This is a genomic window from Pseudarthrobacter phenanthrenivorans, from assembly GCF_036455295.1.
Classification (GTDB): domain Bacteria; phylum Actinomycetota; class Actinomycetes; order Actinomycetales; family Micrococcaceae; genus Arthrobacter; species Arthrobacter phenanthrenivorans_C.
Genome location: NZ_JAYXNX010000009.1, coordinates 1 through 57,671 on the forward strand (window position 1 = coordinate 1; position 57,671 = coordinate 57,671).

42 protein-coding genes, 2 pseudogenes and 2 riboswitches (1 of these 46 running past the window's edge) are annotated in these 57,671 nt (G+C 67.5%); of the genes and pseudogenes, 35 read left to right on the plus strand and 9 right to left on the minus strand.

The annotated features are described in order from the left end of the window. The 16 genes and pseudogenes from VXJ37_RS12785 to VXJ37_RS12860 form a co-directional block, all read left to right on the plus strand. Positions 1 to 5,053, plus strand: a 5,053-nt coding sequence (locus VXJ37_RS12785; protein ID WP_331323403.1) for an Ig-like domain-containing protein, incomplete at its 5' end; no start/stop codon positions are given. Positions 5,054 to 5,106: 53 nt separating this feature from the next. Continuing rightward, complete coding sequence (locus VXJ37_RS12790) at positions 5,107 to 6,078, plus strand: AAA family ATPase (protein ID WP_331323404.1); 972 nt, start codon at positions 5,107 to 5,109, stop codon at positions 6,076 to 6,078. 69 nt (positions 6,079 to 6,147) lie between these two features. After that, positions 6,148 to 7,491 (plus strand): DUF58 domain-containing protein, encoded by a 1,344-nt coding sequence (locus VXJ37_RS12795; RefSeq protein ID WP_331323405.1) that lies wholly within the window; start codon positions 6,148 to 6,150, stop codon positions 7,489 to 7,491. Further along, a complete protein-coding gene (locus VXJ37_RS12800) occupies positions 7,488 to 10,124 on the plus strand; it encodes a transglutaminase-like domain-containing protein (RefSeq protein WP_331323406.1) in 2,637 nt (878 codons plus the stop codon). The genes VXJ37_RS12795 and VXJ37_RS12800 overlap by 4 nt, the downstream gene beginning before the upstream one ends. Beyond that, positions 10,121 to 10,201: pseudogene (locus VXJ37_RS12805) on the plus strand (zinc-ribbon domain-containing protein); the annotation flags it as partial. The gene VXJ37_RS12800 and the pseudogene VXJ37_RS12805, both read left to right, overlap by 4 nt. A gap of 291 nt (positions 10,202 to 10,492) precedes the next feature. Next, the gene (locus tag VXJ37_RS12810) at positions 10,493 to 11,878 is read left to right on the plus strand and encodes an RDD family protein (RefSeq protein WP_331323590.1); all 1,386 of its coding nucleotides are present in this window, start codon (positions 10,493 to 10,495) and stop codon (positions 11,876 to 11,878) included. Further along, on the plus strand, positions 11,875 to 12,810 hold the full coding sequence (locus VXJ37_RS12815; RefSeq protein WP_331323407.1) for a PP2C family protein-serine/threonine phosphatase: 936 nt from the start codon (positions 11,875 to 11,877) through the stop codon (positions 12,808 to 12,810). The genes VXJ37_RS12810 and VXJ37_RS12815 overlap by 4 nt, the downstream gene beginning before the upstream one ends. Further along, complete coding sequence (locus VXJ37_RS12820; protein WP_331323408.1) at positions 12,797 to 14,803, plus strand: FHA domain-containing protein; 2,007 nt, start codon at positions 12,797 to 12,799, stop codon at positions 14,801 to 14,803. The genes VXJ37_RS12815 and VXJ37_RS12820 overlap by 14 nt, the downstream gene beginning before the upstream one ends. After that, entirely contained in the window at positions 14,800 to 16,593 is a 1,794-nt protein-coding gene (locus tag VXJ37_RS12825; protein ID WP_331323409.1) for a serine/threonine protein kinase, read from the plus strand. Before VXJ37_RS12820 ends, VXJ37_RS12825 begins: the two co-directional genes overlap by 4 nt. Before the next feature lie 85 nt (positions 16,594 to 16,678). Next, on the plus strand, positions 16,679 to 17,383 hold the full coding sequence (locus VXJ37_RS12830) for a hypothetical protein (RefSeq protein ID WP_331323410.1): 705 nt from the start codon (positions 16,679 to 16,681) through the stop codon (positions 17,381 to 17,383). Next, a complete protein-coding gene (locus VXJ37_RS12835; protein ID WP_331323411.1) occupies positions 17,380 to 21,825 on the plus strand; it encodes an FtsK/SpoIIIE domain-containing protein in 4,446 nt (1,481 codons plus the stop codon). The genes VXJ37_RS12830 and VXJ37_RS12835 overlap by 4 nt, the downstream gene beginning before the upstream one ends. 122 nt (positions 21,826 to 21,947) lie before the next feature. Further along, complete coding sequence (locus VXJ37_RS12840; protein ID WP_331323412.1) at positions 21,948 to 22,559, plus strand: hypothetical protein; 612 nt, start codon at positions 21,948 to 21,950, stop codon at positions 22,557 to 22,559. A 64-nt stretch (positions 22,560 to 22,623) separates the two neighbouring features. Continuing rightward, positions 22,624 to 25,014, plus strand: coding sequence for an NAD-dependent DNA ligase LigA (gene ligA / locus VXJ37_RS12845; protein WP_331323413.1), 2,391 nt, complete (start codon positions 22,624 to 22,626; stop codon positions 25,012 to 25,014). After that, entirely contained in the window at positions 25,011 to 25,820 is an 810-nt protein-coding gene (locus tag VXJ37_RS12850) for an inositol monophosphatase family protein (RefSeq protein WP_331323414.1), read from the plus strand. Before ligA ends, VXJ37_RS12850 begins: the two co-directional genes overlap by 4 nt. Before the next feature lie 130 nt (positions 25,821 to 25,950). Continuing rightward, positions 25,951 to 26,454, plus strand: a complete 504-nt coding sequence (locus VXJ37_RS12855) for a GNAT family N-acetyltransferase (RefSeq protein ID WP_331323415.1) — start codon at positions 25,951 to 25,953, stop codon at positions 26,452 to 26,454. A 47-nt stretch (positions 26,455 to 26,501) separates the two neighbouring features. Continuing rightward, a complete protein-coding gene (locus VXJ37_RS12860; protein WP_331323416.1) occupies positions 26,502 to 26,882 on the plus strand; it encodes a RidA family protein in 381 nt (126 codons plus the stop codon). Between the two features lie 19 nt (positions 26,883 to 26,901). Here VXJ37_RS12860 and VXJ37_RS12865 read toward each other — a convergent pair whose 3' ends face one another. After that, positions 26,902 to 27,564: a response regulator gene (locus VXJ37_RS12865; RefSeq protein WP_331323417.1), complete on the minus strand. Its 663-nt coding sequence runs from the start codon at positions 27,562 to 27,564 to the stop codon at positions 26,902 to 26,904. Then, positions 27,557 to 29,311, minus strand: coding sequence for a sensor histidine kinase (locus tag VXJ37_RS12870; RefSeq protein ID WP_331323418.1), 1,755 nt, complete (start codon positions 29,309 to 29,311; stop codon positions 27,557 to 27,559). The genes VXJ37_RS12865 and VXJ37_RS12870 overlap by 8 nt, the downstream gene beginning before the upstream one ends. Positions 29,312 to 29,514: 203 nt before the next feature. Between VXJ37_RS12870 and VXJ37_RS12875 the strand changes: the two genes are divergently transcribed. From VXJ37_RS12875 to VXJ37_RS12895, 5 genes are all read left to right on the plus strand, one after another. After that, the gene (locus VXJ37_RS12875) at positions 29,515 to 31,017 is read left to right on the plus strand and encodes a CitMHS family transporter (RefSeq protein ID WP_331323419.1); all 1,503 of its coding nucleotides are present in this window, start codon (positions 29,515 to 29,517) and stop codon (positions 31,015 to 31,017) included. Positions 31,018 to 31,164: 147 nt separating this feature from the next. Beyond that, the gene (gatC, locus tag VXJ37_RS12880) at positions 31,165 to 31,461 is read left to right on the plus strand and encodes an Asp-tRNA(Asn)/Glu-tRNA(Gln) amidotransferase subunit GatC (RefSeq protein WP_141940678.1); all 297 of its coding nucleotides are present in this window, start codon (positions 31,165 to 31,167) and stop codon (positions 31,459 to 31,461) included. Positions 31,462 to 31,463: 2 nt separating this feature from the next. Then, the gene (gene gatA, locus VXJ37_RS12885; RefSeq protein ID WP_331323420.1) at positions 31,464 to 33,044 is read left to right on the plus strand and encodes an Asp-tRNA(Asn)/Glu-tRNA(Gln) amidotransferase subunit GatA; all 1,581 of its coding nucleotides are present in this window, start codon (positions 31,464 to 31,466) and stop codon (positions 33,042 to 33,044) included. After that, positions 33,044 to 34,552 (plus strand): Asp-tRNA(Asn)/Glu-tRNA(Gln) amidotransferase subunit GatB, encoded by a 1,509-nt coding sequence (gene gatB / locus VXJ37_RS12890; RefSeq protein WP_331323421.1) that lies wholly within the window; start codon positions 33,044 to 33,046, stop codon positions 34,550 to 34,552. The genes gatA and gatB overlap by 1 nt, the downstream gene beginning before the upstream one ends. A 215-nt stretch (positions 34,553 to 34,767) precedes the next feature. Continuing rightward, positions 34,768 to 35,466, plus strand: a complete 699-nt coding sequence (locus tag VXJ37_RS12895) for a hypothetical protein (RefSeq protein WP_331323423.1) — start codon at positions 34,768 to 34,770, stop codon at positions 35,464 to 35,466. 21 nt (positions 35,467 to 35,487) lie between these two features. On the opposite strand, the gene VXJ37_RS12900 is transcribed toward VXJ37_RS12895, so the two are convergent. Then, the gene (locus VXJ37_RS12900; protein ID WP_331323424.1) at positions 35,488 to 36,399 is read right to left on the minus strand and encodes a LysR family transcriptional regulator; all 912 of its coding nucleotides are present in this window, start codon (positions 36,397 to 36,399) and stop codon (positions 35,488 to 35,490) included. Between the two features lie 126 nt (positions 36,400 to 36,525). Here VXJ37_RS12900 and tdh point away from each other — a divergent pair, with 126 nt between their 5' ends. The 6 genes from tdh to VXJ37_RS12930 all read left to right on the plus strand — a co-directional run bounded on the left by tdh (position 36,526) and on the right by VXJ37_RS12930 (position 42,947). Then, positions 36,526 to 37,572, plus strand: a complete 1,047-nt coding sequence (gene tdh, locus VXJ37_RS12905; protein WP_331323425.1) for an L-threonine 3-dehydrogenase — start codon at positions 36,526 to 36,528, stop codon at positions 37,570 to 37,572. A 21-nt stretch (positions 37,573 to 37,593) separates the two neighbouring features. Further along, the gene (locus tag VXJ37_RS12910; protein WP_331323426.1) at positions 37,594 to 38,793 is read left to right on the plus strand and encodes a glycine C-acetyltransferase; all 1,200 of its coding nucleotides are present in this window, start codon (positions 37,594 to 37,596) and stop codon (positions 38,791 to 38,793) included. Positions 38,794 to 38,850: 57 nt separating this feature from the next. Continuing rightward, on the plus strand, positions 38,851 to 39,966 hold the full coding sequence (locus tag VXJ37_RS12915; RefSeq protein ID WP_331323427.1) for an NAD(P)/FAD-dependent oxidoreductase: 1,116 nt from the start codon (positions 38,851 to 38,853) through the stop codon (positions 39,964 to 39,966). An 11-nt stretch (positions 39,967 to 39,977) separates the two neighbouring features. Further along, positions 39,978 to 41,189 carry an imidazolonepropionase gene (hutI, locus tag VXJ37_RS12920; RefSeq protein ID WP_331323428.1) on the plus strand — a complete coding sequence of 404 codons (1,212 nt, stop codon included), beginning with the start codon at positions 39,978 to 39,980 and terminating at the stop codon, positions 41,187 to 41,189. Between the two features lie 99 nt (positions 41,190 to 41,288). Beyond that, positions 41,289 to 42,077, plus strand: coding sequence for a DeoR/GlpR family DNA-binding transcription regulator (locus tag VXJ37_RS12925; RefSeq protein WP_331323429.1), 789 nt, complete (start codon positions 41,289 to 41,291; stop codon positions 42,075 to 42,077). 93 nt (positions 42,078 to 42,170) lie between these two features. Continuing rightward, entirely contained in the window at positions 42,171 to 42,947 is a 777-nt protein-coding gene (locus tag VXJ37_RS12930) for a CPBP family intramembrane glutamic endopeptidase (protein ID WP_331323430.1), read from the plus strand. A gap of 41 nt (positions 42,948 to 42,988) precedes the next feature. Here the strand turns inward: VXJ37_RS12930 and VXJ37_RS12935 are convergent, their stop codons facing one another. Both VXJ37_RS12935 and VXJ37_RS12940 read right to left on the minus strand, forming a co-directional pair. Continuing rightward, a complete protein-coding gene (locus VXJ37_RS12935; protein WP_331323431.1) occupies positions 42,989 to 44,599 on the minus strand; it encodes an HNH endonuclease signature motif containing protein in 1,611 nt (536 codons plus the stop codon). A 341-nt stretch (positions 44,600 to 44,940) separates the two neighbouring features. After that, positions 44,941 to 45,579 carry a VOC family protein gene (locus VXJ37_RS12940; RefSeq protein ID WP_043452941.1) on the minus strand — a complete coding sequence of 213 codons (639 nt, stop codon included), beginning with the start codon at positions 45,577 to 45,579 and terminating at the stop codon, positions 44,941 to 44,943. A gap of 161 nt (positions 45,580 to 45,740) precedes the next feature. Next, positions 45,741 to 45,855, plus strand: a riboswitch (SAM riboswitch). A 25-nt stretch (positions 45,856 to 45,880) separates the two neighbouring features. Between VXJ37_RS12940 and VXJ37_RS12945 the strand changes: the two genes are divergently transcribed. From VXJ37_RS12945 to VXJ37_RS12960, 4 genes are all read left to right on the plus strand, one after another. Beyond that, on the plus strand, positions 45,881 to 47,215 hold the full coding sequence (locus VXJ37_RS12945) for a bifunctional o-acetylhomoserine/o-acetylserine sulfhydrylase (RefSeq protein WP_331323432.1): 1,335 nt from the start codon (positions 45,881 to 45,883) through the stop codon (positions 47,213 to 47,215). A gap of 150 nt (positions 47,216 to 47,365) precedes the next feature. After that, positions 47,366 to 47,481: riboswitch (SAM riboswitch) on the plus strand. 12 nt (positions 47,482 to 47,493) lie between these two features. After that, positions 47,494 to 48,609, plus strand: coding sequence for a homoserine O-acetyltransferase MetX (gene metX, locus VXJ37_RS12950; RefSeq protein ID WP_331323433.1), 1,116 nt, complete (start codon positions 47,494 to 47,496; stop codon positions 48,607 to 48,609). Between the two features lie 209 nt (positions 48,610 to 48,818). Then, the gene (locus VXJ37_RS12955; protein ID WP_331323434.1) at positions 48,819 to 50,201 is read left to right on the plus strand and encodes an MFS transporter; all 1,383 of its coding nucleotides are present in this window, start codon (positions 48,819 to 48,821) and stop codon (positions 50,199 to 50,201) included. An 8-nt stretch (positions 50,202 to 50,209) separates the two neighbouring features. Then, complete coding sequence (locus VXJ37_RS12960) at positions 50,210 to 51,346, plus strand: zinc-binding dehydrogenase (protein WP_331323435.1); 1,137 nt, start codon at positions 50,210 to 50,212, stop codon at positions 51,344 to 51,346. Positions 51,347 to 51,373: 27 nt separating this feature from the next. Here the strand turns inward: VXJ37_RS12960 and VXJ37_RS12965 are convergent, their stop codons facing one another. Next, a complete protein-coding gene (locus VXJ37_RS12965) occupies positions 51,374 to 52,306 on the minus strand; it encodes a LysR family transcriptional regulator (RefSeq protein ID WP_331323436.1) in 933 nt (310 codons plus the stop codon). Between the two features lie 97 nt (positions 52,307 to 52,403). On the opposite strand from VXJ37_RS12965, the pseudogene mmsB reads away from it, so the two are divergent. Next, positions 52,404 to 53,339 (plus strand): annotated as a pseudogene (mmsB, locus tag VXJ37_RS12970) (3-hydroxyisobutyrate dehydrogenase); the annotation flags it as partial. Positions 53,340 to 53,372: 33 nt separating this feature from the next. Continuing rightward, positions 53,373 to 54,857, plus strand: coding sequence for a CoA-acylating methylmalonate-semialdehyde dehydrogenase (locus tag VXJ37_RS12975; protein ID WP_331323437.1), 1,485 nt, complete (start codon positions 53,373 to 53,375; stop codon positions 54,855 to 54,857). A gap of 83 nt (positions 54,858 to 54,940) precedes the next feature. Here VXJ37_RS12975 and VXJ37_RS12980 read toward each other — a convergent pair whose 3' ends face one another. Then, the gene (locus VXJ37_RS12980; protein WP_331323438.1) at positions 54,941 to 55,549 is read right to left on the minus strand and encodes a hypothetical protein; all 609 of its coding nucleotides are present in this window, start codon (positions 55,547 to 55,549) and stop codon (positions 54,941 to 54,943) included. A 49-nt stretch (positions 55,550 to 55,598) separates the two neighbouring features. Continuing rightward, positions 55,599 to 56,468: an SGNH/GDSL hydrolase family protein gene (locus tag VXJ37_RS12985; protein ID WP_331323439.1), complete on the minus strand. Its 870-nt coding sequence runs from the start codon at positions 56,466 to 56,468 to the stop codon at positions 55,599 to 55,601. Between the two features lie 78 nt (positions 56,469 to 56,546). On the opposite strand from VXJ37_RS12985, the gene VXJ37_RS12990 reads away from it, so the two are divergent. Next, positions 56,547 to 57,197 carry an alpha/beta hydrolase gene (locus VXJ37_RS12990; protein WP_331323441.1) on the plus strand — a complete coding sequence of 217 codons (651 nt, stop codon included), beginning with the start codon at positions 56,547 to 56,549 and terminating at the stop codon, positions 57,195 to 57,197. A 51-nt stretch (positions 57,198 to 57,248) separates the two neighbouring features. On the opposite strand, the gene VXJ37_RS12995 is transcribed toward VXJ37_RS12990, so the two are convergent. After that, positions 57,249 to 57,482: an RNA-binding S4 domain-containing protein gene (locus VXJ37_RS12995; protein WP_331323442.1), complete on the minus strand. Its 234-nt coding sequence runs from the start codon at positions 57,480 to 57,482 to the stop codon at positions 57,249 to 57,251. Between the two features lie 32 nt (positions 57,483 to 57,514). Here VXJ37_RS12995 and VXJ37_RS13000 point away from each other — a divergent pair, with 32 nt between their 5' ends. Continuing rightward, positions 57,515 to 57,671 carry the beginning of a DMT family transporter gene (locus tag VXJ37_RS13000; protein WP_331323443.1) on the plus strand. The gene runs 830 nt beyond the window's last position, so only the first 157 of its 987 coding nucleotides appear in the window; it begins with the start codon at positions 57,515 to 57,517; its stop codon lies off the right edge, out of view.

Genomic DNA, 57,671 nt, shown 5'->3' on the forward strand with positions numbered 1-57,671 from the left:
CCAGAACATGCAGCTGGTCAACAACTGGGACGACGTCATCCCGCCCAAGAACCAGTCCGACGACCAGGACAAGGAATCGGCCGACAACAACACCATCAACGTCCTGCCGGACCGTACCAAGCCCAACCGGCCCCCGGAAACCAAGCCGGACGACATCGGCGTGCGCCCCGGACGCACCACCGTCCTCAGCGTCCTGGACAACGACTCGGACCCCGACGGCGACGTCCTTACGGCGGCTGTGGCGGCGGGCGCCGGACCGAAAGTCGGGACGCTGGAAAGCATCTACGGGGGAACTGCCTTCCAGATCACCGTGCCGGCGGACGCCAAGCCGGGCACGGAGACCTTCAAGTACAGTGCCTCGGACGGACGCGGCCTGTCCGCCACCGGCCAGGTCACACTCAGCGTAGTGGGACCGGACGAAAACAAGCCGCCGAAGTTCAAGCGCGGCGAGGACACCACCATGCTGGTGGAACAGGGCAAAACCGTCAGCCAGAACATCCTTACCGACTGGATCGACCCCGACGGCGATGACCTGGTCCTGCTGGACGCGAAAGTCGACAACGATAAGGACCAGGTCAAGGTCCGGCGCGACGGCCTGCTCACCTTCCAGGACTCCGGCGCAACCGCCGGCAAGAAGAACGTCCAGGTCACCATCTGGGACGGCCGGGCCACCGTCACCGGCAAGGTAGTGGTCAATGTCCAGCCGCCCGGAGCCTTGGCACCGGTGGTCAACGCTGACCACGTCACCGCTGTGGTGGGGCAGGACCTGGTTATCTCCCCGCTGAAGAACGACGTCGACCCCAACGGCGGCGCCCTCCGCCTGGCGCAGGTGGAAGCCAACGGCCCCGCCGAACTTGGCCCCGTTACCGACGGCGGCACGTTCACCTTCCGCAGCACCACCCCCGGACCGGTCTACCTGACCTACATCGCCAGCAACGGGCCCCAAAGCAGCCAGGGCCTGATCCGCGTGGACGTGGAATCCGGTAACGACGGCGGCGACCCCGTGGCCGTCCACGACGTAGCCCTGATGCCCACCGGCGGAAGCGTGTTGCTGGACCCGCTGGCCAATGACTCCGATCCCTCCGGCGGCGTCCTGGTGCTGCAGTCCGTCAAGCTCCCTGACAACGCTCCAGTATCCGTCAGCGTGATCAACCACAGTGTCCTGCGGATCACGGACATCCTGGGGACCAAGGATCCCGTCCTGTTCGAATACACCATGTCCAACGGCAGGAAATCGGCTACCGGAAGCGTGTCCGTGGTACCCGTCCCGGCCCCTGCGGTGCTGGAAGCGCCGCAGCCCAAACCGGACGAGGTGAACGTCCGCGTCAACGACGTGGTCACTATTCCGGTCCTGGACAACGACACGCACCCGCAGGGCCAGGAGTTGACGGTGGACCCCGTGCTGCCGCAGCCCGTGGACCCCGCCGACGGCAAGGGCTTCGTCTCCGAGAACCACCTGCGGTTCATCGCGGGGAGCCAGCCAAAGACCGTGCGTGCCATCTACAACGCGGTGGATCCGGAAGGCCAAAAGAGCGCCGCCGCCGTCACTATCCACATCCTCCCGCTGGAAGGCGCCGAGAACTCGCGGCCCCAGCCGAAAAACCTCACTGCCCGCGTCGTGGCGGCCGGCACCGTCAGAATCCCTGTTCCCCTGGACGGAATCGATCCCGATGGCGACTCCGTCCAGCTGACCGGAATTGACAGCACCCCTGCCATGGGTACCGCCACAGTAGGCAGCAACTTCATCGACTTCACCGCTGCCGGGGACGGTGCCGGTACCGATACCTTCCGCTACAAGGTGGTGGACCGCCAGGGCGCCGTGAACACGGGCACCGTGACGGTGGGCATCGCGCCGCGCGGCGAGACCAACCAAAAGCCCACCCCGGTGGACGACGAGGTCCACGTTCGCCCGGGCCGCCAGATCGCCGTGGACGCAACCGCCAATGACACGGATCCCGACGGCGACCGCATCCGCATCCTGACCGACGGCATTGAGGCTGATCCCGCCCTTCAGGCCACCGTCAGCAAGAACAGCGGCCGCATCATCCTCCAGGCCCCGAACGAGGCCGGGACCTACAACGTCCGGTACACCGTCGCAGATGACCGGGATGCCAGCGCGCAGGCCACCATCCGCCTGGTAGTGGACAAGGACGTCCCCCTGAAGGCGCCGATTGCGCGCGATGACAGGGTGACCTCGGCGCAGGCCATGGGCAAGACTGCCGTGGACGTGCCGGTCCTCAAGAACGACGAGGACCCGGACGGCGTGGGCGAAAACCTGAAGATCAGTACCGGGGCCCCCACGGCCCGGCCCGGCGGCAAAGGCAATGTCCTGGTCGACCTCACCGAACAGCCCCAGCTCATCCCGTACACCGTGGAGGACGTTGACGGCCTGCAGTCCACGGCCATCATCTGGGTGCCCGGCCTCGGGCAGCAGGTACCCACCCTGGCCAAGGACGACGTCCTCGAAGTGGTCGCCGGCCAGTCCGTCGACGTCGACCTCAAGGAATGGGTCAAGGTACGGGAAGGACGCTCACCCCGGCTGACCCAGGCTGACCGGATCAAGCTCATCGGTGCCGACGGCGGCGACCCGGTCACCCGGGACGGCGCCGGCCTGAAGTACTCGGCAGGTGCGGACTACGTCGGGCCGGGGTCGTTGACCTTCGAGGTGACGGACGGTACGGGGCCTGACGATCCCGCCGGCCTGAAGTCCACCCTCAGCATCCGCACGAAGGTCCTCCCGGACCCCAACAAGAACAATCCGCCGGAGCTGCTCGGGGCTGACGTGGACGTCCCCAAGGGCGACTCGGCCAGCACCGACCTGGGCAAACTGACCTCCGATCCTGACCGGGACGACGTCGAAAACATGAAGTACGAGCTCGTGGGGAATGCCCCTGCCGGCTTCAATGCAAGCATTGAGGGCAAGTCCCTGAAGGTGTCGGCGGCCGATTCGACGGCTACCGGAACCCGCGGCGCGGTGCAGGTGAAGGCGACCGATCCCCGGGGCCTTGCGGCGACGGCCACGTACCAGCTTGGGGTCACCGCTTCCAACCGGCCCAAGCCTGTGGCCAACGACGATGTGGAACCGAACGCTGCCGCCGGCAAGCCCGTTACCATCAACGTCCTGGCCAACGACGCCAACCCGTTCCCCGAGACCCCGTTGAAGATCATTGCCGCCAACACCGAAACGGGCAGCGGCACTGTGGGCGTCAACGGTGACTCGGTGACCGTCACGCCCGCACCCGGCTTTACCGGAACCATGGTGGTGACTTATACGGTGGAGGACAAGACCGGCGACGATTCCCGGCTCGCCACGGCGCGCATCCGGCTCACCGTCAAGGACAAGCCCGCAGCGCCCACCACGCCCCAGGCCCAAAGCGTGGGGGACCAGACTGCGCTGCTGAACTGGTCCGCTCCCGCGGACCGTGGCTCGCCCATCACCAGATACACCGTCTACGGGGAAGGTGGCTTCCGGCAGGATTGCCCCGCCAACACCTGCACCCTGAACGGCCTGACCAACAACACCACCTACCACTTTCAGGTGACGGCCACCAATGAGTTCGGTGAGTCCGACCGGTCCCCGGCATCGGCTGATGTCCGCCCCGACGTGAAGCCGGATACCCCGCTGGCGCCGTCGCTGAAGTTCGGTGACAAGCAACTGACGGTCAACTGGACCGCCCCGGCCAGCAAGGGCTCACCGGTGAAGTCCTACGACCTGGAGATCTCCCCGGCGCCGGCCGGCCAGAACGCCCAGATCCAGGGACTGACGTCCGTCAACTATGTCTGGAAGGGCCTGCAGAACGGCGTGTCCTACAAGGTCCGGGTCCTGGCCCGCAACGACGCCAGGGATCCGTCCGAATGGAGCCCGTACTCAGCCGCGGAGGTCCCCGCGGGCGTGCCCGCCACGCCCACGGCGCCGAGCGTGTCGCAGGCGACCCCGGTGGGCTCGCAGAGCCAGCTGCGGGTGGTGTGGACTGCGCCGAACAACAACGGTGATCCCGTCTCGGCCTACACCCTGACCACCCTCCGCGGCGGTGCGGCGGTGTCCAGCCAGCAGGTGGGTGGCACGTCGCAGAACGTGACGGTGGATAACTCGGAGTCCAACTACACGTTCACCGTGGCGGCCACCAACAAGGCCGGCACCAGCGCCACCAGCGCCCAGTCGGCACCCATCCGGGCCGCAGGCAAACCCGGCCAGGTGAGCAGCGGAACTGTTGCGGACACAGGAAACAGCGGACAGCTCAAGGTCACCTTCACCCCGCTCACGGAGGCGCAGCGCAACGGCTCCACTGCGAGCGAGATCGCCTACTCCTACCGGACGTCCTCGGGCCAGTCCGGATCAATCGCTGCCCCCGGGGGCAACATCAACGGGCTTCCCAACGGAACCGACGTGACCGTCACGATCATCGCCACCTCCACCAAGAACAACATGTCCGGCGACGCCAAGGCCATCGGCACGGGCAATCCGTACGGACCGCCCAACGCGCCGGGCGTTAACGGCATGACGTCCACGCAGGGCGACGGCCAGGTGCACTGGACCTGGAACGACCCCAACATGAATGGCCGGCCGCTAAACCACTTCGAGGTCAGCATGGACGGCGGGGGATGGCAAAATGTTGGCACCGCCAACCGCTTCGATACCTCCGCTGGAGGTTGGAGCAAGAGCCACAACCTGCGGGTTCGGGCCGTCTCCGTTGTGAATGGCGATATTGGCGGTCCCGCCACTTCCACGTCCGGTGCCGACCCCACCCCGCCGCCTGCCCCGACCAAGGTCAGGGTCAAGGCATCGGTCGTCAACAGCTGCCCCGGCAAACCGGGCGTTCCCGACCGCTACAGTGCCTCACCGCCCTCGTGCGGCGGAAGCGACGCAAACTGGGTGTCCTACTCCGACGGCTGGATCCCCAGCGCCTGCTGGATGAACATCTACGGGTCCAGCGAAACCTCCAACCCACCCAGCTACTACAAGTGGTACCGCATGGACGGTGGCCCGTGGGCGGGATGGTACGTGAAGCTGGCCACCATCGACATTAGCGGCCCGGACGTGGGCAGATGTTGATTCGCTAAGCCCCCTGACTGCCCCCGAACCGTATAGAAGATGAGGAACTTTTCATGACCATGACCATTGAGCAGGCCGAGTGGTTTGCCGACACATTCGAAAAGCTGGTTGCCAACGTGGGACAGGCGGTGCTGGGCAAGGAACACGTCATCCGGCTGACCTTCACCGCCATGCTGGCCGAAGGCCACGTCCTGTTCGAGGACGCACCCGGCACCGGCAAGACCTCCCTGGCGCGGGCCCTGGCCGCTACGGTGCAGGGCTCCAACAACCGCATCCAGTTCACGCCGGACCTGCTGCCGTCGGACGTCACGGGTGTCACCATCTACGACCAGAAGACGCAGAAGTTCGAGTTCCACAAGGGCCCGATCTTCAACAACATCGTCCTGGCTGATGAAATCAACCGCGCCTCGCCCAAGACCCAGTCCGCGCTGCTGGAAGTCATGGAAGAGTCCCGCGTCACCGTGGACGGCGTCACCTACTCCGCGGGCCGCCCGTTCATGGTTCTGGCCACCCAGAACCCCATCGAGCAGGCCGGCACCTACCGGCTTCCCGAGGCCCAGCTGGACCGCTTCCTGATCAAAACCTCCATCGGCTACCCGGACCACGCCTCCACCGTGCGGCTGCTTGGCGGCAGCAACCTGAAGGACCGCTCCAAGGAACTGTCCGCCGTCATCACCACCCAGGCGGTGGCCGACATGGCCGACCTCGCCGCCACCGCACACATCGACACCGCGGTGCTGGAGTACATTTCCCGGCTGTGCGAGGAAACCCGCACCGCTCCGGAAACCAGGCTGGGCGTGTCTGTCCGTGGCGCCCTGGCCATGGTCCGGGCTGCCAAGGTCTGGGCTGCCTCCCAGGGGCGGAACTTCGTCCTGCCGGATGACATCAAGGAGCTGGCTGCCGTTGTGTGGACCCACCGGTTCGTCATGGATCCGGAAGCCGAGTTCTCCGGTGCCACCGCCGAGGCCGTGCTGACCAGGATCCTGGCAGACGTCGCGGCCCCGCAGCAGCGCACCAACGCCTGACCCGGTGGCTGCAGCGCGAAACTGCAGCGGCCCCCTCCCATTCCAGCGCAACAACGAAGGCACACCTTTATGTCCGACGGCACGTCCAGCGGCACCCGGTTGACCCGGCTCGCGGAGCGTCTCCAACAGCTCCTCCACCGGAACGGCCGCCCCACCCGGCTGCATCCGGCAGCAGTATGGTCAGAGGCCAGCAGCACCGCCCTCCAGGCCACGGCACCCGCCTGGCGGGCCCTCCGGGACAGCTGGCTAAAGTATGCCTGGCCGGTGCTGTCCGTGGTCAGCATCCTGGGCTGGTCCGTCCTGGCCGCCGCCCTCCTGCTGTGGGTCACCGGGCAGGCGTTCGGCTGGCAGGAAGCCACGGCAGCATCCATAGCCGCCTTCGCCATGTCCGTCATCGCCGTGGCCTTCATCCTGGGCCGGTCCTCCTATGGCGTGGTGCTGGACCTCGCCCGTACCAGGGTGGCCGTGGGGGACAGCGCGGTGGGCAGCATTGCAGTTTCCAACACCTCGGCACGGCCGCTGCTGCCGGCCGCGCTGGAACTGCCCGTGGGCAGCACCACAGCCGTGTTCCACCTGCCGCGGATGAAGCCCGGGCAGGTCCATGAGGACCTTTTCACCATTCCCACCGCCCGGCGGGCCGTCATCGTGGTGGGGCCTGTCCGCTCCGTCCGCGCCGACCCCCTGCACCTGCTCCGCCGCCAGGTGCTCTGGACCGAGCCGGAGGACCTTTTTGTCCACCCGCGCACCGTAGCCCTGGCCGGGTCCGCCGCAGGCTTCATCCGGGACCTCGAGGGCATGCCCACCACGGACCTGTCCAGCGCCGATGTCTCCTTCCACGCCCTGCGCGACTACGTGCCGGGCGATGACCGCCGCCACATCCACTGGAAGACCACCGCCCGCACCAACAAGCTGATGGTGCGTCAGTTCGAGGAAACCCGCAGGGCCCACCTGGCCATCTCGCTGTCCATCAATACTGACGAATACGCCTCGGAAAACGAGTTTGAGATGGCCATTTCCGTGGCTGCGTCCATCGGCCGGCAGGCCATCCGGGAACAGCGCGAACTGGACGTCCTCACCCAGAAGGGGCCGCTGCGCTGCGAAACCGGCCGCAACATGCTCGATGACATGACGCGGATCGTGGGCACTCCGATGCGCCGCACCGCCGTCGACCTCGCCCGGACCCTGGCTGACACGGTCCCCAACGCCTCCGTGGTCTTCTTCGTGGTAGGCAGCAACGTGACGGCAACGCAGCTGCGTTCCGCCGCCGCCTCCGTTCCGCCCGGCGTCCGAAGCCTTGCGGTCCGGGTGGACGCCGGGGCCGCGCCCACCAGGGCCAACATCGCAGACCTCACTGTCCTCACGCTCGGCGACCTGGCCGACCTTGCCATCGTGCTGAGAAAGGCGGCCGCATGAGCACCGCACCGGGCCGGACCGCATCAACGCGGTCCCCGCAACCCCGTACCCGCCGCAAGGCCGCCAACACCGAATCGGCCTTCGCAACCGGGCAGCCGCTCTGGCACTTCCTGCTCGACGCCGGGGCCCTGGTGGTCCTGCTGGGCCTGGGCCTGCTCGGGTTCGGCCTGAGCTTCGGAGGTGACCCCTACTACCTGCTGTCCGGGTTCGGCGGCATCGTCCTGGGCCTCGCCATCGGCGCCGCCAACGCCCACCTGCGCCTGGGCATGCTGATCACCACGGCTTTGGCCCTGGCCGCCTACCTCGTGTTGGGGACCTGGCTGGCGGTGCCGGACTCCGCCATAGCCGGCTTAGTCCCCAGCCTTTCTTCGCTGCGGACCCTGCTCCTGGGCGTCGTTTTCGCCTGGAAGGACATGCTCACGGTGGGGGTGCCCGTGGGAACGGCCGGCGGCGTGCTCATTGTGCCCTTCCTGAGCTCGCTGCTCATGGCGCTGGTTGCTGCGCTCCTGACGTGGCGGGCCCGCAGCCCGTACCTGCCCCTCCTGCCCGTGCTGGTCCTGTTCGTCACCGGCATCGCCTTCAGCACCAACGCGGCGTTCCTCACGCTCGAACGCGGAATCGGCCTGACCGTGGTGGGCATCGCCTGGGCGACGTTCCGGCGGGACGTCCTGCGGCGGAACAGCACCCGGAGGGTGGCGGTCAACAATCCCCAGACAGACAGCGCTACTGCCCGGCGTGCCAGGATCCGCCGGCTGGGCATGGCCGCGGGCGTGATGGTCCTCAGCGTGGGGATCAGCGCGGTTGCCGCGCCGCTTGTCAGCGCCGGGGATGACCGCAAGGTCCTCCGCAACGTGGTGGTGCCCCCGTTCGACCCCAAGGACTACATCACACCGCTGGCCAGCTTCCGGACGTACGTGAAGGACAGGAAGGACGACACCCTGTTCGTGGTCAAGGGGCTGCCGAAGGACGGCCGTGTCCGCCTGGGCGCCCTGGACGCCTTCAATGGGACCAACTACAACATGGACCCCAACGGCTCCGGCAACTTCAGCAAGGTGGGCGATGCCAAGTCCATCAACACGCTCGCCGACACGGCAGGGGTGGTGCCCACCAATGACTACTCGATCAGCATCAACATCGAGGACTATCAGGGCTTCTTCGTCCCCGGCGGCCGCAAGACCACGGGCATAAGCTTTGACCAGGCGGGTTCGGCAGCTGCTGCCGGCCTCTACTTCAACCCGGGGACGGACACCGCCGTCACCACCAACGGCCTGTCCCGCGGCGACTCATACAGCGTCCAGGTGTCCGATCCCGTCAAGCTTGAGCACGGCCAGCTCACCCAGTACGACTTCGCCAAGGTTTCCCTCCCGGACCCGCTTGAGGTGCCGCCGGTGGTGGGTTCCCAGGCCAACGACCTGTCCGCTGATGCCCCCACCGCCATCGACAGGGTGCGCCAGATCGAGGCCCATTTCCAGAAGACGGGGGCGTTCAGCAACGGCCTGGTGAGTGAGGGCCAGCTGCCCAGCGTTTCGGGCCACGGCTCGGCCCGTATCCGCAGCCTGCTGACTGCGAAGCAGATGCTCGGTGACGATGAGCAGTACGCGGTGGCCATGTCCCTGATGCTCCGGCACCTCGGCATCCCCTCCCGCGTGGTGATGGGTTTCTACCCCGATCCGACCAGCCCGGAAAACGGCGCGGGCGAAGTGAAGATCACCGGCAAGGACGTCCACGCATGGGTTGAGGTGGCGTTCGAACGGGTTGGCTGGGTCAGCTTCGATCCCACCCCGCCCAAGGACAACATTCCCATCCCGCCGGACCCCGAGAACAAGTCCAAGCCCAAGCCGCAGGTGCTGCAGCCGCCGCCCCCGCCGCAGGAGCCGGCGGACCTGCCGCCGGACTCTTCGCCGGATGCCCTGGACGCGGACCAGAAGAAGAACAACCCGTGGCTCTTCTGGGGTGCCCTCCTGGGCGCGCTGGGCGTCGCCGCCATTCCGCTGGTGGTCCTGGCCCTGCCGCTGTTGCTGGTTGCCCTGTTGAAGTCACGACGGCGGAAGTCGCGTTTCAGCGATGGACTCCCCGCCCAGCGGGTGGGCGGGGGCTGGAGCGAAGTGGTGAGCCTGGCGACCGACCTGGGCGCCGCCGTCGACACCCGTTCGACGCGGCGCGAAAGCGCTGCCGTGCTGGCCGAGGCGTTCCCTGCCACCCAGGGCACCACCACCATGCTGGCGCGCCGGGCGGATGCTTCGATCTTCGGCGCCGGCGAGCCCACGGAGGAGGAAGTCCGTGAGTACTGGACCATCGTTGACGGTTCGCTCAAGGAGATGACGGCGGGGATGGGCTTCTGGCGCCGCCAACAGGCACGCTTCTCACCGCGCTCGCTGCTGGCGGATGCCCGGACCGCCATGAACTCCGGCAACGGCATCACGTTGCGCGGCCGTCTGGCGCTGCCCGGCGTGGCCGGGATCCTTGCTGCCCGCCGCCGTCGTACCTCCGGCGCAGCCGCCGCTCCGCAGGAGCCGGGCGCGCCCGGCGCGGAGCACCAGGAGCCGGACCAGCAGGCACCGGACCGGCAAGCACCGGACCGGCAAGCACCGGACCGGCAAGCACCAAGGCAGCAAGGACCGGCACAGCAGTGACGGCCGACGCCGAACGCTGCCCGCGCTGCCAACAGCAGATTCGTGCGGGGGCCACGTTTTGTCCCGCCTGCGGCGCGCCGCTGCCCAACCGGGCAGCGCGCCGCACCCGCGCCGCGGACCCCTTCGGTGACGGGAACGCCGGCGCTGGCCACGGAGCGCGCCCCGCGCACGCGCCCGGGATTCCCGGTACTATCCCGGTAGTGGAAAGGCCCCCGGCAGGTCAGCCGGCGGGCACGGCATTGAAGGGCACCGCGCACGCGGGCGCCTACACGGACAGCTTGTACACGGACGGCCCGCACGCGGGCACCGGTCCGGGCAGCACCGGCGGTTTTACCGCGGTGGAAGCCGCTCCAGGGGGAGGAACGGGAATGGCAGTAAACCTTCAGCTTGTTCCGGCTGCGGCGGGCAAGCGGCTTGGTGCTGCCGTCATTGACTGGCTGCCCGGGGTGGCGGTGCTGGTGGTGGCGTGCGCCATCGGCTTCGCCGGAATCACCCGGACCAGAAGCGGCGGCTTCATCATTTACGACACGTCGTCCCTGGTGCTGTTCGGCAGCATCGGCCTGGGACTGACCCTGGCCTACCTGTTCGTTGTGCTCGGCCTGGAGGCCCGCAGCGGCAAGACGCCCGGCAACCTGCTGATGGGCATCCGCAGCGCCGACCACGATGGCTATGCGCCCGGTGCCGGCGCCGTCTTCCTGCGTGGCCTCATCACCGGCGCCGGCGTCCTGCTGGCACTGCTGGCCGCGGTCCTGGTGGTCGTCTTCAAGTGGTTCGATGCCGCTCTGTTCATCCTTGGCCCGCTGCTCCTCGTCGGTGCTGCCTGGGCAATAGTGGTGGTGGTGTCCTGCCAATGGGACAGGAACGGCGGCCTGCGCGGCTGGAACGATGCAGCTGCCAGGACGCTGGTGTTCGACGTCAAGGCAGGCAGGGACCCCATCACCACCGGGGGAATCCAGGGGCCGTACAGCTTTGCGCCACTGGACCTTCCCCCCGTGCAGCAGGTGCTGTCCCCGGTAGCGGGAGCGAAGCAGGCGCAGGCTCCGGCGCCTGCACCGCAGCACCAGGTCCCATTTACGCAGAACCAGTCGCAGGGCCCGGTGATGCAGGGCCCGGTGACGCAGGCCCCTGCAGCTCCGGCCGCGTTCGCACCGGTACCTGCCACGCCGGCGCCGCAGGTACCTGCGCCGTTGGCCCCCATGCCGTCCCAGACCATGCCCTACACCTCGCCGGCATCATTCGCGCCGCCCGCCTCCGACGCCCCGGTACCGGCTGCCCCCGCTGCCCGTGGTACCGACCCGGGTTTCGCTCCTGCCGGAGCTACTGGCACCGACCCGTCCCAGGGCCACCGTGTGGCCGCGCAGTATGTTGACGACGACGTCGAACGCACCCAAGTGCGCCCAGGCGCCGGCGGACCGGCCCCGGTAGCCGTCCTCCGTATCCGGTTGGACGACGGCCGTGACTTCCAGCTGGACCACAGCGTCCTGGTGGGCCGCAACCCCCTGGGCCAGGCGGGGGAACAACACGCCCAACTGCTGGCCGTGGATGACCCCGGCCGCTCCATTTCCAAGACGCACCTGCACCTGCTCACCGACGGCGCGGGCATCTGGGTGACGGACCGGCAGTCAACCAACGGAAGCGCCGTCACCACCCCGGACGGCCTGCGCACCCCCTTGGTGCCGGGCGTCCCCACGTTTGTCACCCCGGGATCCAGCGTCCACTTTGGAGACCGTACCTTTTACCTAGGACAGGCATGAACCAGCACCCCGCCAGTGTTTCCCCCACCATTCAGCCCGGCCCTGGCCTCAGCCTCACGTACGGCTACGGGACGGACAGGGGCCTCCGCCGGGAACTGAACGAGGATTCGTACATCGCCGCTGATCCCGTGTTTGCCGTGGCCGACGGCATGGGCGGCCACGAGGCCGGCGAAATCGCCAGCGGCCTGTGCGTGCGTGCGCTCGCCGAAATGCCCCAAATCGCCTCCGGTGAACGGAGTATCACGGCCGGTGTCCTCCAGCAGTACCTTGTCCGTGCGGACAACTCCATCCGCGAAGCCACCGGAGCGCGGGCCGGTACCACGTTGACCGGCGCGGTCCTGGTGGAACAGATGGGCATGCCTTACTGGCTGGTGCTGAACATCGGCGACTCCCGCACCTACCGGCTCAGCCAGGGACGATTTGAGCAGATCAGCGTAGACCACTCCGAGGTCCAGGAACTCGTCGACGCGGGCGAGATCACCGCCCAGGAAGCCACCGTCCACCCGCGCCGGCACGTGGTCACCCGTGCCCTGGGCACGGGGGATGAGACGGAGGCGGACTACTGGCTCCTCCCGGTCGAGGAAGGCGACCGCATCCTGGTGTGCTCCGACGGGCTGACCGGCGAACTCAGCGACGACGACATCCTCCGCATCCTCAGTACGGTGGCGGACCCCCAGGACGCGGTGGACACCCTGATCCAGGCTGCCCTGCGCAGCGGCGGCCGGGACAACGTCACCGCCATCGTGGTGGACGCACGGAACGTAGCGAACGACGACGGCGCGGGCACCACGGCACCACGGCACACCTCCGACGACGGAGACGAAGTGACGCTGCCGCGTCCCCCGGCGTCCGAGGCGGTCACGGAGCCCCTGCCCGAACGGGTCCTGGCAAGCACGGACCATGAGGGGGAGCCGGACGATGACCGGCGCTAGCTACACCCCGGGCCACTGGCTGGGCATCGTCCGGTCCCGCACCGCGGTCCTGCTGGGTCCCGGGTCGCCTGCTGAACTCGCGGGCGCGCTATGGGAGCTCCTGGCCGGACGTCCTGAGCCGCACGAGGTCCTGGCGGCCGTAACGAGCAGCTCCGGAGGCTCCCTTACCCGGATACCGTCGTTCGGCATCCTTGACTTCAATGGCTCCCTGCGGGTCTTCCTGCGCGGCGGCATCGACCTCGCCGTCGAGCAGCCCGGTGGCGTTGTCGAGCTTGACGGCAGGGACGTGACCACCTGGAACGAACGCAGGTTCGTGGTGCCGGGGACCTGCCGCCTGGTGGTCGCGGACAGCGCCGGAACAAACGGGCATGCTGCCGGACAGCATGGAACACCCCTGACTGAGCCGCCCGTGACTGAACCGCGCCTGACGGAGCTGCCCCTGCTTGAACTGCCCTTGGGGGAGGGGGCGGTCCTGCTGCAGTCCCTGACCCTCAGGGCACCCTCGGGGCCCGCCGCCGTCGAACGTCCTGCTGCGGCGGACACCGGGGCAGTAGCGGCCCCCGCCGTTGCCGATGGCCCCTTCGCGGTGAATGCCGCCGGTGAGGTGGACGGCGTCGGCGGCGAGGAAGCCTCCGCCGAGACAGTGATGGGAACCATTGATGAGGACCCAGCCCACGTGGACCCAGCCCACGTGGACCCAGCCCACGTGGACCCGGACAGTGGGGAACTTGGCGCGCGCCCGGCGTCCGCAGACCTCCAACCGGCGTCTGCGCCCCTCACGGAGCCCGCGCCCCTCACGGAGCCGGCGCCCCTCATCGACCCGGAAGCCACGATCGCGCCCGGCGCCATCATCGACGCGGATGGAGAGCTGGTGGCCGGGGCCGCCGGACTGGAACCGGCGGAAGACCTGGCCGCCGGGCACGGCGCCGCCGTGGGTGAGGCTGTTCCGTCGGTGGAACTGACCAGTTCCTACGACCATTTGTGGGACCGCACGGTGATGCGGAACATCGAAGATGCGGCGGTACGCGAGGAACCCGACCCCGATTCCGGCCATGTTCCGGTGCAACAGCAGCCTGCCCTGCCTGCCGCTGGACCGCAGGCCGCGATCGAAACGGTGCAGGACGCTGCCCCGGAAGAGCCTGCCACCGCCACCGGGGGTTCAGTGGACGCAGGCACCGCCCACTCCGCTGCAGCCGGCACCGGTTCCACCGCGGAGGCACCCGCCCCGCCCCGTCCGGCTTCCACGGGCCTCATTGATTTCGTGCCCTGGCGTACCGGAGGATCCACGCCGGCAGCGTCCGCTTCCGCACCGGCCCAGTCGCCGCCCCCCGGCACTCCGCCAGCCCCGGCAGCCGACTATCCTGTTCCGGTGGACGGCGGCCCTGCCGGCCCCGCCCAGGAGGCACCTCCAGCCGAACCCCGGGCAAGCTTCGACCCCGATCACGATGGCCAGACGGTCATGAAGAGCAGCCTCCCGGGGGCTGGTTCAGGCGCATTAGCCACCCCGCCGGCCAGCCGTCCGGATGCCGCAGGCGGCCCGCTGGTGCTGGCCCGTGTCTGTGCGCAGGGCCACGCCAACCCGCCCACGCATGCACAGTGCAGCACGTGCGGTGCGGCACTGCTCCCGGACGCCGTGCAGGTGGCACGCCCCCGGCTGGGGCGGATGCGGCTGTCCACCGGCGAACTGTTGGACCTCGACCAGTCGATGGTCATCGGCAGGCAGCCGTCCGTGTCCCGCGTGCAGGGCGGGGTGATGCCGCGCCTGGTGCAGGTGGCAAGCCCCGGCGGGGATATTTCGCGGTCCCATGTGGAGGTGCGGCTTGAGGGCTGGCACGTGATGCTCTGCGACCTAAAAGCGACCAACGGCACAGTCCTGGTCCGCGAAGGGCAGCCGCCCCGCCGCCTGGCCCAGAACGAGATGGCCATCCTGCTCGACGGCGACATCGCGGAGCTGGGCGACAACATCTCACTTCGTTTTGAGGAGATTCCTTGAGTTCCAAACGGCCCGTTGCGCCGCCGCCCCGAATTCCCGGGTTCACCTACATCAGCCTGCTGGGATCGGGCGGCTTTTCCGACGTCTACCTGTATGAACAGGACAGGCCGCGCCGTAAGGTCGCCGTCAAGGTGCTGCTGTCGGACCTGAAAACGGAGGGCGCCCGGCGGCGCTTCGAGTCCGAGGCCAACCTCATGGCCCAGCTGTCCTCGCACCCGTACATCGTCACCATTTTCGAAGCGGAAGTAACTGACGACGGCCACTCCTACCTGGCCATGGAGTACTGCTCCCGGCCCAGCCTGGACGTGCGGTACCGGCGGCAGCGCTTCAGCGTGGACGAGGTCCTGGCCGTTGGCATTCAGGTGGCTTCCGCCGTCGAAACCGCCCACCGTGCGGGCATCGCCCACCGCGACATCAAGCCCGCCAACATCCTGGTGACCGACTACAACCGCCCTGCCCTCACCGACTTTGGCATCTCCGGCACCCTTGCCGGCGACAGCGACGACGACTCCGGGATGTCCATCCCCTGGTCTCCGCCGGAGCAGTTCCGGGACGGCGCGGTGGACGGGGTCATGGTGGATGTATGGGCCCTGGGCGCCACCTTGTACACCCTGCTGGCGGGCCGCTCGCCCTTCGTCATGCCCGGAGCGGACAACTCGCAACGCGAACTGATCAACCGGATCAGCAACACGGCCCTGCCCCGGCTGGGCCGGGCGGACGTGCCGGAGTCCCTGGAACTGGCCCTGGCAACCGCCATGGCCAAGTCCCCGCAGTCACGGTACTCGTCCGCCCATGCCTTCGCCCTTGCCCTGCAGCGCATCCAGGCCGAACTCAACCTCTCGGTGACCCCCTTCGAGGTCCTGGAGGAGCCCCAGCAGGAGGAAAACCACCCGGACGACGGCACGGAGGAAACGCGCGTCCGCAGCATCGCCGCCATTGATCCGGAGCGGACCGGCAGCGCGCCCACTTTCCCCGCAAGGACCCGTCCCAACGCAGCCTTCGCCGCGACCGAAGCGACCGGACGCAGGGATGGGGCCCTCCCGCCGTCGTCCTTCACCCCTGCTGCCCCCAGCCAATGGCGGCCTGCCCCGGCAGTACCGCACATCCCCGCCGGCCCCGCCGGCCCCGCCGGCACTTCGGACGCGCCGGGCACGGCCGACGGCGGCGGGCAGGGGGAGTGGGCACAGTCCACCGTATTGCGCGGCAGCGAAGGGGCAGTCAACTATGGCGCCCCGCTGGCAGGAGCCCCGGGCACGCTGGCAGGGGGACCCGACCAGGACACCGGCTACACGGCCGACGCAACAGTCCAGCGGGCCGTGAAAGTGGAGGAACCCCAGGCGGAGCCGGACACGGATCACAGCAAGCGCAACCTTTGGCTCGCCATCACCGGCGGCACGCTCCTGGCCCTGGCGGCCGTGGTGGGCATCGTGGTGGCCAACGCCGCCCCCGGCACACCCAAGCCGGTGACCACCCAACAGGTCAGCAAACCGCCTGCGGACGCACTGGACAACGGCACCGTTCCCGACGTGGAAGGCCTCAAGGGCACCATCGCCGGTGACGGGGAAGCGACTTTCACCTGGACCAACCCGCAGCCCAAGGACGGGGACACCTACAAGTGGAAGGTGTACACCATCGGGGGCGGTGACGGGGGATTCCAGGCCATCACGCAGCCGTCGGTACGGCTCCGGCCCAATCCCTCCGGACAGACCTGCATCCAGGTGATGATCGTGCGCACCGACGGCGCCTTCTCACCCATGGAATCAGGCTCCATCGCATGCGTGGGCAAGTGATTTCCCCTGCAGGGGCACCGGTCAACAGCACAACACCAGCACTCCGGCCACACCGGAACAGTTCTGCCTTGAGGAGGCGTGGATCATGGGGGATCTAGCGATAGATTTCTGCGGCGAATGGTACGAACCATCGGACGAGGACATCTTCAATATCGGCCGCGAGGGCGACCTCGAAGTGGATGACAACCCGTACCTGCACCGGCAGTTCCTGCAGGTGGCGCGCTACGACGGCATCTGGTGGCTCAGCAACGTGGGGAGCATGCTCTCCGCCACCGTGGCCGATGCCTCCGGCGGCATGCAGGCCTGGCTGTCGCCCGGCGCCCGGATTCCGCTGGTGTTCAGCCACACCAACGTCATTTTCACTGCCGGTCCCACGACGTACGAGTTCGCCGTGCACCTGAAGACGCCCTCCTTCCGGCAGGAAGCCCGCGAAGGGGCCAGCAGCGGGGACACCACGATCGGCCCGGTGGTCTTCACGGACGCGCAGAAAGCGCTGATCGTGGCGCTCGCCGAGCCCGTGCTCCGGCGCGAAGGCACCGGCTTCAGCAGCATCCCGTCCTCGGCGGCGGCCGCCAGGACCCTGGGCTGGGCCCTGACCCGGTTCAACCGGAAGCTGGACAACGTTTGCGACAAGCTGGACCGGGTGGGCGTGGTAGGGCTGCGCGGCGGCGGCGGCAAGCTCGCCACGAACCGCCGCGCCCGGCTGGTGGAACACGCCGTCACCACCCACCTGGTGACACCCGATGACCTGTACCTGCTCGAAAAGATGAGGGGCGTGGACGAAGGATGAGGATCCGGCTGACACTCCGCCGCGAACCCGCCGACGCCAAGGACCTGGCCGTCACGGTGGACGGCATGGCCACCGTGGCCGACATCGCCACCGTCCTCTGGGCGGCTGACCCGGACCGCAAGGGCACCCCTGCGCCGGACAACCTTTCCCTGCGTATTGACGAAGCCTTCGTGGGGGCCGGCATCAGCGGCAACGTCCTGGCCCGGGAGGACAACCTCCTCGAATCAGGGCTGAGGCCGGGGTCCGTAGTATCGCTGGCCCAGGTGAGCGGGCAGTTCCACGAGGCCGGAGCCAGCCGGGGACCCGCCGCGGCAACGCTGCGTGTACTGTCCGGGCCCGACGTCGGACGCGAATTTTCGCTGCCCACCGGCACCAGCTACATCGGCCGGGACCGGAACGTGGACATCCGCCTGACTGATCCGCTGACCTCCAAGCGGCACGCCCGGATCACGGTGGGCGAAAGCATCGAAATCGTTGACACCAACTCCGCCAACGGCCTCCTGATGGACGGCCTGCCCGTCACCCGCGCCACCCTCAACTCCTCCGATACGGTGACCCTGGGGGACACCACCGTCACCGTGGTGCCGCTGGGGCACAACCACGCGGCAGCGCCGACGTCGCCCCTGGTGGACTTCAACCGCTCCCCGCGCGTGGTGCCGCGTTTCGAGGTACTCAAGCGCGTCCTGCCTGCCGGACCCAAGCGTCCGGAGGACCAGCCCTTCCCGTACATCATGCTGGTGGCACCGCTCATGATGGGCGCCGTGATCTTCGCGGTGACGCAGAACGTGCTCTCCATGGTGTTCATGCTGATGATGCCCCTGTTCATCGTGGGCCACTACGTGGACACCCGGATGCGGACCCGGAAGCAACAGAAGGAACAGCTCAAGCAGTTCCGGGCCTCGATGGCCGCGTTCCGGCAGGACCTCACCGAACTGCAGCAGGTGGAACGGGCCGTCCGGCTCCAGGAAGCGCCGTCTGTCAGCGACACCGTGGATGCCATCTACAAGCTGGGGCCGCTGCTCTGGACGCACCGGCCGGAGCACTCCTCGTTCCTGGGCCTGCGCTTCGGGCTCGGCACCGCGCCGTCCCGCATTCCGCTGGAGGAACCCTCCAACAATGACACCGAGGTCCAGTACGCCCGCGAAATCCAGGACTGCATCAAGCAGTTCAGCGAGATCGAAGGCGTTCCCGTGGTCTCCCAGCTGCGCACCTCTGGCGCCCTGGGCATCGCCGGCGCACGCGGCCTGGTGGACGACGTCGCCCGCGGCATGGTGCTGCAGCTGGTGGGCCTGCATTCGCCGGCCGAGGTGGTCCTGACAGCCATCACGTCCGCCCAGTCCCGGGCCCGCTGGAACTGGCTGCAGTGGCTTCCGCACGTGGGATCGGGCCACAGCCCCCTGGGCGGGGACCACCTGGCCGCCGGTTCCGCCGGTGGTTCTTCCCTGCTGGCCCGCCTCGAAGACCTGGTCGAGGCCCGCGAGGCAGTAGCCAAACGGACCGCGCCCGAGCTGCGCCCCGGCATTGACCCCGTGAAGCATGAGCTTGAGGAACCGGTCCTGCCGTCCCTGCTGGTCATCGTGGAAGACGACGCCCCCGTGGACCGCGGCCGCCTCACCCGGCTGGCTGAACGGGGTCCCGATTCAGGTGTCCACGTCCTGTGGGTGGCCACCGACATCCAGGCGCTCCCTGCAGCCTGCCGCGACTTCATGGTGGTGGACGGCGACGACGGCACCACCACCGGCCAGGTGCGCCTGGGCCGCCACACCTACCCGGTCAGCTGCGAAAGCGTGGATGCGGAACTGGCTGCGCAGCTGGCACGGATGCTGGCGCCCGTGGTCGATGTGGGCAAGCCCGTCAACGATGATTCCGACCTGCCGCGCGCCGTTTCCTATGCAACCTTGATCGGCAAGGATTTCCTGGACAACCCGGAGGCGGTCGCAGAGCGCTGGACGGAGAACAATTCGGTTCGTGCCAGCGCTGTGGCCAACCGCAAGGACAACGGCACGCTCCGGGCCCTGGTGGGGTCCAAGGGCATCGAACCGCTTTACCTGGACCTGAAGAACGAAGGACCGCACGCGCTGGTGGGCGGAACCACCGGCGCTGGCAAGTCCGAGTTCCTGCAGTCCTGGGTCATGGGCATGGCCGCGGCCTACAGCCCGGACCGCGTCAGTTTCCTGTTCGTGGACTACAAGGGGGGCGCCGCGTTCGCCGACTGCATCAATCTTCCGCACACGGTGGGGCTGGTCACTGACCTGTCCCCGCACCTGGTGCGCCGGGCCCTGACGTCGCTGCGGGCAGAGCTGCACTACCGGGAACAGCTGTTGAACCGCAAGAAGGCCAAGGACCTGCTGGCCCTGCAGCGGGAGGCCGACCCCGACGCACCGCCGTACCTGATCATCATCGTGGACGAGTTCGCGGCCCTGGCCAACGATGTTCCCGAATTCGTCGACGGGGTGGTGGACGTGGCCGCCCGCGGCCGCTCCCTGGGCCTGCACCTCATCCTCGCCACCCAGCGGCCGGCGGGCGTCATCAAGGACAACCTCCGTGCCAACACCAACTTGCGCGTGGCGCTGCGCATGGCCGACGAGGATGACGCCACGGATATCCTCGGCGTGCCCGACGCTGCCTATTTCGACCCCGCCATACCCGGCCGCGGTGCAGCCAAGACGGGTCCCGGACGCATCCAGGGGTTCCAGACCGGTTATGCCGGCGGATGGACCACTGACAAGCCGCAGCGGCCCCAGATCGACATCGTGGAGATGGCCTTCGGTTCCGGGCCCAGCTGGGAAGCCCCCGCCCCTGACAAGCCCGTCGCCCAGGAACCGGCCGGGCCCAACGACATCGCCCGGATGACCTCCACCATCGTGCATGCTGCGGACCGCCTTGCCATCCAGCCGCCACGCAAGCCGTGGCTGGACGAACTGGCCAAGACCTACGACTTCTCCAAGCTGCCCAACCCGCGTACTGATGAACAGCTGCTGCTGGGCGTTGCCGACGATCCCGTCCACCAGGACCAGCCCACCGTGTTCTACGAGCCCGACCGGGACGGCAACATGGCCATCTATGGCACCGGCGGCTCGGGCAAGTCGGCAGCCCTGCGCGGCATCGCCATCGCCGCCGCGGTCACCCCGCGCGGGGGTCCGGTGCACGTGTACGGCATCGACTGCGGGTCGGCGGGGCTGCGGATGCTGGAGGAGCTTCCGCACGTGGGAGAGATCATCAACGGCGACGACGTGGAACGGGTGGGGCGCCTGCTCCGCCTCCTGCGCGATATCGCCGAGCTGCGGTCGGCCAAGTTTGCGGAGGTCCGGGCCTCCACCATCGTGGAGTACCGGAAGCTGGCCAACCGACCGGACGAAAAACGGATCTTCGTCCTGGTGGACGGCATGTCCGCCTTCCGCGAAGCCTACGAACACAGCAAGCTCTCCGGGCTCTGGGACATCTTCCTCCAGCTGGCCACCGACGGCCGGACGCTGGGCATCCACCTAGTGGTCACGGGTGACCGACCCAACGCCGTGCCCGCATCGCTGCTGGCCTCCATCCAGCGCCGGCTGGTGCTGCGCCTCTCCAACGAGGACGACTACATTTCCATGGACGTGCCCCGGGACGTCCTTACCGCCAATTCGCCCCCGGGCCGCGGGCTGCTGGACGGGCTCGAAGTACAGCTGGCGGTCCTGGGCGGCAACTCCAACCTGGCCCTGCAGGCCCGTGAAGTCCACAAGCTCAGCGAAGCCATGATGCGGCAGGGGCTGGGGACCGCGCCGGGCATCGAGCGGCTGCCGGAGCAGGTGGACCTTGACGTCCTGCCCGCCGGCAACCCGGACCTGCCGGTCATAGGCGTGGACGACGAGACGCTGCAGCCCGCCGAGCTCATGGCACGGGGCCCCCTGCTGCTTGCCGGGCCACCGGGTGCAGGGCGCACCGTAGCCCTGGTCACCCTGGCATACGCCCTGCGCCGGTCCAACCCCGGCACCGAGTTGATCTACGTGGGATCCCGCCGGTCCGCCGTCGCGTCACTTCCCATCTGGAACCGCGCCGTGGTGGGCCCTGACGACCTCGCCGAGGTGGTGGAGGACCTGGTGGAGCACTCCACCGGAAACCCGGGAACCGTGGCCATCTTCATTGAAGGCCTGACGGAGTTCACCGACACCATCGCCGAATCCGGCATGGCACAGCTGGTGACGGCTTCGCTCAAAGCGGACCAGTGGGTAGTGGGCGAGTCCGAGTCCTCCACCTGGTCCAGCGCCTGGCAGCTTGCGCAGCCGTTCAAATCCGGCCGGCGCGGGCTGCTGCTCAACCCGGGGGACATTGAGGGCGACAGCCTGCTCAACACCTCCCTGGGCCGCGTCAGTCCCGAGTTCATTCCGGGCCGCGGTTACGTGGTGGGACGCGGCAAGGCCCGGAAAATCCAGGTGGCGCTGCCGCCCGAAAACAGGGACTGAACAGCTCCGATGACTGCGGGGCCCCCGCTGCTGCGGATTTGCGGCCCCGCAGGGAGCTGTAGAAGACTACCGGGGACACCAGAAAGCCGTGGTGGGGGGACTGCGCGCATCGAAAGGTAGCAATGACCCCGTCCGTACCGGCCCGCCACGCTGTTTCGACGACGGCATCGGCAGCTGTCCTGGCCCTGGCCTTTGGCTTCTTCCCAACGTCCCCCGCACTCGCTGCCACGGCCGAGCCCTCGGTGGCCCCGGCCTCAACCTGCGGCATTCTCTGCCTGCCGGTCCTGGCCGGCAGCCCGGACACTGCCCAACCCGTACGGCCGCGGAAGACCAGGGACCCTGCTCCGCCAACTTCCCAGCCGGCACCTACTGCCGGGGTACCGGTCCAGCCGGCCCCGCCCCAGCCGCCGCAGGGAGACGCCGGGCTTCAGGACGCTGCACCACCTGATCCGGCGCTGGCCGCCAAGCCGGCAGATGACGTGGCCGGCCCGGCCACCGCCTCAGCCGCCGCCGGGTACCGGCCGCCCACCGGACCGTCCAGTGGCCAGGACTGGAACAGTCCCGTCGCGCGGTCCGCTGCGGCCGCTCCGATGGCTGCCGCCGTTCCCGCACGGGGCCAGGATTCCGACGGGCCGGAGTTCCTCCCCATCGCCCTGGGAACGCTGCTGGTGGCTGTTTCAGCCGGCTCCTTCGCCTGGTTCACACGCCACCGGAACCGGCTCCGGTCGCACTGAGCTGCACGCACCGGCCGCGCCGCCCTGCCACATGGGTGTCGGGGCTGTAGGGCAAGATAGGTCTGTGAGCACAGGACCAGGACATGCAGAACAGACCGCCGGCCGGACCACGGCGCCGCACGAGCCCGAAGCGATCCCCACCGAGGCCATCCGCGAGGAATACGACAACCTCGCGGACCTGGTGCGGAAGTACAGGTTCGCGTACTACCAGGAGGACGCGCCGCTGGTGTCGGACGCCGAGTTCGATGCTCTTTTCCGCCGCCTCGAGGAGATCGAGGCGCTGCACCCCGAACTGGTGGCCAACGATTCCCCAACCCAGGAAGTGGGCGGCGAGGTATCGGCCGCGTTCGCGCCGGTGGAGCACCTGCAGCGGATGTACAGCCTGGAGGACGTCTTCTCGCTCGACGAGCTTGAGGCCTGGCTCAACCGGGCCGAGGCCAGCATCGAGAAGATCGGCGACGGGAGCGGCAAGGCAGCGTGGCTGACCGAACTCAAGATCGATGGCCTGGCTGTCAACCTGCTCTACCGCGACGGCAAGCTGGTCCGTGCAGCCACCCGCGGCGACGGCACCACCGGCGAGGACATCACGCACAACCTGCTCACCATCAAGGAAATCCCGCAGGAACTGCGGGGCAACGGCTTCCCGGCCGAGATGGAGGTACGGGGTGAAGTGTTCATCCCGTCCAAGGCCTTCGCGGAATTCAACGAATCACTCATCGAAGCCGGCAAGGCACCGTTGGCCAATCCCCGGAACGCCGCAGCAGGGTCGCTCCGGCAGAAGGACCCCGCCGAAACCGCCAAGCGCCCGCTGAAAATGTTCGTCCACGGCCTCGGTGCCCGGGAGGGACTTGCGGCCGGCAGCCAGTCCGAGACGTACGGGCTCCTCAAGGAATGGGGCCTGCCGGTCAGCCCGTACTTCGAGGTGCTGGAAGCCCGCGACGACGTCCTGGCATTCATCGAACGCTACGGCGACCAGCGCCACAAGCTGCTCCATGAAATCGACGGCATCGTGATCAAGGTGGACGATTTCGGGACCCAGCGTGCCCTGGGCAACACCACGCGGGTTCCCCGCTGGGCCGTGGCCTACAAGTACCCGCCGGAGGAAGTCCACACCAAGCTGCTGGACATCCAGGTCAATGTGGGCCGCACCGGCCGCGTCACCCCCTACGGAGTCATGGAGCCGGTCAAGGTGGCCGGCTCCACTGTGGAAATGGCGACGCTGCACAACCAGGACGTGGTCAAGGCCAAGGGCGTCAAGATCGGCGACATCGTGATCCTGCGGAAGGCGGGTGACGTCATCCCGGAAATCGTGGGCCCGGTCCTGAACCTCCGCGACCAGCAGGACCCGCCGGTGCGCGACTTCGTGATGCCCACCGAATGCCCCTCCTGCGGCACGCCCCTGGCCCCCGCCAAGGAGGGGGACGTGGATGTCCGCTGCCCCAACGCCCGGTCCTGCCCATCGCAGCTGCGCGAGCGCGTGTTCCACGTGGCGGGCAGGGGTGCCTTCGACATCGAGGCGCTGGGCTGGGAGGCGGCCATCGCCCTGACCCAGCCCGCGGAGCCTGAGGTGCCGCCGCTGACCTCCGAAGCCCGGCTGTTCGACCTCACTCCCGGGGATTTGGCCGATGTCCGTATCCGGCGCGAGAAAAAGGCGAAGGGCGTTCCCACCGGCGAGTACGAGCTGGTGCCGTACTTCTTCAGTAAGGGCACCGCCAAGTCGCCGTCGAAGCCCACTGCCACAACCCAGAAGCTTTTCAAGGAACTGGAGAAGGCCAAGACCCAGCCCCTGTGGCGTGTCCTGGTTGCCCTGTCCATCCGCCACGTCGGTCCGCGCGCGTCGCGTGCCCTGGCACAGGCTTTCGGTTCCATGGACCGCATTCGTGCGGCCACCGAGGAGGAACTGGCCCATGTGGACGGGGTAGGCCCCACCATCGCCGCCGCACTGAAGGAATGGTTCGCGGAGGACTGGCACCTGGAGATCATCGACCGCTGGGCTGCCGCCGGGGTACGCATGGAGGACGAACAGGACGAGTCCATGCCCCGCACCCTGGAAGGGCTCACCGTGGTGGTCACAGGCTCCCTGCCCAACTTCAGCCGGGACGAGGCCAAGGAAGCCATCCTGCTCCGGGGCGGCAAGGCGGCCGGCTCCGTCTCAAAGAACACCAGCTACGTGGTGGCCGGCGAAAGCGCCGGCAGCAAGCTGGACAAGGCAGAACAGCTCGGCGTCCGGGTCCTGGACGAGGACGGGTTCCGGCAACTGCTCGACGGCGGCCCGGCTGCCTTGGGTGACGCCCCCGCAGCCGGCGCAGAACTTGGTGATGGTGCAGAACCAGGTGGGAGCGCAGAACCCGGTGACGGCGCAGAACCTGGCGGCAGCGCCGCGGCAACGGGCCGCGACGATAACGACGTCACCCAAGGGGCGGCTGTACCGGCCGCAGTGGAGGAGAACGCATGACGTCCGCAGCTGAACTCCTGGAGGTAGCCAGGCAGGCCGCCGCGGCAGGCGCCAACGTCCTCTCAGGCCGGGACGGCAACGCCTTGGACGCGAGCAACAAGGGGGCGGCCGGGGACTGGGTCACGGCCTTCGACCTGGCTGCCGAAAACGCCGTGCGTCGCGTCATCGCCGCTGCCCGCCCAGGTGACAGCATCACCGGCGAGGAACAGGGAACCACCCGGGCGGCCGACCCCACCGGTTACCGCTGGTCCATCGACCCCCTGGACGGCACCACCAACTTCATTCGCAACATCGTCTACTACGCCACCTCCGTGGCTGTCGCCGATGCCGACGGCGTCTGGCTGGCCGGCGTCGTCAACGCCCCTGCCCTGGGGCGGGTGTACTACGCTGCCCGCGGCCAGGGTGCGTGGCTGGAGGAACGCGGCACTATCACCAGGCTCGATGGCCCGGTACCGGGCCGCGCCGGGCAGATCCTGGCCACCGGGTTCAGCTACGAGCCCGACGTCCGCAGCGAGCAAGCCGCCGCTTTTGCCACCCTCATGGACGGCTTCGCCGACGTCCGCCGCCTGGGTTCCGCGGCCCTCGACCTGTGCATGGTGGCGGATGGAACGCATGATGCCTATGGCGAACGGGGACTCAACGAACACGACTTCTCGGCCGGGGCGCTGATCGCGGAGGAAGCCGGCTGCTGGGTGCGCAGGCCCCGCCTGACCAGCCCGCTCGACGGCGGCCCCACTGACGACGAACGGCTGGACGCCTGGACCTGTGCCGCCAGCCTGGAGCTGTCCGGGAAGTTTCCGCTGTAACAGGGGAGGTCCTTCGGGCGCAGGCGCCCGAGGGAGGGACTGTGCGGGATGCTGCGCAGCATCTGATAGTTCGATCACGGAAAACGCTTTTCCGCGCAGCCCACGGACCGGCTGCCACTACCATTGACGGGTGCAGCCGCAGCTAACCATCCGTCCCGCCGTCGAAGCCGACTTCCCCGCCATTGCCCGCATCACCGGGGACTCCTACCTGTCCGCAGGCTACTTTGACGACGCCTCGCACCCCTACATGGTCAAGATCATGGATGTTGCGGCACGGGCCGGGCAGGCCACCATCTGGGTGGCCGAACGGGAAGGAACCATCGTCGGCTCGGTCACCTTGGCACTGGCGGGGGAACCGTACGCGGACATCGCCCTGCAGGACGAGCTTGAATTCCGCATGCTGGTGGTAGACCCCGCCGTACAGCGCAGCGGCGCCGGCAAAGCCATGGTGGACGCCATCGTCAGCCATGCCAGGACGCTTCCCGGCATCCGTGCAGTGGCCCTCACCACTGGCCAAACCTGGGAAAGCGCGCACGGCCTGTACCGGAAGACCGGCTTCCACCGGGCCCCTGAACGGGACTGGCTGGTCCCCGGAACCGACATAAAACTGCTGGTTTACCGGCGCGACCTGTAGCAGCCCTACAGTGGTGGCGACCCATTCCAGCTTTGAAAGGCCCACCCATGCGCAAAACCTTCGGCAGCGGATCCGTCTGGGAACAGACCCTCGGCTATTCCCGCGCCGTCCAGGTGGACAACACCCTCTACATCTCCGCCACCGCGGCCAGCGGTGACGACGGAATCGTGGGGCATGACTTCTACACCCAGACCCAGTACATCCTGCAGAAACTCGGCAAGGTCCTGGCCGACGCCGGATTCGGCTATGAGGACGTGGTGCAGTCCAAGCTGTACCTGACGGACATCAGCAAATGGGAAGAGGCCGGCCGCGCCCACGGCGAGGTGTTCGGAGAGATCCGCCCCACTCTCTCCCTGGTCCACGTGCTCCCGTTCCTGGACCCCAAGATGCTCGTCGAGATCGAACTGGTGGCCCAGAAGAGCGCGTAACGCGGAAGTTTCTTCTGCCCTACCGGGCCGGCAGGCCGTATCGGTGTTCCGGCCTGCCGGTGGTCCCGTAGCGGAGCTGGATGTCCACCGCGCCATCGTCAGCCAGGGAGGACAGGTACCGCTGGGCGGTGGCACGGGAGACACCCACGCGTGAGGCCACCTCGGCGGCCGAGTACTGCTCGCCGCTGACCAGCGATTCCAGGACCGCCGCTTCCGTGGCCGAACGGGGTTTGGACGACGGCGTGACATCCCCCGGAATCAGCGCACGTTTGGCGCGTTCCACCCCGTCCTGGTCCAGAGCCCCCGGCTGGGCCAGGAGGCGGCGGTAGCGGGCATAGGAGCGCAACTGCTGCGACAGCGACTCGGCGGTGAACGGCTTCAGCAGGTAACCCAGCGCGCCGCGGCGGAACGCCGCCCGGACTGAGGCGGCGTCGGAGGCGGCGCTCAGGATGATGGTGTCCACATCCAGCTGCTGCAGCAGGTCCAGGCCCGAGGCATCCGGAAGGTAGACGTCCAGCAGCACCAGGTCCGGCCGCAGGCTGTGGATGGCCTGCAGGGCCAGGGACGCGCTGCCCGCGGGTGCCAGCGCCAGGAAGCCGGCCACCGAGTCCACGTAGGTGGCGTGCAGCTTGGCCACGTGGAAGTCGTCATCCACAATCAGGACCCGAAAATCGTCAGCCATTGTCATCCTTTCCGGCTGCCCCCAGCTGGTGGGCGGCAGGGCTTCCTGCCGTTGTGTGTGGCAATGTGGCCATGAACACTGCACCGGGGCCGCCCCTGGTTCCGCGTTCGAGCACTGTGACGTCCCCTCCGCGGCGGCGGGCCAGCTGGCGGGCCAGCGCCAGCCCAAATCCCTGGCCCCCTCCTGCACGCACGGGGCCGGTGGCGGTGGTGAAACCTTCGGCGAACACGCGCTCCGCGTCCGTTCCGTCCGCCAACCCGTCACCGGAGTCGGCGACCACCACGTGCAGCGTGCCGCCGTCGTCGCCCGGCTCGTCCAGCACCTCAAGCTCCACCCAACGTTCGGTAGAGGACCCCGCCACGGCGGCGTTCACCGCGTTGTCGATCAGGTTGCCCAGCACGGTGGTCACATCCTGGGCCTGGGTCACCTGGCCGCGGACCAGCGTCTCCGGCCCAATGCGGAGGGCAACGCCACGTTCGTCCGCCTCCACGCCCTTGGCGCCGACGAATGCCTGCAGGTACGGGTCCTGGAGCAGCTCGGCCTGGTCCACCGGGAACTTCAGCGGTCCCGTGGCGGCCAATCCGGCCAGGTAGTCGCGTGCCTCATGGTGCTGCCCGATGCCCAGGAAGCCGGCCAGCGTGTGCAGCTGGTTGGCGAACTCATGCCGCTGGGCGCGCAGCGCCGTGGACATGGTGCCCACAGCGTCGAGTTGCCGGGTGAGCTCCTGCAATTCCGTTCGGTCGCGCAGCATGATGACCCAGCCCAGGTCCTCCCTGCGGTGCAGTGCCTTGCGCGCGTTCACTACCAGGACCCGGCCGCCGGCTACCAGTTCCAGGGCATCCTGGCCTGCACTGCCGGTACCCGGGGCCGGGCCTGCGGCACCGGTTCCCGGCCGGGTCAGCGACTTCAGCTGCTCCGGCACCGGAGCGTCCTCCCAGGCAGTACCGGACAGGTCGGGCAATCCGAGCAGGCGCTGCGCGGCGGCGTTGAAGACGCTGATCCGGCCGTCGGCACTCACGCCGATGACGCCGTCGTCCACGCCCTGCAGTACGGCAACCTGGTCGTGGACCAGCGTGCTGATCTCTTCAGGCTCCAGGCCCAGGGTGAGGCGCTGCAGGCGCCGGCGCAGCAGGAAGGACCCCAGGACCCCGGCCAGCAGGGCTCCGGCGGCCGTCAGCGCCACCGGCCCGATGTCCCGCGCCACGCTTTGGGCGACGGTCTCCATGGAATAGCCCACGCTGACCTCGCCCACCACCGTCGCCGTGCCGGTAGCGTACACCGGAACCTTCGCCCCGGCGGAAGGGCCCAGGGTTCCGCTGTTCCGGGTGGTGATCTCCTGCCCGGACAACGCCTCGGACGGGTCGGTGCTGACCTTTTCGCCGAGCCGTTGGGGGTCGGGATGCGCCAGCCGGATGCCGGTTTCGTCGGTGATCACCACGAAGAGTGCGCCCGTCCGAGTTCGCGCTGCCTCGGCGGACGCCTGCAGTGGGCCGGCCAGAAGCTCCGCGGGCGGGGGAGTGCCCGGCTGTTCACTGATGGCCAGCCCGTCCGCCCGGACCTCGGGATCGGAGGCGACGGTGCGGGCGAGGGTCAGCGCCTGGTTCTCGGCGTCGCTGCCCACCCGGTCGTAGGTCAGCCAGGCATGGACGGCGGCGCTGAGCAGCACCACCAGCAGAACCACGGCCAGCTGCAGCAGGAGCGTCTGGGTGGAAAACCGCAGCGGCGGCCGGGGCGCGGAACGCTGCATTCATCCTCCTTGGCGGGTACTGCCTGACGGTAGCGGGCGGGCGCCCTCCAGCGCGAAAAGCTGCGTGAGCATAATGAGCAAAATGCTCCCAATAAGCAGTATGCCAATCAACTGAGCCAAAGACACTGCCGTGACGGACGCCACCCTACAGTCTGTAGCACGCATCACAACGCTGTGGTGCTGTTCACAAGAAGGAGCCGGCTGTGCTGGTAATACTTGGATTCGCCATGATCGCGGTTTTCATGGTGTTGATCATGACGAAGAAGTTGACGCCAGTGCTGGCGCTGATCATTGTCCCTACTGTTTTTGGCCTGTTCGCCGGGGCCGGCCTCGGCATCGGCGACATGGTGATGGACTCCATGAAGTCCATGACCTCCACCGCGGCCCTGCTGATGTTCGCCATCATCTACTTCGGCCTGATGATCGACGTCGGACTGTTTGACCCGCTGGTGAAGTTCATCCTCCGCAAGCTGGGCAACGACCCCGCCAAGGTTGTGCTGGGCACCGCCACCCTGGCCGCCGCCGTATCCCTGGACGGTGACGGGTCCACCACCTTCATCCTTACCACCGCGGCCATGCTGCCGGTCTACCTGCGCCTGAAGATGAGCCCCGTGGTCCTTACCTGCGTGGCCGGCCTGGCCAACGGCACCATGAACATCCTGCCGTGGGGCGGCCCCACGGCCCGCGCCGCCACCGCCCTGAAGATCGACGTCAACGACGTCTTCGTCCCCATGATCCCGTCCCTGGTGGCCGGCCTGGTCGTCGTCTTCGCCTTCTCCTGGCTGCTGGGCCTGCAGGAACGCAACCGCCTCCGCGCCACCGCTCCCGAAATCTGGGGCGTCCCGGACACCGCAGCAGAGTTCGACGGCGGCACTTCCGCGGGTGCCTCCGGAACCGGCGGCGCGGGCAGCAGCCGCGGACGCAAGGGCGGCAACCCTGGCGGAGCAGCCCCCGCCGTCGACCGTTCCCTCAGCGGCGGCCCCCTGGGCGGTGCCGGCGTCACCGTGCTGGAACGCACCGAAGCCCTCGTGGACGAGAACGACTCCGCCATGGCGGACACCGCACTCGATCCCAACCGCAGCACCCTGCGCCCCAAGCTGTTCTGGTTCAACCTCGCCCTGACCGTCGCGGTCATGGTGGTCCTCGTGGCCAATGTCATTCCGCTGCCGTTCGTCTTCATGGTGGGCGCCGCGATCGCCCTGCTGGTCAACTTCCCCAAGGTCAAGGACCAGGGCGCCCAGCTGATCGCCCACGCACCGTCCATCGTCGCCGTGGTCAGCATGGTCATGGCCGCCGCAGTCCTCACCGGCGTCCTCAAGGGCACCGGCATGGTCGGGGCAATGTCCGCGTGGCTGGTCCAGATCATCCCGTCCTCCATGGGTCCGTTCATGGCCGTCATCACCGGCGTCCTCAGCATCCCCATGACGTTCTTCATGAGCAATGACGCGTTCTACTTCGGCGTCCTGCCGGTGCTCAGCGAGACCGCCGCCCACTACGGTGTCGGTGCCGCGGACATGGCCCGCGCCTCCATTACCGGCCAGCCGTTCCACCTCCAGAGCCCGCTGGTTCCGGCCATCCTGCTGCTGGTGTCGCTGGCCAAGGTGGACCTCGGTGACCACCACAAGAAGGTCCTGTGGCGCACGGCCGTCATCTCGCTGGTAATGCTTGGTGTCGGCATGCTGACCGGAGCCATTGGTATCGGTTAGTCTGTAGCTGCCCGTGCTCCTGTCCCCGCGGCAGGATGCGGGTATCGAAGGTGCCCGTCTGACGCCCGCTGGGGGATGTCAGACGGGCATCTGCGTTTCCCCACTAGACTGGATCGGAAAACAATTCGAACTTTGCAGGGGAGATCCATGGCTGCGATCAACCGTGACGACGTCGCGCATCTCGCGCGGCTCGCTCACATCGAGATGAGTGCCGAAGAGCTGGACAGGATGGCCGGCGAGCTCGCCGTCATCGTCGATTCGGTGAAGTCCGTCAGCGAGGCCGCGGGGGACGATGTGCCCGCCACCTCGCACCCCATTCCGCTGACCAACGTGTTCCGCGAGGACGTCGTTGGCCACACCTTCACCGCGGAACAGGCACTCTCCGGCGCCCCGGACTCCGATGAGAACCGTTTCAAGGTCCCCGCCATCCTGGATGAGGCATAACCATGACTGAACAAAACATCAGCGCCGATACCCTGATCCGCCTCTCTGCGGCGCAGCTCGCGGACAAACTGCGTGCCGGCGAGGTCACCGCCGTCGAAGCCACCCAGGCCCACCTGGACCGCATCGCGGCCGTGGACGGCAAGGTCAATGCCTTCCTGCACGTCAACGCCGAGGAAGCTCTCTCTGTCGCTGCCGAGGTGGACGCCATCCGCGCCGCCGGTGGTGCAGAAGCCGAAGCACTGCACTACCTGGCCGGCGTCCCCATCGCCGTCAAGGACCTCATCGTCACCATCGGCCAGCCCACTACGGCCGGATCGAAGATCCTCGAAGGCTGGCACAGCCCGTACGACGCCACCGTGGTGGAGCGCCTGCGCGCCGCCAAGATGCCCATCCTGGGCAAAACCAACCTGGACGAGTTCGCCATGGGCTCCTCCACGGAGCACTCCGCCTACGGACCCACCCGCAACCCGTGGGACCTGGACCGGATCCCCGGCGGCTCCGGCGGCGGTTCCGCTGCAGCCGTTGCCGCCTTCGAAGCGCCCCTGGCCCTGGGCACGGACACCGGCGGTTCCATCCGCCAGCCCGGCGCCGTCACCGGCACCGTGGGCGTGAAGCCCACCTACGGCAGCGTCTCCCGCTACGGCGCCATCGCCATGGCCTCCTCCCTGGACCAGATCGGCCCCGTTACCCGGACCGTCCTGGACTCCGCCCTGCTGCACCAGGTCATCGGCGGCCACGACCCCCGCGACTCCACCTCGTTGCCGGACCCGCTGGCGGACCTCGTCGCCGCAGCGAAGACCGGCAGCGTTGAGGGGCTCCGCATTGGCATCATCAAGGAACTGCACGGCGAGGGCTACCAGGCCGGCGTCGAAAACCGCTTCAACGATGCACTGGAGCTGCTCAAGGACGCCGGCGCGGAGATCGTTGAGGTCTCCTGCCCCAACTTCCAGTACGCCCTGGGCGCCTACTACCTGATCATGCCGTCCGAGGCCTCCTCCAACCTGGCCAAGTTCGACGGCGTCCGCTACGGCCTGCGCGTCCTCCCCGAAGAGGGCCCCATGACCATTGAGCGCGTCATGGGTGCCACCCGCGCCGCCGGCTTCGGCGACGAGGTCAAGCGCCGCATCATTCTGGGCACCTACGCCCTGTCCGCCGGCTACTACGAGGCCTACTACGGCTCCGCGCAGAAGGTCCGCACCCTGGTCCAGCGGGACTTCGAAGCCGCCTTCGCGCAGGCCGACGTGCTGATCTCGCCCACCGCCCCCACCACGGCGTTCCCGCTCGGCGAAAAACTGGACGATCCGCTGGCCATGTACCTCAACGACGTCGCCACCATCCCCGCCAACCTCGCCGGCGTGCCCGGCCTGTCGCTGCCGGGCGGCCTCGCGGATGAGGACGGGCTGCCCGTCGGCATCCAGCTCCTGGCCCCCGCCCGCGAGGACGCCCGCCTGTACCGGGTGGGTGCGGTCCTGGAATCGCTGCTCGAAGCCAAATGGGGCGGCCCGCTGCTGGCCCAGGCTCCTTCGCTGGTTGAGCCTGCCGGAACTGCCGCTGACACCCTCGAGACCCAGGAGGCAAAATAATGAGCACTGACGAAATCCTGAGCTTCGATGAGGCAATGGAGAAGTACGATCCCGTCCTGGGGTTTGAGGTCCACGTGGAACTCAACACCAAGACCAAGATGTTCTCCTCCGCCCCCAACGTCTTCGGCGACGAGCCCAACACCAACGTCAACGAGGTGGACCTCGGCATGCCCGGCGTCCTTCCCGTGGTGAACAAGACCGCGGTGGAGTCCTCCATCAAGATCGGCCTGGCGCTGAACTGCAAGATCGCCGAATCCTGCCGCTTCGCCCGGAAGAACTACTTCTACCCGGACACCCCCAAGAACTTCCAGACCTCCCAGTACGACGAGCCCATCGCGTATGACGGCTACCTGGATATCGAACTTGAGGACGGCACGGTGTTCCGCGTGGAGATCGAGCGCGCGCACATGGAGGAGGACGCCGGCAAGCTGACCCACATGGGCGGGGCCACCGGCCGCATCCAGGGTGCGGACTTCTCGCTGGTGGACTACAACCGCGCCGGTGTTCCGCTGGTGGAAATCGTCACCAAGCCCATCGAGGGCGCGGGCTCCCGGGCGCCGGAACTGGCCAAGGCCTACGTTGCCGCCATCCGCGAGATCGTGAAAAACCTGGGCGTCTCCGACGCAAAGATGGAACGCGGCAACGTCCGCTGCGACGCCAACGTCTCGCTCCGCCCGCACGGCCGCGAACGGTTTGGCATCCGGTCGGAAACCAAGAACGTGAACTCGCTGCGCGCCGTCGAACACGCCGTCCGCTACGAGATCCAGCGCCACGCCGCCGTCCTGGACTCCGGCACCCCGGTTGTCCAGGAGACCCGGCACTGGCACGAGGACACCCGCACCACCACGTCGGGCCGGCCCAAGTCCGATGCCGACGACTACCGCTACTTCCCGGAACCGGACCTGGTTCCCGTGGTGGCCTCCCGCGAATGGGTGGAGGAACTGCGCGCCACCCTCCCGGAGCCGCCGGCGGAGCGCCGCAAGCGCCTCAAGGCAGACTGGGGCTACTCCGACCTGGAGTTCCGCGACGTGGTGAACGCCGGCGTCCTGGACGAGATCGAGGAAACCATTGCCGCCGGCGCTTCGGCGTCCGTGGCCCGCAAATGGTGGATGGGCGAGATCGTGGGACGCGCCAAGGCCGCCGACGTCGACCCCGGCCAGCTGGGCGTCAGCCCCGCCACCGTTGTGGAACTGAGCCGCATGGTGGAAGCCGGCAAGATCAACAACAAGATGGCCTCCCAGGTGCTGGACGGCGTACTCGCCGGCGAGGGCACTCCGGAAGAGATCATCGAAAAGCGCGGCCTGGCGGTCGTGTCCGACGACGGTCCCCTCCTGGAAGCCATCGACGCCGCACTCGCCGCGCAGCCGGATGTTGCGGACAAGATCCGCGGCGGCAAGGTGCAGGCCATCGGCGCGATCGTGGGCGGTGTCATGAAGGCCACCCGTGGCCAGGCCGACGCCGGCCGCGTCCGCGAACTGATCCTGGAGAAGCTGGGCGTCACGGTCTAGCGTTTCCTCCCGGCCCGGGCCGCAGCCGGCGCTATTGGGTTTTCCCAACGGCGTCTCGCTGCGGCCCGGATTCGCGTTAACCACGTGGTAGGTACTCAGGCGGCGGTCTCTGAAAGTACGCGTGGCCGCCCGCGGGCAGCGGACTTACACTGGAGCCCACGGGGCGCCGGTGCCCCGGCGTCCAGTTGCGGCGCGAGCGTGCGGGAGGAACAGCCATGGCGGTCCGGAAACCAATGAAGGCGCGGAGGGTGGCGCTTGCCGGCGCGGTGGCCCTGGCACTGACCGGGACCGGGGCCGCGCTGGCATGGTCCGCGACTGGCGCGCCCACTCCGACCCCCTCGGCGTCCCCTGCTCCATCCCAGTCGGCGCCGGGTAACTCCGGCAACGCTCCAGGGCATAACAAGCCGGGCAAGGACCAGCGAGCACAGCCCCTGCACGGGGAGGCCGTAGTCAAGAACCCGGACGGTACTTTCACGACCGAGCTGGAGCAGCGGGGGACCGTGGAGTCCGTCAGCGGCACTGCCATCACGGTCAGGAGTGAGGACGGCTTCTCCCAGACCTACACCGTCAACAGCGACACCAAAATCATCAAGGTTCCCGCCGCGGGACCCACTGGCACAGGTACTCCAGGCAGTCCGGGTGCGACGCCCACCCCGGGAGCAACGGGCGACGACGGCAAGCGGCCCAGGGCGGCGGACGGAACCATCGCCGACATTGCTGTGGGTGACGCCGTGCGGATAGCCGGCCTCAAGGACGGGGACAAGGCCACGGCCAAGCGGATCGTGAAGGGTGCGGCCGACGGGCCTGGCATGGGGCTGGGGCGCGGCCTGGGACGCAGCCAGGGCCCGGGGCACGGCAAAAGCCTGGGGCACAAGATGGACAAGGGCAACGACCAGGATGTCGAGGACTCGTAGCTTCCGGAACAATGCCCCTTTTCAGCCCTGCTGCACCAGCCCTGCCATGATGTCCTCCAGCGCCTCGCAGACCATCACAACGGCCCTCCGCTTCAGGTTCTCCGGCCTCGCAAGCAGGTCGATCCTGCGGCGGGTGCTGATGCCCTCCAGTGGACGCAGCACGATGTCCGGGTTGAGGACCGGGCCTGCCGTGTACCTGGGCAGAAGCCCCACCACTCCGCCGGCGGCCACGAGGGCAGCCACCGTTGAATAGTCGTTGATGCGGTGAATGATGTTGGGCACCCGGCTGGAGACGGCAGCGATGGCGGACAGGACATCGGCAGGGGAATACCCGGGGTGGCTGGTCACCCAAGCCTCGGCGCCGACGTCGTCCGCCGTGACCGTGTCCCGCCGGGCCAAGGGGTGGTTGGCGGGCAGGGCGACGTCCAGGGGTTCGTGGGCCAGCGGGATCACGGCAACGCGGTCCGCGGGCCAGCGCGGGCTGTGGTCCATCCTGTGGGCCAGGACCAGGTCATACCGCGCGGTGAGGGCCGGAAAGTCCTGCTGCGCGACGTCCTCGTCCGACAGTTCGATCCGGGGGTGTTCCGGCTGGTCCAGCATCCGGGCCAGCGGGGCGAACAGGGCCTGTCCCGCGCTGTGGAACCCGCTGACTGTTACCCGTCCGGCAGGGGAGCCGTGATAGGTGCCCAGCGCGCCGCGGGCATCGGCCATGGCGCTGACGACGGCGGCCCCCGCGTCGGCGAGTACCTGGCCAGCCTCGGTCAATACCAGGTTCCGGCCCTCCTTGCGTGTCAGCGGAACGTCCACCGAGCGCTGCAGGTGCGCCAGTTGCTGGGACACTGCCGACGGGGTCACCATGAGCGTATCGGCCACGGCCTTCACACTGCCCAGCGCGCCCAGTTCCCGCAGGATTTCAAGCTGATGAACCTCCATACGTCCACTCTAATCATTAGCAATAGCTACATCGTCGATTGAGAAAATTCCTGTTGTGCTAAAGAATCGGCAGGGCTTCAATGGGGACGTACCCCGCAGATCGAATGCCAAGCAGTAAGGATGCCAATGAAGGCCCTGTATAAAGCCGGCCCCCACGCCGGATTCGAGCTCGTCGAACGGCCCGAACCCGCAGCAGGCCCGGCTGACGTGAAGATCCGGGTCATGACCACCGGAATCTGCGGCACGGATCTGCACATCCAGTCCTGGGACGCCTGGGCGCAGGGGATCATCGAAGCCCCCCTGATTGCCGGGCACGAGTTCTATGGCGAAGTGGTTGAAGTGGGCGAGGATGTCCGGGAGATCAAGGTCGGGGACAGGGTCTCCGGCGAAGGCCACGTGGTCTGCGGCATCTGCCGGAACTGCCGCGCCGGACGCCGCCAGATGTGCATCCACACAGTCAGCGTGGGAGTCCAGCGTGATGGCGCCTTTGCCGAATATGTCGTGATCCCCGAAACCAATGTCTGGGTCCATCATGACCCCTCCGTCACGCCCGAACTCGGCGCCATCTTCGACCCTTTCGGCAACGCGGTGCACACGGCCCTGAGCTATCCGCTCGTGGGGGAGGACGTGCTGATCACCGGCGCGGGTCCCATCGGCCTCATGGCCATCGCGGTGGCCCGTCACGCAGGTGCGCGGAAGATCGTCATCACGGACGTTTCCCGGCCGCGGCTGGAGCTGGCACGGCAGCTCGGAGCCGATCTCGCCATCCACGTCTCCACCACCCGGGTGCGCGACGCCCAACGCGAGCTTGGCATGCGCGAAGGCTTCGACGTCGGAATGGAAATGTCCGGCCACCCCTCGGCCCTGCCTGAGATGATCGACAACATGAACCACGGCGGCCGGATCGCCATGCTGGGCCTGCCCAGCCAGGAGATCACTATCGACTGGGGCAAGGTGGTCACCCACATGCTCACGCTCAAGGGCATCTACGGCCGCGAAATGTACGAAACCTGGTACGCCATGAGCGCCATGCTCTCCTCCAACCCCGTGCTGCACGCCGGAATTTCCGCCGTGGTCACGGATACGCTGCCCGCGACGGACTGGGAGAAGGGCTTCGAGATTGCGCGCAGCGGCGTTGGCGGCAAAGTTGTCCTCGACTGGACCCGACTGTAAGACCTGACGGTAAGGAAACCTATGTACACCTCCATCAAGGACCAGCTCCACGACGAGCTGGAAGAAATCCGCACGGCCGGGCTCTACAAGACAGAGCGCAGCATCAGCTCACCGCAGTCCAGCCATATCACCGCCGGCCGGATCGGCGGACCGGGCGCCGACGTGCTGAACTTCTGCGCCAACAACTACCTGGGCCTGGCGGACCATCCCGAGATCATCAGCGCCGCCAAGACCGCCATGGACGAGCGCGGCTTTGGCATGGCCAGCGTACGCTTTATTTGCGGCACCCAGGACCTGCACCTGCAGCTCGAAGCCCGGGTTTCCAGATTCCTGGGCACCGAGGACACCATCCTGTTCTCCAGCTGCTTCGACGCCAACGGCGGCGTCTTCGAGTCCCTGCTCGGCCCGGATGACGCAGTGATTTCCGACGCCCTGAACCACGCGTCCATCATCGACGGGATCCGCCTGTGCAAGGCCAAGCGCTACCGGTACGCCAACCGGGACATGGCAGAGCTTGAGTCCCGCCTGCAGGAAACGCAGGACGCGCGCCGCAAATTGATCGTTACCGACGGCGTTTTCTCCATGGACGGATACCTGGCTCCGCTCCAGGAAATCTGCGACCTCGCCGAGAAGTACGGCGCCATGGTGATGGTGGACGACTCCCACGCGGTGGGCTTCATGGGGGCCACCGGTGCGGGGACACCCGAACACGCAGGAGTCTCGGACCGCGTGGACATCTACACAGGCACGTTCGGCAAGGCTCTTGGCGGAGCGTCGGGCGGCTATGTGTCCGGCCGCAGGGAGATCGTCGCCATGCTGCGGCAGAAGGCCCGGCCCTACCTCTTCTCCAACTCGCTGGCGCCCGCGATTGTGGCCGCCACCCTGAAGGCGCTGGACCTGGTGGAAAACTCCGGTGACCTGCGGCGCCGGCTGTTCGAAAACGCCGCCCTGTTCCGCCGCCGCATGACGGAAGAAGGCTTCGACCTGCTGCCCGGAGAACACGCGATCGTGCCGGTCATGTTCGGCGACGCCGTCATGGCCGCCAAGGTGGCCGACCGGATGCTGCAGCACGGCGTCTTCGTCACCGCCTTCAGCTTCCCGGTAGTCCCGCGCGGAGCCGCAAGGATCCGGGTGCAGCTGTCCGCCGCCCATTCAGCGGACGACGTCGAAGCGTGCGTCCGTGCCTTCGTCGCCAGCCGTGCCGAGGCGGCAGCAGCCTGACCCGGATTTAGTCGAGGCGGGAGTCCCGGATGGCGCGAACTCTGGCAGGATGATCGGATGGCAGCACACTACGATGTCCTGATTGTGGGCGGCGGCATAGCCGGCCTGTCACTGGCGTCCGCGCTCGCGGGCCGCTGCAGCGTTGGTTTGGTGGAGGCGGAGCAGGAGCTGGCGTACCACACGTCCTCCCGCTCCGCCCGCCAGCTGATCCCGAGCTACGGGCCGCCCGTGGTGCAGGAACTCACGGTGCGCACCCTGGAGCTGCTCTCGGCCCGGGACGCGGAATTGCCGGAACCGGTCCTGACGCCGCGCAGCTTCATGCTGATCGGTTCCGAACCCGAGGTGGCCGCGGAAGCCAGCGGACACATGCGCTCCATCCCGGTGGACCGCGCCCTGGAACTGTGTCCGGCGCTGGTCCCGGGAACCTTCGCCGCCGCCGGCCTGGATACCGGCTCCTTCGGCTGCAACGCGCCCCTGCTCCTCAGTGAGCACCGTAAACAGGCGCTCGCCGCCGGCGCCGACATTTTTACGGGGGCACGGGTGCATTCGGCCCAGCGGGTGGGTACCGGTTGGCAGGTGGGGGCCGGTGCAGAGGGGTTCAGCGCCGGGGTGCTGGTCAACGCGGCCGGTGCCTGGGCTGACGAGCTCGCGGTGATCAGTGGTGTGGAGAAGCTGGGGCTGCAGCCGTACCGGCGCACCGCGGCGATTGCCGCCGTCGAACATCCCCTTCCTGGGCAAAGCCCTATGGTGGCGGCTGCGGACAACACGTTCTACTTCCGCCGCGAAGGCAACGACGTGCTCATCTCGCCGTCGGAGCACGTGGCCAGCGGCCCCGAGGACGCCCGGCCCCGCCCCGGCGACGTGGAACGCCTGGTGGAGCGGTTGAATTCGTTGACCAGCTTGGGGATCCGGGAGATCCGCCGCGCCTGGACCGGCCTGCGTACGGAAGCAGCCGACGGCGTCCCCGTGGCCGGGTTCGACGCGGAAGCCCCCGGCTTCTATTGGCTCGCCGGCCAGGGCGGTTATGGCTTCCAGACCTCGTCAGCCCTGGCGGAGCTGGCCGCGGAGCAGATACTGGCGGGGATGACGGTTTCCCGCGACGCAACCGGAGACCGTCCGGAATCCCGGACAGCACAGGCGCTCGCTGCCACACGATGGTCCATCCGGCGTTAAAGAATGGTCCTATGAGTACCCTGATTACCAACATTGCCGAGCTGATGACCCAGGACCTGGAGCGCCGGGTCCTGAAGGACGCGGCAGTGGTCATTGAGGGGGAGCGGATCTCCTGGATCGGTGCCGCGGCCAGTGCGCCGCCCGCCGACCAGGTGGTGGACGCCGGCGGCAGGGCAATGCTGCCCGGGTGGGTCGACTCCCACAGCCACCTGCTCTTCGCGGGCGACCGAACCGCGGAATTCGAGGCCCGGATGGCGGGGGAGGCCTATGCCGCGGGCGGCATCGCCGTCACGATGAACGCAACGCGCGCCACCTCGGATTATGACCTGACCCGGCTCGCCATGGGACGGGTTGCCGAGGCCGTCTCGCAGGGAACCACCTACCTGGAAACGAAAACCGGATACGGCCTGGATGTTGAGCATGAGGCCCGCAGCGCGCGCATTGCCTCCACCGTGGCGGACCAGGTGACCTACCTGGGGGCCCATCTGGTTCCCGCGGGACAGGACCCTGACGAATACACCGACCTGGTGTGCGGCCCCATGCTCGCCGCCGTCCGCCCCTACGTCCAGTGGGCCGACGTCTTCTGCGAAGAGGGGGCCTTCACGGCCGAGCAGTCCCGTCGCGTGCTGGTGGCTTGCCGCGACGCGGGCCTGGGCCTGCGGGTACACGGCAACCAGCTCGGTGAAGGTCCCGGCGTGCAGCTCGCCGTTGAGCTTGGCGCCGCCAGCGTGGACCACGTGAACTACCTTGCCGTTCAGGACGTCAAGGCCCTGGCCGCGTCCTGGTCCGGCTGGGACCCGGCCACGGGGAGCGGGGAGCGGGGCACCGTTGCCACGTGCCTTCCCGCCTGCGACCTTTCCACCCGCCAGCCGCTGGCCCCGGCGCGCGAACTCCTGGACGCGGGAGTGCAGGTGGCACTGGCCTCCAACTGCAACCCCGGCACGTCCTACACCAGTTCCATGGCTTTTTGCGTGACCACTGCCGTCCTGCAGATGCACCTGAGCGTGCACGAGGCCGTCCGCGCGGCCACCTATGGCGGGGCCCTGGCGTTGCATAAGGAACGCGGAAGGGACGCCGACGGGGAGCGCGCAGTGGGGTCCATCGCCGTCGGACACCGTGCCGACCTGCACCTGCTGAATGCCCCGTCCGCCACGCACCTCGCCTACCGGCCGGGGATGCCGTTGACGTACGCTGTGTGGCGGGCCGGCGTACGGGAGCGCTGACGAGAGGCCGCGTTTTGATTGTTCCTGATCGTTTCCCTTCGGTTATAATCAGGAATCGTCATCAAGAGTGGTGGCTGCAGTATCGAAAGGCCCTTTGGGATGACGCGCACTGACCGGTTGACTGCCATTCTTGACCTGCTGGCCAAGACCGGCCAGGTGGAGGTGGATGAAATCGTCAGCACCCTCAACGTTTCCCCAGCCACGGCGCGACGCGACCTGGACAGCCTGGCCAAGCGCCGCCTGCTGACCCGCACCCGCGGCGGCGCCACTACCGGTGCCCTCGCCTACGACCTGCCCGGGCGCTACAACCGCGACGACCATGCCGAGGCCAAGGAACAGATCGCGCTGTGCGCCTCGGCGCTGATCCGGCCCGGAGCGGTGATCGGTCTCTGCGGGGGAACCACCAGCACCGCGCTGGCCCAAATCCTGGCCACCCGTGAGGACCTGAACGCGCCCTCCAACCAGCCCACGCTCACCGTGGTCACCAATGCCATCAACATTGCCGGGCAACTGGCAGTGCGGCCGAACATCAAGGTCATGGTCACCGGTGGAATCCTTAATCCCCGGTCTTACGAGCTGGTGGGCCCCTACACGGACATCATCATGCAGAAGGTGGTGCTGGACATCGCGTTCATCGGGGTTAATGGGATCGACCCCGAGGTGGGACCCACCAACACGGGCGAGGGGGAGGCGTCCGTGAACGCCCTGCTGGCGAGCCGGGCGCGGGTGTCCTACGTCCTGGCCGACTCCTCCAAGGTGGGTGTGCGGGCCTTTGCCACCATGGACGGCTACGACTTCACGCGGCTCATCACTGACGCCGGCATTTCTGCCCGCGATAAGGCCGCCTTTGAGGCCAACGGCACGGAAGTGATCGTGGCACCGGCCTGATCCGGCGGCTCACCCAGGTCTTCCCGCGTGTTCGGTGTGAGACGACGGCTCGTCCATCAGCCCGGATCCAGAAACTGCAGGCAAGATGGGAACATGCTGGTTCCTTCCCGCCGTCGCCTCCGACTCGAAGTCTGGATCGTCCTGGGCCTGTCCCTAGGCCAGTCGGCCGTCTACTCAGTAGTGCAGCTGCTGGACAAGATGACCCGGGCCCCGCTGGCCGAGGGTACGTCCACCCTGAACCGCTCCCAGAGCACCCGTGAATACTTCGACCTGACCTACCAGCTCCTGGACATCATCTTTGCCCTGGTGCCTGTGCTGCTCGTCCTGTACTTCCTTACGGACCAGCGCCAGACGTTGCCGGGTGAAGCTGGCCCCCGTTCTGCGTTCCAGAAGCTGGGGTTCAACTTTGCACGCCCGGGCCGGGACCTGCTGCAGGGCCTGGGGCTGGCTGCGCTGATCGGCATCCCGTCCCTGGGCCTCTACGCGGCAGGCCGCGCATTGGGAATCACCACCGCGATCATCCCCAGCGCCCTCGATTCCTATTGGTGGACTGTTCCGGTCCTCATCCTGTCCGCCATCCGCCATGCAGTGCTCGAGGAAGTCATTGTTGTGGGCTACCTCCTGGACCGCTTTGGCAAATTTGGCTGGAGCATGCCGCTAGCCATCGCGGTGAGCTCCGTGCTGCGCGGCAGCTACCACCTCTACCAAGGCTTTGGACCGTTTATTGGCAACGCGGTCATGGGGATCGTGTTTGCGTGGCTCTACACCCGCACGCGCCGCGTCATGCCGCTGGTCGTCGCCCACGCCTTGCTGGATATCGTGGCTTTCGTTGGGTTCAGCCTCTTTGGCAAGGCCGTGGGGCTGGGTTAACCCAAGCACCCGAGTCCGTTGCCGGTGCGATGCCTTTGCGGTCACCTCAGCGGGCACAGCAGCTCCCGGTCGGTTTGCGGGTCGGGCGGCAAAGTGCGCGGGTCTTCGTAGAACTCATCCCACAGCGGATCGCTGGGGCAAAGTTCATCCGGATGGAGGATGCTGTCGCCTGCCGGTTCTTCGGGTGGCGGGTCGGGCCATGACGGCATCCCGGCAAGCAGCAGTTGCCACTGGACGTCATCGTCCTGAAAAGGTGTCGCATCCGCTTCAGCGTGTTCCGCGGATAGGATTCCTGGCGGCCAGTGTGGTGGTTGGGGGTCTGGGTGTTCGGGTTGGTAGTGGCGTCCGGTGGGTGAGGTCCAGCCGGGTGGTTCGTTTTCAGTTGCCGGATCTGGTGTCCACGTGCTGTGGTGTTTGAGGCGGTGGTGTTTGGGGCAGAGCTGGGCCAGGTTACTGGTTCCGGTGGTGCCGCCGTGGTCCCACGCTTGTAGGTGGTCTGTTTCGTTGTCGCTGGTCTTGTTGTTGCAGCCAGGGAACGTGCACTTGCCATCCCGCAGCCTGATCCAGCGTTTGATGGCCTCCGTGAGCCGGTAGTTTTTTCGGCCGATTTCCAGTGGTGCTCCGTCCCGTGGGTCGACCAACACCCTGTAGAACGAGTCCGCCCCGTCGGCGACAAGTTTCCGGGCCATCGATGCCGGGATCGGGCCGAGACCATCCAGCAGGGCGGCCTCGTCGGTGGCTCCGAGGAGGGAGAACACCGGCACGGTAACCAGGACATCCGCCCGCGGGGTGGGGGCTTTACTGAGCTCAGTGGCATTTCCAGCCCCCAGCAGCAGTGATGCGGCGATGTCGGCGCGGAGCTGGGTGAGGGTACGGGGCTCGTCGGGTCCTTGGAGTCCGCGGGCGGTCGCGGTGGTCCGGTTCCAGATCGCACACGCGGTATCGCCGGGGAGGTAGAGCGAGACCCAGGCCATGCCGTCGCGGTCAGGGGTGTATTCCAACCGACGATCAGACATTCCCTTTACATGGCGTTTCTCGATTGATTCCGGGTGGTGGCGCTCACGCCAGCCACGCACCTTGGCCCGGAACCGTGAGGGGACAAGTTCACCGGGGGCTGCGCCCCGGGCGGGGGTGGGCGCGTCGGGGTCGAAGAAATGCGCCACCAACGCAGCCGCGCCGGCCGCGTCGAGGCCCTCGGTTTCGTCCGCAACGATCTTCGCGTGCTGCCAGGACATGGCCCCGGCGGACAGCGCCTCGAGCACCGGTGGCAGGGAACAGACCCGCCGTGACTGTTCCACCAACGCCCCCGCGGCCGCCGAGCTGACAGTGAGGACCCCGGCGATCTCCTCCACCGTGGACATCTCCGCGTAGGTGCGGTCCTGCACGGAGGCATCCGGCGCGGTCATGGCCTGCTGAAACCCAAAGGCTTCGGCAGTATCCCGCGCCTTCATCGCGGCGAGTTGCGCTTCCAGCCGGGCTGTCAGTTCCAGCCGTTCCAGCCGGATTTCGTAGCGCCGCTGCAGCACGTCGACACAGGAACAAATGCCGGCGCCGGCAGCCAAGGAAGTATCCTCGAAATCCAGCGCATCGAGGGCAGCAACAGAAGCATGGATACCTTCTGCCCCTGCAGCAACACCACCGCTGATTCCCATACCTACATCATCCAGCGACCCACTGACATTCAGGCCTGCGCTGCCACGCCCACATTCTGGCCAAGCCGGCCAGCTGCCAAACGCGCCTCAAGAGAAGAAGCCGAGCGCCGCCGTCGTCCGGCTTCGACGCGGCTGCTCCTTTTCGCAGCCCGAATATCGGGCGCGAAAAGGAACGTGCGTGGCACAGAAAGTGTGCGGCCATCACTGACGGCCACTTAAAAAGAATTCGGCCGCCATGAGGTAGTGACGCCGTTGTTACTACCTCATGGCGGCCGAAGCTGAGCCGGGCACGGCCCGGCAGGCCCGTCTCCCGGACAAGCGGGGGAGAGGGGCGGGAAGCGTCAGATAGTGACGGCTCCGTTGGCGGTTTCGAAGGTGACCGAAAGGATGCCGGGTGTGCCGTGCGGGGCCACCCACTCGACTGCAACATCCTCAAGGGGCTTCTCCACCGGCTCGCCGAGCCACTCGGTCACCCGCGAGGCTGATCCGGCGATGGTCAGGCAGCTCATTTTGAGGTTGCTGGGGTAGGCGTTGGACGGGTGCAGTGACGGGTCCCCCTCCCACTTGAGCATGTAGGGGACCTGGGGGTCGGCGATGAGGCCAAGAATGCCAATCTGCTTCCAGACCAGTTCACGGCCGTCCGGGAATTTGCGGTTGCCGTTGACGGCGGCGCGGCCAAGGCGTTCCTCGAAGGGGGCGAGGTCGTCCACTTCGACGCACCAGCCCATCCAGCCGCCACCGGCTGCGGAACGGGCACGCACTGCCTGCCCGAACGGTGCCTTGTCGGATGCCGGGTGGTCCAGGACCTCCACGACCTCGAGGTACTTGTGCCCGGCGAGCGGGATGATCATATTCCGGGTACCGAAGCGGGGGTGAACCCCGCCCTTCACTGCCTCAACGCCGAGGGCAGTAGCAATACGTTCGGTGGTGGCCGCCAGGCCATCGTGTTCACAGGCGTAAGAGACGTGATCCATGCGCATGCGAACATCTTGGCACTTTGTGATCGGGCTCTCAGCTAAGGGTACCCTTACTGGCATTTTTCCGGTGGCGGCAGGCGTGCGGCGACGCATCAGGACGCCCGGAAGACCTTGTTCGTCACAATCCTGTTCCCGGCCACAGCACTCTTCCTACACTGGGCTCAGGTCATGAGCGCCAGCGCCAAGCCCCGGCTCGCTGGCCGGCAACCCTCCAACCGCGGTGGGGTGCCCCGGGTGAAGACCTGGCTGTCCGGCAAGAGCCGGAAGCAAGCGCGGCCCGTACTGCTCCCAGCAAGCCGGGCCCATGTCACAGGAGACTGAGATGTCCAACGGATGGTCCTTCGAAACCCGTCAGATCCATGCAGGCCAGGAAGCGGACAGCGCCACGGGAGCGCGTGCGCTCCCCATTTACCAGACCACGTCTTTCGTGTTCCCGACGGCCGAGAGCGCGGCCAACCGCTTCGCGCTGGCCGAGCTGGCGCCGATCTACACCCGGATCGGCAATCCCACCCAGGACGCCGTGGAGCAGCGGATTGCCAGCCTTGAAGGAGGCCTCGCGGCGCTGCTCCTGAGCTCCGGGCAAGCGGCAGAGACTTTCGCGGTGCTCAACATCGCCGAGGCCGGTGACCACATCGTGGCCAGCCCCAGCCTTTACGGCGGAACGTACAACCTGTTCGCCCACACACTGAAGAAGTTCGGCATCTCGGTCACCTTCGTGGCCGACCCCGACAACCTGGACCAGTGGCGTGACGCCGTCCAGCCCAACACCAAGCTCTTCTTCGGCGAGGTGGTGTCCAACCCGCGCCAGGACGTCCTGGACATCGAAGGCATCTCCGGGGTGGCCCACCAGGCCGGTGTTCCGCTGATCGTGGACAACACCTTGTCCACTCCCTATTTGATCCGCCCGCTGGAGTGGGGCGCGGACATCGTGATCCATTCGGCCACCAAGTACCTGGGCGGCCATGGTTCGGCCATTGCGGGCGTCATCGTCGATTCCGGCAAGTTCGATTTCAGCAAGGATCCGGAGCGGTTCCCCGGCTTCAACACTCCTGACCCAACGTACAACGGCCTGGTCTACGCACGTGACCTTGGCGAGGGTGGTGCGCTGGGAGCCAACCTCTCCTACATCCTCAAGGCCCGCGTGCAGCTGCTCCGCGACCTGGGGTCGGCGGTCTCGCCCTTCAACGCCTTCCTGATTTCCCAGGGCCTGGAGACGCTGAGCCTGCGGGTGGAGCGCCACGTTGCCAACGCCACGGAGGTGGCGCGCTGGCTGGAGGCAAGGGACGACGTCGAATCGGTCGCCTACGCCGGGCTGCCGTCCAGCCCATGGTACGAGCGTGGCCGCAAGTACGGGCCCAAGGGGACGGGCGCCGTCGTCTCCTTCAACCTGGCCGGCGGTGCGGAGGCGGGCAAGCGCTTCGTCGACGCGCTGGAACTGCACTCCCACGTGGCCAACATCGGTGACGTGCGCTCCCTGGTCATCCACCCGGCATCGACCACCCACAGCCAGCTCACTCCGGAGCAGCAGGTGGTTGCCGGCGTCACCCCGGGGCTGGTGCGGCTCTCCGTCGGCCTGGAACACATCGACGACATACTGGCCGACCTGGAAGCCGGTTTCCGCGCCGCCAAGGACGCGTAGCAGCAGGCGCCAGGCAACGGGCGCTTAGGAGCACAAGTACGACGCCGGGCCGCCAGTCGGGCGGATTGGGCAGGGAGCGCAGTAAGCCGGGAAGTCACAACCAGTCACACTCTTGGCCTGGAGTGGGGGGTGTTTCGTACACTCGAACCAGGTCATGAGTGCCAGTGACAGCCCCGGCTTGCTGGCCGGCAACCCTCCTTCCGCGGTGGGGTGCCCCGGGTGAGGACCTGGCCTGCCGGTCAATTGACGGCAGGCAAGCGCGTAGAAGAGGTCTTGCCATGACGGTTACCGTCACCCGAACCACAGCCCCCGAACATGGAATCGTCCGTTACGCCTCCATCGGCGGCCTCGAACTTGAGGCCGGAGGGTACTTGCCGGAGGTCACGCTGGCCTACGAAACCTGGGGCACACTGAACGCGGACGGCAGCAACGCCATCCTGATCGAGCACGCCCTGACCGGCAGCACGCACGTGACCCGCGGCGACACGGACGAAGAGGGCTGGTGGGAACAGCTGGCCGGGCCGGGCGCCCCCGTCGATACTGACCGGTTCTTCGTGGTCTCCATCAACATCGTGGGCGGCTGCTACGGATCCACCGGCCCGTCGTCGCCAGCGCCGGACGGAAAGCCCTGGGGCTCCAGGTTTCCCCTGGTCACGCTCCGCGACAGCACGGTCGCCGAAGCCAGGCTGGCGGACCAGCTGGGCATCAGCAGCTGGTTTGCCGTCCTGGGCGGATCCATGGGGGGCGCCCGGGCCCTCGAATGGGCCGTCACCTACCCGGAGCGGGTGCAGCGGTGCGCCGTCATCGCCGTAGGAGCCGCGAGCACGGCCGAACAGATTGCCTTTGCCCAGGCCCAGACCCTGGCCATCAGGCAGGATCCGCACTTCAACGGCGGCGACTACTACGGTGGACCGTGCCCGGAGGAAGGGCTGGCGCTGGCGCGCCGGATCGCCCACATCACGTACCGGTCCGCCACCGAACTCGAAGGCCGCTTCGGCCGGGCCCCCCAGGCACCCGAGTCTCCCTTCCGGGGGGAGGTACTGGCGGCCCGGGGCCGGTACCAGGTTGAAAGCTACCTGGACCACCAGGGCAACAAGCTGGTGAAGCGGTTTGACGCGAACAGCTACATTGCCCTGACCGAGGCGCTCATGAGCCACGACATCTGCAGGGGCCGGGGAACCCTTCCTGAGGCCCTGGCCAGGTCCAGCGCGCGGTTCTTCGTGGCCGCCGTCGAATCGGACCGGCTCTACTTTCCATCGCAGTCCCGCGAGCTCGCGCAGGCCCTGCCCGGTGACGTGGACGTCCACATCATCCAGGCTCCGATCGGCCATGATGGGTTCCTTACCGAGATTGGACAGCTGGGCGGCCAGCTGAGGAGCAGCTTCCTGGTCTAGTCCGGTTTCGCTGTCCGTCCGGCGTCCCGCCGCGCAAGGCGGCTTGTGCATTCGTGCAGATGCATTCTGCACTAATGGGCGTTGAGCTTGCCCGACAGGCAGTCCATACTCATCGGGACCGGTTTTCGTGGCGTGCATCACATGTTTGCATCCCGCCCGCGGCCATTGACTGTCCCCGTGGTGTCGACGACGACGCCGAAGGAGTTCGCATGAGTACGGAAAGCTTCGCCGCAAGGCGCACCGAGGAAACCGATGTCAAGGCCTCTGGCCTTAAGAAGGTGGTCGCGGCCTCCATGGCCGGAACCGTCGTGGAGTGGTACGAGTTCTTCCTCTACGCGTCAGCGGCCACGCTGGTGTTCGGGAAGGCCTTCTTCCCCAATGCCGGCACCGATCTGGACGGCATCATCGCTGCCTTCCTCACCTACGCCGTCGGCTTCGTGGCCCGCCCCATCGGCGGCATCGTCTTTGGCCATTTTGGCGACAGGTTCGGACGCAAGCAGTTGCTGCAGCTGAGCATCATCCTGGTGGGAGTTTCCACCTTCCTCATGGGGTGCCTGCCCACATTCCAGCAGATCGGCTACTGGGCCCCCACGCTGCTGGTGGTCCTCCGGTTTGCCCAGGGCTTCGCCGTCGGCGGTGAATGGGGCGGCGCTGTCCTTCTCGTCGCGGAGCACAGCCCCAGCAAATCACGGGGCTTCTGGGCCAGCTGGCCGCAGTCCGCAGTGCCGCTGGGGAACCTGCTGGCCACGGCCGTGCTGTTCGTGCTGTCCTCCACGCTGACGCAGGACGCGTTCCTCGGCTGGGGCTGGCGCGTGGCGTTCTGGCTGTCCGCGGTGATTGTCCTGATCGGCTACTATATCCGTACCAAGGTCAACGACGCCCCCATCTTCCTCGAGGCCCGCAAAGAGGTGGACGCCGGCCACAAAGGCTACGGCGTTGCCGAAGTTTTCCGCCGCTACCCGCGCGGCGTCTTCACCGCCATGGGCCTGCGCTTCGCGGAGAACATCCTCTACTACCTCGTGGTGACCTTCTCCATCACCTACCTGAAGACCGTGGTCCAGGCCGACACCACGCGCATTCTCCTCCTGCTGCTCGTTGCCCACGCCGTGCACTTCGCCGTCGTGCCCATGATCGGCAGGCTGTCGGACCGCTTCGGCCGCAAACCCGTCTACATGGCCGGAGCCGTCATGGGCGCAACCTGGGGCTTCTTCGCCTTCCCCATGATGGACACGAAGAACGACTTCATTATCCTGGCCTCCATCATGATCGGCCTGGTGTTCCACGCCTTCATGTACGCGGGTCAGCCTGCCATCATGGCGGAAATGTTCCCCACCCGGATGCGGTACTCGGGGGTCTCCCTGGGCTACCAGGTGACCTCGATCGTGGCCGGCTCGCTCGCTCCGATCATCGCCGCCTCGCTCCTGGGCACCTATAAGTCGTCCGTCCCCGTGGCCGTCTACCTGCTCATTGCCTGCGCCATCACCGCCGTCTCCGTCTTCTTCCTGAAGGAAACACGCGGCATCTCGCTGCATGACGTGGACGCCGCCGACGCCAAGGGCACGGCCGACCTGCTGGCCGCCGCCAAGAAATAAGGGAACCGATGAAAGCCGCCGTCCTCTACTCCACCGTCCCTCCCGCTGCCGGGGCCCCGGGAACGCAGCGTTATGCAGAGTCCCGCCCGCTGCAGGTCCAGGAACTGGAACAGCCCAGGCCCCGGGCCGGCGAACTGGGCGTCGCCATTACCTACTCGAGCCTGTGCCACTCGGACCTCTCCGTGGTGGACGGCTCCAGGATCCGGCCGCTGCCCATGGCACTGGGCCATGAGGCGGTGGGCCGCGTTGCGGAGGTGGGGGACGGCGTCTCCGACGTGTCCGTGGGTGACCACGTGGTACTGGTCTTCGTGCCGAGCTGCGGCCAGTGCCGGGCATGCCTCTCAGGCCGCCCCGCGCTGTGCCACCGGGCAGCGGAGGTCAATGGTTCGGGCGACCTGCTGCACGGACCCGCACTGCTGCGGACGCCCTCGGGGGAGCGCATCAACCACCACCTCGGTGTCTCGGCCTTCGCCGATTACGCAGTGGTGGCGCGGGAATCAGTGGTGGTAATAGACGACGACGTCCCGGACACTGTCGCCGCGATGTTCGGTTGCGCCGTGCTCACCGGGATGGGGTCCGTCTTCAACACCGCCGGGGTCGCTCTCGGGCAGTCCGTGGCAGTCTTCGGCCTCGGGGCCGTGGGCCTGTCCGCTGTCATGGCCGCGCGCATTGCCGGTGCCACGGACGTAATCGCCATCGACCCCAACAAGGGCAAGCACCAGCTTGCCCTGGATGCCGGTGCCACGGCTGTGGGTACGCCTGAGGACGCGGAGCGGCTGATCGCGGAAGCGGCAGGGGACGGAGTGGATGTTGCCATTGAAGCGGTGGGCTCGGCCGGGGTGATCGCCTCCTGCCTGGAGCGGGTCAGCCGGGGCGGCGCGGTGGTATCGGTGGGCCTGCCCCACCCCTCGGCGGAGCTGACCGTACCGGCCCTGCAGTTCGCCGGAGCGGGCAAGCGGCTGCTGGGCTCCTATATGGGCGATGCCGTCCCCGGCCGGGACATTCCGAAGTACCTCGCGTACTGGCGGGAGGGCAGGCTGCCGGTTGAGCTGCTGCACACTGACACCCGGCCGCTGAGCGAGATCAACGAAGGCCTGGATGCGCTCGCCTCCGGGCAGGTGGTGCGGCGGCTCTTCCAGGCCTGACGCCTTGAGCACGGGCCAGGGCCTGACTCAGCCTGCCAGCAGCCCGGCCCGCTCCTTCACTTCCTCCTTCAGCGCCGCAATCACGGCCTGCACCCGGGCGGACCGGAGCGACTCCGGCCGTGCCACGGCCCAGATGGGCAGCTGGCGTTCAAAGTCGCCGGCCAGCACAGGTACGAAATCCTCCCGGTCGCCCACCATGAAGTTCGGCAGCAGCCCGATACCCGCACCCTGCCGCACTGCTTCCACCTGGGCGAACACGCTGGTGGCCTGGAAACTGGTCCTCGGCAGCGGCAGCTGGGATGACCACCGCGGCCCCAGTTCCTCCACCTGCAGGGCGGACTCGACGTACGAGACAAAGCCGTGCTGCCCTACGTCGTCGAGCGTCTCCGGAAGGCCGTGACGCGCGGCATAGCATCGGCTGGCGTAGAGGCGCAGGTAATAGTTGCTGAGGAAGATGGTCTGGGCGGTGGTGACGTCCGCCCTGCCCACCACGATCTCCAGGTCCACGCCGGACCGGTTTTGGCTGACCTTCCGGGTGGCGCTGAGCATCTCGATGTTCAGCTGCGGGTTCTGCTGCTGGAGCCGCACCAGGGACGGCGTGACGAAGACTGCCCCTACCCCGTCCGTGGTGGCGACGCGGACCAGCCCGGCGAGGGTGCTTTGGTCCTGGCTGATCAGGCCGGAAAGCGCGCCGAGCGTGTTCTCAATGGCCTCAGCGGCCTCCACCGCGGCCGCGCCGAGCTGCGTCAGCTCCCAGCCGTGGGGGCTCCGCTCGAGGGTCCGGCCACCCAACTGCTTGTCCAAGGCCAAGATCCGGCGGGAAATGGTGGTGTGGGTGGTCCCCAGTGTTTCGGCCACGGCATTGAACCGGCCCAGGCGGGCAACGGTCAGCAGGATCAGCAGATCGTCGGGGCTCGGCAACCTTGATGAGTCCACGCAGGACCTTTCGTTGATGTGCATTGATGCACAGATCGTCTGTAATTTTTCCCCTTGATTGCACTCTAGCAGGATGTGATGCTGGACACAGCGAACCGGCTGCGATGCCGGAAGGAAGCAAAGGAGCTTAAACATGGCAACCATCGGTTGGATTGGCCTGGGCAACATGGGCGGTCACATGTCGGTGAACCTGGCCAAGGCCGGGCATGATGTGCGGGGTTTCGACCTCAACCCCGCAGCACTTGACGCCGCCGCGGCCCGCGGCGTCAAGCGCGCCGCCAGCATCGCCGAAGCGGTTGCCGGGGCGGACGCCGTGTTCACCATGCTCCCCAAGGGTGAGCACGCCCGCGCCGTCTACCTCGGCGAGGACGGAGTGCTGGCCCACGCAGACAAGCGCACCCTCCTCATTGACTCGTCCACCATCGACGTCGCCTCCGCCCAGGAACTGCACGACGCCGCAGCTGCCGCCGGCTTCCGCTTCGTGGACGCCCCGGTGTCCGGCGGCATGAGCGGCGCTGAAGCAGGAACGCTGACTTTCATGGTGGGCGGTGAAGAAGGCGCCGTGGCGGACGCCACGGGCTACATCGGTCCCATGGCCGCCAACATCATCCCCACCGGCGGCCCCACCACGGGCCAGGCGGCCAAGATCTGCAACAACCTCATGCTCTTCATCAACCTCGCATCCACCGCTGAAGGGGCCGTGCTTGCCGAACGGCTGGGCCTGGACAAGCAGGTCTTCTGGAACATCGCCTCGGTTTCCTCGGGCGATTCGTGGGCGCTGCGCACCTGGTACCCGGTGCCGGGCGTGGTGCCTACCGCGGCCTCCAACAACGACTTTGCGCCCACCTTCACCACCGAACTGGCCAACAAGGACATCGGGCTGGCCATCAGTGCCGCGGAAGACACCGGCACCCCGCTGGAGATCGGCAAGCACGTCCAGCAGCTGTTCCAGCGGCTTATCGACGCCGGCGCGGCAGGAAAGGACTGCTCGATGATTATCAAGCTCGCGGACGGTTCCCTCCAGCAGCCGGCCGGCCAGGCACCGACCGCCAACTAGCCCCCACGCCAAACGCAGGAAAAGAGACTCCCCTTGGAAACCATTCCGCATTACATCAACGGCACCCGCGTCACGGACGCCGAGCGATTCGGTCCCGTCTTCAACCCAGCCACCGGCGAACAGGAAAAGCAGGTAGTGCTTGCCTCGGCCTCCCGCACGGAGGAAGCCATCGCCGCCGCCCGTTCCGCCCTCCCGGCATGGCGGGCCACCAGCCTGGCCAAGCGGACCACCATCTTTTTCCGGGTCCGTGAAATCCTGACCCAGCGCAAGTCCGAACTTGCCGCTGTCCTCACCAGCGAGCACGGGAAGGTCCTCTCCGACGCAGAGGGCGAAATCGCCCGCGGCCTGGAAAACATCGACTTCGCCACCGGCCTGTCCCACATGCTCAAGGGGGAGCGTTCCGAGCAGGTCTCCAGCGGCATCGATGTCCACTCCATCAGGCAGCCGGTAGGCGTCGTCGCCTGCATCACGCCCTTCAACTTCCCGGCCATGGTGCCGCTCTGGATGATCGGCAGCGCGCTCGCCTGTGGCAACACAGTATTGCTCAAGCCCAGCGAGAAGGATCCGTCGGCCGCCGTCTTCATCGCCGAGGCCTTTACCGAAGCGGGGCTGCCGCCGGGCGTCCTGAATGTCGTTCAAGGTGACAAGGAAACCGTCGATGTCCTGCTGGAGCACCCTGACGTCAAGGCGGTCAGCTTTGTCGGCTCCACCCCGGTGGCCCAGTCGATCTACAAGCGGGCAGCAGAGCACGGCAAGCGGGTCCAGGCCCTGGGCGGAGCCAAGAACCACATGGTGGTCCTTCCCGACGCCGACCTGGACATGGCCGCCGACGCTGCGGTTTCCGCAGCCTACGGATCTGCCGGCGAGCGCTGCATGGCCGTCAGCGTCCTGGTGGCCGTGGGCAACATCGCCGATGACCTGGTCAAGGCGATCTCCACCCGCATGGCGGACCTGGCCATTGGCCCCGGAACCGATCCCGCTTCCCAGATGGGCCCGCTGATTACTGCCGAGCACCGGGACCGCGTGGCATCCTATGTCGCCGGCGCGGAAGCCGAGGGTGCCACCCTGGTGGTGGACGGCCGCTCGCAGCAGTTCGACTCCAACGGCTTCTTCATTGGCGTCAGCCTCGTGGACCACGTCAAGCCCGGCATGAAGGTGTACGACGACGAGATCTTCGGCCCGGTCCTCTCCGTGGTCCGCGTCGATACCTACAGCGATGCGGTCCGGCTGGTCAATGACAACGAGTTCGGCAACGGTACGGCCATCTTCACCCGCGACGGTGGTGCGGCCCGGCAGTTCGAGTTCGACGTCGAGGCCGGCATGGTGGGCGTGAACGTGCCCATCCCGGTTCCGGTGGGCACCTTCTCGTTCGGCGGCTGGAAGAACTCGCTGTTCGGCGACACCCACATGTATGGGCCCGACAGCATCCGGTTCTACACCAGGGGCAAAGTGGTGACCACGCGCTGGCCGGACCCCTCCACCTCGGTGATCGACCTGGGTTTCCCCCAGGTGGACTAGGAAGGCCGATCCAACAAGCAGATTAAGCACAGCAGGCCGGGGACCAATTGTGGTCCCCGGCCTGCTGTGCTTATCGTCCGTGCCTAGCCGTTCATGATGTCGCCGCGGCGCTTCATGTACTCCTCCATGGACAGCTCACCGTTGGAGTACTGCTGGTCCAGTTCCGCCATCTTCCGGGCGCGGAATCCCTGGGGAGCGGAGGGCGACTGGGAGCTGGCGGATCCGGAGGCCTGGCCGTGTCCCTCCTGCTGGGACGGCTGCTGCTGGAACGGGGGCTCCTGGAATCCCTGTTGCGGGAACCCCTGTTGCGGGAATGGCTGCTGCTGGAAGGGTGGTTCCTGCCGGGGACCGTAACGGGGATCCGGCATAGGCGGCTGCCCGTACTGCTGCCCGCCATAAGGCTGCTGGGCGCCGAAGGGCGGCTGGCGGAAGCCCCCGGAGAAGTAGTCCTGCTGGGTGTAGCCGTCCCGCGGCTGGCTGTTCTGCGGGCCGGTTGAGCCCGGGAACTGGCCATAGCCCGGGTACTGGTCCGTCCCCGGAAACTGGTTCTGTCCCGGGTACTGGCCTGGTCCGGGGAACTGGCCGGGGAAGCCCTGGTCCCGGTCCCGGCGCGCCATTGAGCGGCGGTAGGCCCGCATTGCCATGGGGACGACGAAGGACAGGATGATGATCCAGAAAAACAAGCTGCTCACGCTGGCGCGCCTCTCATGTGTTGTCCTTCCAGCGTAACCCCGGGAGGCCTTACCGGCGGCTGGGCTCCGACGTTCCCAGCGGACCTTCCCCGGAGCCCAACGGGACGCCCGGACCAAAGACGGGTCCCGGCGTCGGCCGCTTGGCGGTGATGCCGTCCCCGGACGACTGGTGGCGCAGCCGCCGCAGCACCCACGGCACGAAGTATTCCCGCGCCCAGACCAGGTCGCCGGAGCGGGCTTCGCGCCAGGTCCGGGGTGGCAGCGGCTTGGGCTGCAGGGGCTCCAGCGAGTGCTCCACGTTGAGCGCGTCAAGGACCATGGCGGCGATGGTGTGGTGGCCCAGCGGTGAGAAGTGCAGCCTGTCCTGGTCCCACATCTGGGGATCACTCAACTGCCGGAGGGACCACATGTCCGCGATGACGGCGTCGTGCCGGGCAGCTACGGTGCGGAGGTTTTCGTTGTAGATGGCCACCTTGCTGCGGATCCTGCTGAGCACTGATGAACCGGTGTCGGGGCCGTTGAACAGGACCACCGTGGCGCCGCCCAGGGAGAGGATCTGGACCACGGAATCGAGCTTCTCGGCCAGCACATCCGGATCACCGCCGGGACGGATCAGGTCGTTGCCGCCGGCGGAGAGGGTCACCAGGTCAGGCTTCAGCTCCAGAGCGGGGGCCAGTTGCTGGTCCACGATCTGCTGCAGCAGCCGGCCACGGACGGCAAGGTTGGCATAGGCAAAGTCAGGCTGGGTACGTCCCAGCTCTTCGGCCACCCTGTCCGCCCAACCGCGGTGGCCGCCGGGGCTTGAGGGCTCGGGGTCGCCGATGCCCTCGGTAAAGGAATCGCCCATCGCCACATACCGGGTCCAGGGGTGGGAACCGGGGCGCACGGACGTGGTCTGGATGTCACTTGCGTCAGTCACGGTCCTATCCTGCCTTCCGCCTCGCTGCCTACGCCAACGTAGGTTGTTACCTCCAAGTAACTGGTATGAATGGAAACCATGACTGACGCCGAAGTATTTCCTGCCCCCGTTGTCCTGTGGTCCCATCCGGAAGACCAGCGCGCCGGAAAGCCGCTGCTGGTGTTGCTCCACGGCTACGGTGCCAACGAGCAGGACCTGCTCAGCCTGGCAGACATGCTGCCGGGGGAGTTCGCCGTCGCATCCCTCCGTGCGCCCATCGCCATGGGTCCCGGCTTCACCTGGTTCCCGCTGACGGCCTCCATCGAGTACTCGCTGGAACGGGTCAAGAAGGCCTCGGACTACGTGCTCGACTGGATCGACACCATCCGTGTGGGCCACCCGTCGGTGACCCTGCTCGGTTTCTCCATGGGCATGGCCATGGCCACCACGCTCCTGCGCCAGCGGCCCACGGACTTCGCCGCCGTCGTCGGACTTTCAGGTTTCGTGGTGGACGCCGCCGGCGACCCAACGTTCAGGGACGACGAGCTGGACGGTACGGTGCCCATGTTCTGGGGCCGGGACCAGCAGGATCCGGTGATCACCCAGGACAAGATCGAGTTCACCATGGGCTGGGTGCGCAGGCACGTCAAGCTCACCAAGGTGCTCTACACCGGCATGTGGCACGGCATCAACCAGCAGGAGATCGGACACGTGGGGGAGTTCCTCACCCACGAGGTGCTGAACAAGTAGAACGTACGACGGCGGCCCGGAGGTACGACGGCGGAACGCCTGCCGGCGCGGCTAGTCAGCCGCGGGCGCCACGACCCGGACGGTCTGGCCGTTCACGGTGACGGTATCCCCATTGTGGAGCTGGCGGCCGCGGCGGTCGTCGATTTCGCCGTTGACCTTGACCAGCCCGTTCTTGATGAGCTCGGCCGCCTCCACCCCGTCCTCCACGAGGTTGGCGAGCTTCAGCAGCTGGCCCAGCCGGATCATGCTGTCACGGATGGGAACGTCGTCTATCGGGTTGCTCATAGAGCAATAATGCCTGAACTAAGGTTGATCCAATGACCTCCCCTCCACGCCTGCCGGTACTTGCAGGCCTGCCCCTGGCCGTGGGTTCCGGCCTCGCCATTCCCGTCCAGGGCCGCATCAACGGGGCGTTGGGGGCCCGGCTCAACGACGGAATCGCTGCGGCGGCCGTGAGTTTCAGCACAGGCCTCC

Bases quoted from the DNA above. Each gene is read 5' to 3' on its own strand.
- VXJ37_RS12790 (WP_331323404.1), top strand. From the start codon at position 5,107: ATGACCATGACCATTGAGCAGGCCGAGTGGTTTGCCGACACATTCGAA.
- VXJ37_RS12795 (WP_331323405.1), top strand. From the start codon at position 6,148: ATGTCCGACGGCACGTCCAGCGGCACCCGGTTGACCCGGCTCGCGGAG.
- VXJ37_RS12800 (WP_331323406.1), top strand. From the start codon at position 7,488: ATGAGCACCGCACCGGGCCGGACCGCATCAACGCGGTCCCCGCAACCC.
- VXJ37_RS12810 (WP_331323590.1), top strand. From the start codon at position 10,493: ATGGCAGTAAACCTTCAGCTTGTTCCGGCTGCGGCGGGCAAGCGGCTT.
- VXJ37_RS12815 (WP_331323407.1), top strand. From the start codon at position 11,875: ATGAACCAGCACCCCGCCAGTGTTTCCCCCACCATTCAGCCCGGCCCT.
- VXJ37_RS12820 (WP_331323408.1), top strand. From the start codon at position 12,797: ATGACCGGCGCTAGCTACACCCCGGGCCACTGGCTGGGCATCGTCCGG.
- VXJ37_RS12830 (WP_331323410.1), top strand. From the start codon at position 16,679: ATGGGGGATCTAGCGATAGATTTCTGCGGCGAATGGTACGAACCATCG.
- VXJ37_RS12835 (WP_331323411.1), top strand. From the start codon at position 17,380: ATGAGGATCCGGCTGACACTCCGCCGCGAACCCGCCGACGCCAAGGAC.
- VXJ37_RS12840 (WP_331323412.1), top strand. From the start codon at position 21,948: ATGACCCCGTCCGTACCGGCCCGCCACGCTGTTTCGACGACGGCATCG.
- VXJ37_RS12850 (WP_331323414.1), top strand. From the start codon at position 25,011: ATGACGTCCGCAGCTGAACTCCTGGAGGTAGCCAGGCAGGCCGCCGCG.
- VXJ37_RS12860 (WP_331323416.1), top strand. From the start codon at position 26,502: ATGCGCAAAACCTTCGGCAGCGGATCCGTCTGGGAACAGACCCTCGGC.
- VXJ37_RS12865 (WP_331323417.1), bottom strand. From the start codon at position 27,564: ATGGCTGACGATTTTCGGGTCCTGATTGTGGATGACGACTTCCACGTG.
- VXJ37_RS12870 (WP_331323418.1), bottom strand. From the start codon at position 29,311: ATGCAGCGTTCCGCGCCCCGGCCGCCGCTGCGGTTTTCCACCCAGACG.
- gatC (WP_141940678.1), top strand. From the start codon at position 31,165: ATGGCTGCGATCAACCGTGACGACGTCGCGCATCTCGCGCGGCTCGCT.
- gatA (WP_331323420.1), top strand. From the start codon at position 31,464: ATGACTGAACAAAACATCAGCGCCGATACCCTGATCCGCCTCTCTGCG.
- gatB (WP_331323421.1), top strand. From the start codon at position 33,044: ATGAGCACTGACGAAATCCTGAGCTTCGATGAGGCAATGGAGAAGTAC.
- VXJ37_RS12895 (WP_331323423.1), top strand. From the start codon at position 34,768: ATGGCGGTCCGGAAACCAATGAAGGCGCGGAGGGTGGCGCTTGCCGGC.
- VXJ37_RS12900 (WP_331323424.1), bottom strand. From the start codon at position 36,399: ATGGAGGTTCATCAGCTTGAAATCCTGCGGGAACTGGGCGCGCTGGGC.
- tdh (WP_331323425.1), top strand. From the start codon at position 36,526: ATGAAGGCCCTGTATAAAGCCGGCCCCCACGCCGGATTCGAGCTCGTC.
- VXJ37_RS12910 (WP_331323426.1), top strand. From the start codon at position 37,594: ATGTACACCTCCATCAAGGACCAGCTCCACGACGAGCTGGAAGAAATC.
- VXJ37_RS12915 (WP_331323427.1), top strand. From the start codon at position 38,851: ATGGCAGCACACTACGATGTCCTGATTGTGGGCGGCGGCATAGCCGGC.
- hutI (WP_331323428.1), top strand. From the start codon at position 39,978: ATGAGTACCCTGATTACCAACATTGCCGAGCTGATGACCCAGGACCTG.
- VXJ37_RS12925 (WP_331323429.1), top strand. From the start codon at position 41,289: ATGACGCGCACTGACCGGTTGACTGCCATTCTTGACCTGCTGGCCAAG.
- VXJ37_RS12930 (WP_331323430.1), top strand. From the start codon at position 42,171: ATGCTGGTTCCTTCCCGCCGTCGCCTCCGACTCGAAGTCTGGATCGTC.
- VXJ37_RS12935 (WP_331323431.1), bottom strand. From the start codon at position 44,599: ATGGGAATCAGCGGTGGTGTTGCTGCAGGGGCAGAAGGTATCCATGCT.
- VXJ37_RS12940 (WP_043452941.1), bottom strand. From the start codon at position 45,579: ATGCGCATGGATCACGTCTCTTACGCCTGTGAACACGATGGCCTGGCG.
- VXJ37_RS12945 (WP_331323432.1), top strand. From the start codon at position 45,881: ATGTCACAGGAGACTGAGATGTCCAACGGATGGTCCTTCGAAACCCGT.
- metX (WP_331323433.1), top strand. From the start codon at position 47,494: ATGACGGTTACCGTCACCCGAACCACAGCCCCCGAACATGGAATCGTC.
- VXJ37_RS12955 (WP_331323434.1), top strand. From the start codon at position 48,819: ATGAGTACGGAAAGCTTCGCCGCAAGGCGCACCGAGGAAACCGATGTC.
- VXJ37_RS12960 (WP_331323435.1), top strand. From the start codon at position 50,210: ATGAAAGCCGCCGTCCTCTACTCCACCGTCCCTCCCGCTGCCGGGGCC.
- VXJ37_RS12965 (WP_331323436.1), bottom strand. From the start codon at position 52,306: ATGCACATCAACGAAAGGTCCTGCGTGGACTCATCAAGGTTGCCGAGC.
- VXJ37_RS12990 (WP_331323441.1), top strand. From the start codon at position 56,547: ATGACTGACGCCGAAGTATTTCCTGCCCCCGTTGTCCTGTGGTCCCAT.
- VXJ37_RS12995 (WP_331323442.1), bottom strand. From the start codon at position 57,482: ATGAGCAACCCGATAGACGACGTTCCCATCCGTGACAGCATGATCCGG.